Genomic DNA, 55,403 nt, shown 5'->3' with positions numbered 1-55,403 from the left:
TCAGTCGGAACTCGCTCATACGGCCATGGGCTGCCGCGGCGTGTCCCGGGCCGATTTTCGTTATGACGATGTTAACGACGTTCTCGTTCTTCTGGAGGTCAACACCCAGCCTGGCATGACGCCGACCTCGCTCAGTCCCGAGCAGGCGGCCTATGTCGGGATGGCGTATCGTGATCTGGTTCGGTGGATGGTGGAGGACGCCTCATGCCCGCGGTAGTGCGCGGCGGTCGGCGACAGGGTTCGACGAAGGGCAGGGGGCAGAGCTCCCGCAACGCTCCGCCCACGCCGGGCAAGGTCGCCGCCATCGGTCGGCTGGACCTCTCGCCGCGCGCCGTCCTGATCTCCATCGTGGCTGGCGTCGTCGTTCTGGGCGGGGTCCTGGCGACGGGCGCGCGCGCCGAGCGCATCTCCAACTCGGTCTCCAACCGCTTTGACAGCGTCACCTCGGGCATGGGTCTGAAGGTGAAAAATCTGCACGTCACCGGCGCCTCGCCCGAGGCCAGGGCGGCGATCCAGCAGGCCGTCGGCGTCAGCGCCGACCAGCCTATCGTCAGTCTGGATTTGAACGCCGTGCGCGACCGGGTGCAGGCCGTGGGCTGGGTCAAGGAGGCGCGCGTGGTGCGCCTGCTGCCCGACACCCTGATCGTCGACGTCAAGGAACATGACCGTCTGGCCGTCTGGCAGACCGGCGGCCACGCCTACGTCATCGACAGCCGGGGCCAGGTCATCCAGGGCGCCGACGCGGGCCGCTATCCCAAACTTCCGCTGGTCGTCGGCAAGGGCGCCGATCAGACCGCCGCCGAGATTCTGCCCCTTCTGGCCCAGCGCCCGCGCCTGATGGCGCGCGTTGAAGCCCTCGTCCGGGTGGACGAGCGCCGCTGGGACCTGCGCCTCAAGGACGGCGCCCTGATCCAACTGCCCGCCGTGGATCAGGACAGCGCGCTGATCCGCCTCGACGCGCTGGACCAGCGCGAACGCCTTCTCGATCTGGGCTTCGCCCGGGTCGATCTCCGCACGCCCGAGGAGGTCGCCGTCCGGCCCTCCGAAGGCGCCGTCTGAACAGAATACCCAGGACACGATCATCATGGCCGGACGCAGCCGAGACACGAACACGGATCAAGCCAAGGGCGCCCCGCGCGCTCCGGCCGTGGCCGCGCTCGACCTGGGCCAGTCCAAGGTCGCCTGCTTCATCATGAAGCCCGAGGGCGTACGCCACGCCGACCGCACCATCCGCGTGGCGGGCGCCAGCCACGTTCAGTCGCGGGGCGTGCGCGGCGGGGCCATCGTCAACATGGACGAAGCGGCCCAGGCCATCGGCCACGCCGTTGAGCGCGCCGAGCGCGCCGCCGGCTCGCCCGTCTCCGGCGTCATCGTCACCACGGCCATCGGCCAGATGGCCAGCCATCGGGTGCAGGCCCGCGTCTCGCTGGGCGCCCATCCGATCAGCGACGGCGATCTGGCCCGCGCCATCGGCATGGCCCTGGCCCAGATCCGCCTGCCCAACCGCCGCCCCATCCACGTCCTGCCCATCGCCTGGTCGGTGGACGGGGCGCGCGGCGTCCATGATCCGCGCTCGATGCGCGGCGGCTCGCTGGGGCTGGATCTGCTGGTCGTCTCCATGTCCGAAAGCTCCTTCGGCGCTCTCAGCCACTGCCTCGAACTGGCTCACCTTGACCTGCAAGGCGTGGCCGCCGCCCCGGTCGTCTCCTCGCTCGCCGCGCTGGAAGAGGACGAGATGGAACTGGGCAGCGTCTGCATCGACATGGGCGGCGGCTCGACCTCGGCGGCGGTCTGGGGCGGGCGCAGCCTGCTGCACATCGAATCGCTGAACGTCGGCGGCGATCACGTCACCGCCGACATCGCGCGCGGCCTGTCGACCTCCAAGGTCGGCGCCGAACGTCTCAAGACCCTGCACGGCTCGGCCATGGCCAGCGCCAACGAGGACCGCGAGATGCTGGAGGCCCCGCCGCGCGGCGAGGATCCGTCCGCCGGCCCCGTCATCGTGCCGCGCGCCATGCTGAAGACCGTCATCGCCCCCCGCGTCGAGGAAACGCTCGAACTGCTGCGCGACCGGCTCAAGCACGCCGGCGTCGGCATGGACCCGGGCGCGGGCATCGTCCTGACCGGCGGCGCCAGCCAGCTGAACGGCGTGCGTGAACTGGCGGTGCGCGTCTTCGACCGCCCCGTCCGCCTGGGCAAGCCGCAACGCGCGCCCCACCTGGCCGACGCCGCCTCCGGCCCGGCCTTCTGCTCGGCCTCGGGCGTCCTGCTGCGCGCCGCCTACGGCCCGCGCGAGGCCGTTTCGGCCCGCAAGCTCATGTCCCGTCAGATAACTGCCGCCGACGCCCCCAAGGTGCACCGCGGCGGCATGGTGGCCCGCGCCGCCGGCTGGCTGCGCGACAACCTGTAGGGCCTGAGTGGCTTGCAACGGCTCGGGGTTGCGGCTTTTCCGCGCAAATCGGCCGGTTGCAGCCCGCGTTGATCGCGTGAGCGACGATTAAATTGCGTCGCTCAAGGTGACTGGCGGCCAGAATCCGAAAAATTTTTCCACCTAGGGCGCGTTCATTGCAAATGTTCACGCTCATCGAACGTTTTTCGGCTGTCTGTGACCTTAGTGTGTTCTGATTGTAACAGTTCTGGCGCGCAATCGCCTGATTTGGGTCGCAATCATTGTTCGCCGGGCAATTTCGATTAAACGGAGCAGTTAGGCACGTGGTCGTTCGGCGACCGCGGTGTTGTGTCATTTTCCATTTGGGGGTCCCGACTAATGCATCTGAAGCGCAATTTCCTGTTTGGGACGACTGTCCTTGCGGGTCTGATGGCGGCGTCGGCTCCGGCGTTCGCTCAATCGGCCCAGCCGGCGCAGTCGGAACAGGCCACGACGGTTGAGGAAATCGTCGTCACCGGTTCGCGTATCCGTCGCGACCCGACGACCGCTCCGACCCCGCTGATCCAGGTCAGCCGCGAGACCCTGCTGACCACGGGTCAAAACACGGTCATCGACTATCTGGCTACCATTCCGGCCCTGATGAACTCGCAGGTTCCGTCCGACACCACGGCGGGCGTCCTGAACGCCGGCGGCCTGTCGCTGCCGAACCTTCGCTCGCTGGGCTCGGGCCGCACCTTGACCCTGGTTGACGGTCGTCGCCACGTGGGTTCGCCGCAGGGCACTCTGGCTGTCGACGTCGACACCATCCCGCGCCTGCTTATCGAAAGCGTGGAAATCGTCACGGGCGGCGCCTCGTCGGTTTACGGCGCCGACGCCGTTTCCGGCGTGCTGAACTTCAAGCTGCGCAAGGACTTTGAAGGTCTGGAACTCGACGCGCGTTGGGCTCAGCTCAACGACGGCGGTCAGGATTCGGAACGCGTTTCGGTTCTGGCGGGCAAGAATTTCTTTGATGATCGTCTGAATGTCTACGGCTTCGCCGAATATGAGCGCCTGGACGAAGTCCTGGCCTCGGACATTGATTGGCTGGGAGAAGCCTGGGGCCTGGTCACGCGCGACACCGACACGGCTGCGCAGCCCTATGACGGCATCATGGATACGCAACTGTATCGTGATCGTCGCAGCCTGCAGATCATGAAGTGGGGTCAGGTTACCCTGGCTAACAACTACCAGCCCAGCGCCCTGAACAACCCGAACGTCATTCCGACCGGTCAGTGCACCACCACCTCGATCACCTCTGCTTCGTGCTTTGGCGTTGCTCCGGGCAAGACCTACGTCTTCAACGGCACCAGCGCGCGCTTGGCCGACTTCGGTAACTGGGTTCAGGTGAACGGCGTCAACCGCGTGACGAATGTCGGCGGCGACGGCGAGAACCCCAACACGACCTTCAACGTCGATTCCACCCTGCCGCAATCCGAGAACGCTCGCTTCCAGGTCGGTGCGAACTTCAAGATCACGCCCAACATCAACCTGTATGCTGAGGCCAAGTACGTCGATGAAACGACGAACCTGGCCACGGGTAACTCGTTCGGCGACATCTATATTTCGGACACGCTGAACGCCAACAACTCGATGCAGATCCTCAGCACGTCGGCCTATACGACGCGCACGGACAACGCCTTCCTGCCGGCTGAACTGGCCGCCGCCATCCGCAACAACCGCGCGACCACCTACGGCGCCGCCAGCGCGACGGCTCCTGGTGCGGTCACCGGCGATACGGCTGCTCCGTTCGCTCGTTACTCCGCCTGGCTGCTGGACCGCCCGCAGACCAACGAGAAGCAACTGCAGCGCTACGTTCTGGGTCTGAACGGCAACGCCGGCGATGTCAGCTTCGTCAAGAACCTGGACTGGGACATCGGCTACACCTACGGCCGTATGGACAACCTGAACGTCGAGCGCGGTCTGGACATCGAGCGCTTCTCGTACGCCATGGACGCCGTGCGCGACACGGCGGGCGTGCTCGGCCAAGCCGGCGCCATCGTCTGCCGCGTGCAGCTGCTGACTGCAAACGGCGGCACTGTGACTAACCGCAACCCGAACGTCGGCGGCACGCTGAACGCCAACTCGGACGTGGTGAAGAACTGTAAGCCGCTGAACGTCTTCGGCGCCGGCAACCAGAGCGCTGAAGGCCTTAACTACGTCCGCGCTCAACTGCAGATCGAGCAGGTCAACGAGCAGCACGACGCCGTGGCTTCGGTCTCGGGTCAGCTGTGGGACTTCTGGGGCGCCGGCCGTATCGGCCTGGCCCTGGGCGCCGAGTACCGCAAGGAGTACACTGAAGGACTGGGCCGTAGCCGCTCGTTGGGTACCACCTACGCCCAGCTGAACGGCGGCGCCGACTTCATGCCGGCCGAGTATGAGACGAAGGAAGCCTTCGCGGAGCTCTCGATCCCGCTGATGCGCGACTCCTTCCTGGGCGACTATGCTGAACTGAGCGCCAGCTATCGCTACAGCGACTTCTCGACCTTCGGCGAAAGCGACGTCTATGGCGTGAACCTGGTCTATCGTCCGATCCCGGACATCGCTTTCAAGACCAGCTTCAACACCTCGGTTCGTGCGCCGACCCTGTCGGAGACGAACTCGCCGTTCACGCAGACCTTCCTGAACTTCAACGATCCCTGCGCCACCCTGGCTATCCAGAACATGGCGGACCGTGAGAAGGCGGCCAACCGCGTCGTCAACTGCGCGGCCCTGGCGCAGCAGTTCGGCCTGACGTTCAACTTCACGGACCCGACGGCGGCCAACGCCTATCGTCCGGACTATGGTTCGAGCGTCGCGGGCAAGAACGGCGGCAACCCGTTCCTGAAGCCGGAAGAGTCGGAATCCTTCACCTTCTCGACGGTTCTGAAGCCGCGCTTCATCCCGAACTTCTCGCTGGTGCTCGACTACTACGAGATCCAGATCGACAATGTGATCGCTGCTGTGACCGCCCAGGTCGCCGCCGAAAACTGCGTCAGCGGCCCCGGCCTGAACGCCAGCGCCTGCGCCACCCTGACCCGCACCGGCGTCAACGATCCGAACACGCCGCGCGACGACCGCTTCCTGCTGATCGACTTCATCCAGAGCTCGATCAACTACGCCAAGCGTAACGTTCGTGGTCTGGACTTCACGACGAACTACACGTTCGACACGGAAGAAATGATCGGTCGCAACTGGGGTCGTTTCACCCACAGCCTGAACGGTTCGTGGCTGATCGAGCAGAAGAACTTCAACAACATCGAGAACCCGTACGACTACACGGAACTCTCGAGCAACCTGTTCTATCCGCGCGTTCGCTTCTCCTCGACCCTGACCTGGCAGACGCCGATCGAGCCCCTGCGCATCAGCTGGGTGGCCGACTGGCAAACCGCCCAGGACATCGTGCGTGAACGTGACTTCGTGCAGAACGCCGACCAGCGTGAGACGAAGTACATGGACAGCGAGAACTTCCTGCGGAACGACTTCTCGGTCCGTTACCAACTGCGCGAAGACCTGACCGTGACGGGTACGGTCCAGAACGCCTTCGACGCCGAACAGGCGCGCTGGCTGGGCGCGACCCTGTACTCGAACTTCGACCCCTATGGTCGTCGCTACTCGATCAGCCTGAACTACCGTCCCTGGTAAGTTCGGTCTGAACTGAAACGGAAGGGCGGCTCGAAAGAGCCGCCCTTTTTGTTTGCGGGTTAAACGCCGTCGCTGAAAAATGAAGGAAATCTGCGGCCAAGCTGAGGATGCGGGCTTTCAAACCTTCCGACTCATATTACCGGAGTAACACTCCGTTAACTCAAAAGGGGTTTTCCTTAACACGCTCATAACCAATGCGATTCGGCGGGGATTTCGCGTTGGGGTTAACGGGCAGGGTCGGAAAGTCGGAACAAGAACATGTCTCTCTCGCTGGTGAAGCCGCAACACACGGAACTGAAGCCCCGGATCGTCGTCTTCGGCGTCGGCGGCGCGGGCGGAAACGCCGTGAACAACATGATCGACGCCGGCCTTGAAGGGGTCGAGTTCGTCGTCGCCAATACCGACGCCCAGCACCTCAGCTTCGCCAAGACCGACCGCCGCATTCAACTGGGCGAGACCATCACCCAGGGTCTCGGCGCCGGCGCCCACCCCGAAGTCGGCATGAACGCCGCCGAGGAGAGCGCGGACGAGATCCACGCGCACCTGGATGGCGCGCACATGGTCTTCATCACCTGCGGCATGGGCGGCGGCACCGGCACCGGCGCGGCCCCCGTCATCGCCAAGTGCGCCCGCGACCGCGGCATCCTGACCGTGGGCGTCGTCACCAAGCCCTTCACCTTCGAAGGCCGTCACCGCATGCGTCTGGCGGACTCGGGCGTCGCGGAGCTGCAACGCTACGTCGACACCCTGATCGTCATCCCGAACCAGAACCTGTTCCGCGTCGCCAACGAGCGCACGACCTTCGCCGACGCCTTCGGCATGGCCGACCAGGTCCTGCACTCGGGCGTCCGCTCGATCACCGACCTGATGATCCTGCCGGGCCTGATCAACCTCGACTTCGCCGACGTCCGCGCCGTCATGTCCGAAATGGGCAAGGCGATGATGGGCACGGGCGAGGCCACGGGCGACGACCGCGCCCTGCTGGCGGCCCAGAACGCCATCGCCAACCCGCTGCTGGACGAAACCAGCCTCAAGGGCGCCAAGGCCGTGCTGGTGAACATCACCGGCGGTCTGGACATGACCCTGCTGGAAGTGGACGAGGCCGCCAACGCCATCGCCGCCGAAGTGGACGGCGACGCCAACATCATCTTCGGCGCCGCCTTCGATCCGGCCCTGGACGGCAAGATCCGCGTCTCGGTCGTCGCCACCGGCATGGACGAGGCCGTCATCCAGAAGATCGAGCCCCAGGGTTCGGCCTTCTCGGACCGCCGTCCGACCGCGGCCGCGCCGCGTCAGCCGGAAGTCCGCATCGACCCGGTTCGCGAACCGGCCCGCGCGCCCGAGCCCGCTCCGGTCTATGAGGCCCCGGCCGCCCGCGCCGCGCCCGAGCCGCGCCCGGAACCCGTCATCCACGACGCGCCCCGCAATCTGGAGCCGATCGTCGATCCCTGGGTCGAAGAGTACGAATCCGGCGCCGTTCGCGCGGAACCCGCCGCCGCCTCGCAGGGCGATCTCTACTTCGACCGTGGTCAGCAACAGCAGCCGCAAGCCCGTCCGGCCCCGCGCCGCGAAGAGCCGGTCGCGGAAGAAGAATACTACGACGACCGTGATCACCGCCGCAGCGGCTGGAGCCTGTTCGGCAAGAAGCGCCAGCAGCCGCAACAGCAGCAGTCGCAGCCGTCCTATGCTCCGTCGCCGTCGTCCAATCGCACGACCCAGCAGCTGCGCCAGTCCCAGTCGGTCCAGCCGACCCTGGACTATCAGGCCGGCCAGGCTGAGGACGACGACCTGGAAATCCCGTCCTTCCTTCGCCGCCTCGCGAACTGATCGGACGAAGCCCTGATTGAAGCGCCCCGGAGCCTGGCTCTGGGGCGTTTTGCGTTGTCATGGGCTGTCGCGAGACCGAAACATTTCGAAACCCATCTTTCATTTCGCGCTTGAGCCGTCGTGGCTAAACGACAGGCGAGGCGAACTCCGCACGACTGCGCGGAGCCGCGCAACACAGAGAGTTTCAGCTTGTCGGTCCGTAACGACCATCACGAACAGACCATCGTCGCCCCGGCCATCACGGCCGGCGTGGGCGTCCATACCGGCCAGCGCGTCAAGCTGGTCGTGCGTCCGGCTGCGCCCGGCGCGGGCATCGTCTTCGTGCGCACCGACATCACGGATCGCGACAATCGTATCCCCGTTTCGGGCGAGGCCGTCGTCGATGCGCGCCTGAACACCATGATCGAGAACGCGGCGGGCGTGCGCCTGTCGACCATCGAGCACCTGATGGCCGCCCTGTGCGCGCTCGGCGTCTCCAACGCCGTGATCGAGGTCGACGGCCCCGAACTGCCGATCCTGGACGGCTCGGCCCTGCAGTTCGTGCAGTTGCTCGATCGCGCCGGTTTCCGCCGTCAGGAAGCCCCGATCCGCTACATCGAAATCCTTAAGCCGATCCGGGTGGAGGAGGGCGACAAGTCCGCCGTCCTTCTGCCCTGCGACCGCTACGAGATGCGCTTTGAGATCGACTTCCCCACGCCGGTCATCGGCAATCAGGTGGTGGATTTCGTCGTGGACGAGGCGACCTTCCGCTCGGACATCATGGCCGCCCGCACCTTCGGCTTCGCCCATGAGGTCGAGGCCCTGCGTCAGGCTGGTCTGGCGCGCGGCGGCAGCCTGGAAAACGCCGTGGTCATCGACGGCGACGAGATATTGAACCCTGGCGGTCTGCGCATGGAACGCGAGTTCGTGCGCCACAAGGCCTTGGACGCCATCGGCGACCTCTACGTCCTCGGCGCGCCCCTGCTGGGCCGCTACGAAGGCGTCAAGGCGGGCCACGCCCTGAACAACAAGCTGGTCCGCGCCCTGCTGGCCCAGCCCGACGCCTGGCGCGAAACCACCCGCGTCCCCGACATGGCGATGGCGGGCTAAGCACCCTTTTCCTCCCCATTGGGGAGGTGTCGCGGCGCGATAGCGACGTGACGGAGGGGGCAGCTCGACGTCAGCCTTCTGTGTCGCCCCTCCACCGCTGCGCGGTCCCCCTCCCCACAAGTGGGGAGGAGAGAATCAGATCAGCGTGATCGCGCTCACCAACCGCCCGAAATCCGGCTCTCCCGCCAAGAAGGCGCGACGGTTCGAGTAGAACCGCGCCGCATCCGCGCGGGTGTCGTTGCCGGTCCAGGCGGCGTCGCCGACGCCGGACTGCTCCAGCCGCCACAGGACGAAGCCGGGCAGGTCGAACAGGCGCTTGTCCTCCGCAGCGCCGGGGGCGAAGAAGCGTTCGCTGCCGGGATCATGGTGCGCGAAGCGCTCTTGATAGTCGGCGCCGACCTCATAGCTGGCCTGGGCGATGCAGGGGCCGACCACGGCGACCATGCGCTCGGGGCGAGCGCCAAGCGACTCCATCGCCGCGACGGTCGAGTGGATGATCCCGCCCAGGGCGCCCTTCCAGCCCGCATGGGCCGCGCCGACCACGCCGGTCTCGGCGTCGGCGAACAGGACAGGGGCGCAGTCGGCGGTCAGGACGGAGGCAATGGGCCCGCGCACGGCGCTGACCACGGCGTCGCCCTCCGGGCGTTCCCCGGCCCAGCCCGCCTCGGCCACGCGAGCCACGGCGGAGTGGATCTGATAGCAGCCGCACAGGTCATCCAGCTCGCCGCCCATCCATTCGGCGACGCGGCGACGGTTCTCGGCGACCGCCGCCGGATCGTCCTTGGACCCGACGCCCGTATTCAGCCCGGCGTAGATGCCCTCTGACGCGCCGCCCTGGCGGGTGAAGAAGCCGTGGCGCACCCCGGCCTTGTCGAGCAGGGGGTGGGTGATGGGGCTCAGGCTCATGCGGCCTCCAGCGAGTTACGGGCGGCGTTGACGGCGGCCTCGACGGCCTTGCGGGCCTGAGGGCTGTTCTTCCAGCAGGTCGAGCCCAGGCTGACGGCGGCCCCGGCGCAGACCACGGCGGGATCGGCCTGGGCCAAACGTTCAAAGGCGCCCAGACCCTGCTCCTCCAGCCGCTCGACGACCTTGGGGCCGACGCCCTTCACGGCCAGAAGCACGGCCCGTTCCTGGTCGGAAAAACCCATCGTCACACTCCCTGCGGAAACAGGCCGCAGTCCTCAGAAGCCCGGCAGGGCCAGCGCGCGGGGCGAGAAGATCGCCGCCGCCTTGAACAGTTCGCCCATCTGGTCCGGCGCGGTCAGGCGGTCCAGCTGGCGCTGGATGACCGGGGCGGCGTCGGGGCGGGCCTGCATCAACCTCTGGGCGCGGGCTTCGATCCCCAGAGCCTTGAGGAAGGCGCCCTGACTGACGCAGCCGGTGACATCCGCCCCCGTCCGCACGGCGGCCTCCAGCACCAGCGGATAGTCCGCCCACTGCGTTAGGTCGGCCTCGCCCGGCGTCGTCAGCGGATCGACCTTCTGATGCCGTCTCAGGCCCTGCAGGGTGTCGCCTGCGCCCGGTTGGCTGCGGCCATAGTCGATCAGCAGGGCCGCGCCCGAGGCGGCCTTGACCAGGGTGGCCAGATCGCGCGCGAAGGCCGCCTGCTGCTCCGAAATCTCGACCACCTGACCCGGCTCGACGTCATACTCGGGCCGGTCGAAGCCGCCGGAGATGGCGACCAGACCGAAGGTCAGCTCATTGTCGTCAGTGACGCCGACGCGGCGCTCGGCCCAGCCGCCCTCTGTCTTCATGAACTGGCGCGCGGGCATGCAGTCCAGCACCTCGTTGCCGATCAGGATGACCGGGGCGTCGGTCTCTATCTGGTGCAGGGCGCTGAGCCAGCGCGGGTGGACGTCGGCGTCGGCCAGCCGCCGCGCCTGCTCGGCCCGCAGTGGTGCGCTGGGCTCGATCAGGATCAGGTCCACGGCCTCGAGGAAGCCGGGGACCAGCCGCGCGGCCCGCAGGGCGTCGGACATCAGCGTCCCGTCGCCCGGCCCGATCTCGACCAGCCGCACCCGCTCGGGCGCGCCCAGACGGCTCCAGGTCTCGACGGCCCACAGGCCGATCAGTTCGCCGAACATCTGGCTGACCAGGGGGGCGGTGATGAAGTCGCCGCCTTCGCCCAGGGCCGGTCGGGTCGCGTAATAACCGCTCTTGGGGTCGTGCAGGCAACGCGTGACATAGTCCGCCACCGTCATCGGCCCGGTCAGTACGATCTCGCGGACCAGACGGTCCTTGAGGGTCTCGGTCATGACGCCTTACGCCTCCGTGACGGCCGGCTTCTTCAGCGCCCGCCAGATCAGCCAGGCGCCGACCAGCATCATCGGGATCGACAGGATCATGCCCATGGTCAGGCCCAGCGGCAGGTGCTCGAACCCGGCGTCCGGCTGGCGCACGTTCTCCAGCGTGGCGCGGCAGACGCCGTAGCCCAGCAGGAACAGGCCGGTGACGAAGCCCGGACGCTTCAGCATCCGCCATTTCCAGATGGCCAGGGACAGGATGGCGAACAGCAGCAGGCCTTCGAGGCCCGCTTCATACAGCTGGCTAGGGTGGCGCGGCTCGTTGCCGGCGGGGCAGAAGCCGTACATCTGTTCGATGCGGGCGTTGCAGAAGCGGATGGCCCAGGGAACCGTCGTCTCGCGGCCCCACAGCTCGCCGTTGATGAAGTTGGCGATGCGGCCGAAGAACAGGCCCAGCGGCGCGACCGGCGCGATCAGGTCGCCCAGGCTCAGCGGATTGATTTTCTGGCGGTTGGCGTAGATCGCAATGGCGATGACGACGCCCAGGAAGCCGCCGTGGAAGCTCATCCCGCCGGTCCAAAGTTGCAGCAACTCCAGCCGTTCGCCCCAGCTGTCGCCGGTGAACAACTGTGCGAACATGGCCGGCTTGTAGAAGAGGGCGTAACCGAACCGGCCGCCCAGGATGACGCCCAGGGTGATCCACAGCACCAGATCGTCCAGTTGCGGTCCCGTCACCGGCGGCTTGCCCGGCGCCCACAGGCGCTCCGTCTTGGCCAGACGCGAGGCGTACCACCAGCCCAACACGATCCCGGCGACATAGGCCAGGGCGTACCAGCGGATGGGCAGGGGGCCGAGATGGATCAGGACAGGGTCGAATTCGGGGAAGGGCACAGGGCCTCCGTCAGCGCCGTTTGGGACCCGAAATCATCTAGCAAGCGAGACCGCATTCGTCGCGCGCTTTTCCCGCGAAGCAGTTTATAGCCGGTTCGGACGGCAAGGTTTCGTTCACCCAATTTACGGCGCCATTAACCATATACTGGTGTGGCAAAGACGCGAGAGTTCATCATGCAGACGCGCAATCCGATCCTCGACGAGTTCGCCAAGCTGACGACGGGCGCCATGGGTCTGGCCCAGGCCGCGGGCGACGAGGCCAAGGCCGCCTGGCGCGCCCAGACCGATCGTTTCGTCGCCGAGATGGACCTGGTCCGTCGCGACGAGTTCGACGTGCTGAAGGACGAGATCGCCGCCCTGCGCGCCGAGATCGCCGAGCTTAAGGCTCAGAAATCGCCCGCGAAAAAGACGCCGAGCGGAACGTCCACAGCCGCGAAGCCTGACGCTGACGCCGCCGGTTGAGCCGAATCTGCGAACACGTTTACCGTTCGTTTGCAGGTCGTGAGTCGCGACCCTCGAGTTAAGATTGTGAACCCCTGATGGATGCAGCCCGACCCGAAGAGGTCGACGTTCCCTACGACCCCCTGGATGTCGTGGAGCACGTCCTCAACGCGGAGAACCTGCCGTTCGACCGCACGGACGACGGCGACCTCGCCTTCGCCCTGGCCGGCGACTGGAAGGACTATGAGCTGTGGTTCGCCTGGCGGCCCGAGGGCGACTGCCTTCAACTGTGCTGCGCCCTGGACCTGCGGGTGATGAAGACGCGCCGCGCCGCCGCCTATGAACTGGTGTCGATGATCAACCAGCGCACTTGGCTGGGGCATTTCGAGGTCTGGCCGGACGAGGGCGAGATCGTCTTCCGTCATTCGCTGGCCCTGCCGCACAGCGAGCGCCCGACCCTGGCCCAGGCCGCCTCCATGATCGACGCCGCCATCGAGGCCGCCGATCGCTACTACCCCGCCTTCGACTTCATGGTGCGCGGCTCCAAGAAGGCGCAGGAAGCTATCGACGCCTGCCTGTTCGAAACCGTGGGCACCGCCTAATGAGCCGCCCGGTCGTCCTGCAAGGCGTAGGGCGGCTGGGCTCGGCCATCCTCGAAGGCTGGCTGAAGACCGGCGCGGTCGATCCCGCCGACCTCATCATCCTGACCCCGTCCGAAAAGCCCGCCGCCGAGGCGGCCCGGGCCCTGGGCGCGCGGATCAATCCGCCGCTGGCAGCCTTGGCGGACGCCCGCGCCTTCGTCATCGGCGTGAAGCCCGCCAAATGGTTCGAGGCTTCGCGCCCGGTCCTGCCGCACCTTTCGCCCGACGCCGTCATCGTCTCGGTCATGGCCGGGGTGAGAGGCGAGACCATTTCCGAGGGCTTCGACGGTCGTGCCGTCGTCCGCATCATGCCGACCACCGGCGTGGCCCAGGCTCAGGGCGTGGCGACCATCTGGGCCGCTGACGCCGCCGCCCGCGCCGTGGGCGAGGCCCTGTTCGCTGCCATCGCCGAGACGGTTCATCTGGACGAGGAAGCCGCCATGCACGCCGCGACGGCTGTGTCCGGCTGCGGCCCGGCCTATTTCTTCGCCTTCACCCGCGCCCTGGCCCAGGCCGGGGTCGAGGAAGGTCTGACGCCCGAGGCCGCCGTGCGGCTGGCCCGCGCCACCCTGCGATCCGCCGCGGCGGGCGTGGAAGGAACCGAGGCGCTGGACGCCCTGATCGACCGCGTGGCCTCGCCCGGCGGCGTGACCCAGGCGGGCCTTGTGGCCCTGAATGCAAACGGCGCCCTCGACCGGGCGGTCGAGAGCGCCGTTCAGGCGGCTGTGGCCAAGTCGACTGAACTCAGCGGCTGACCGTCAACGTTTGACGTAACGGCCGTCGGCCAGGTTGCGGGCCAGACGGTCATAGGCGGTGCCGGCGTCCTGCCAGGTGCTGTAACCGAGCACATCCGCCAGACTGGTTGAATAATAGTCGTATTTCACCGGTTGTACGTCACCGTTGGCCATGGTCACCGTGCCTTCAATGGCGGCGCCGCCGATCGAGATGCTGCGGATGGGGTCCAGGCCCGGCTTGTCGCTGATCTGCTGCATCGTCGGCCGGTTGGGCTTCAGGTCGGTGATCGTCAGCTCAATCCGCGCGCCGTCCAGGGCATGGCGCTGCGTCAGGACGCGCGTGACCTTGGCCGTCAGGTCATCGACCTGTTGTTGAACATCGCGCTGTCCCAGTTCTTCAGCGGTCTTGGCGAAGTCGGGACTGACGGTGACGACCACGGCTGAAGGCTGGGCCGAGGCGGCGCCGGCCAGCGCCAGGGCGGCGGTCATTGGTGCAAGAAAGGCGAAGTTACGCATCATACGGACTCCTGATCCAGGCCCCCCTGGAACAGGTGCAAGATGGCGATGATTTTACAGCCACGCCAGAGGGAGGCGCGATTTATCCCGGCAGGCGGATCGAAGCCTTCAGTCCGCCCAGGTCGCTGCGGCTCAGGGTGATGTCGCCGCCATGGCCGCGCGCCACGTCGCGGGCGATGGCCAAGCCGAGACCGACGCCCTTGCTATTCTGATTGCGCGAGGCGTCCAGCCGGGAAAAGGGCCGGAAGGCCTCCTCGTGCATGTCTTCCGGGATGCCTGGACCGTCGTCCTCGACCGCGATCTCGATCCCCCCCGAGGGAAGGGGGCGGGCCGACAACCGCACGTGTTCGCCGTGAGAGGCGGCGTTGCCGGCCAGATTGTTCAGGGCGCGACGGAAGGCGAGGGGACGCAACTGCGCGTCCAGTTCGTCAGGAGTCTCAAGCGTGACCTCGGCGCCGGCGCGGCGGGCGTCATCGGCGGCGCGGCGCAGCATTTCGGGGATCGAGACCATTTGCATCGCTTCTCCGGCCTCGCCGCGGGCGAAGGCCAGGTACTCGTCGATCATGTGCTCCATCTCGTCCAGGTCGCCCTTCATCGCCTCGGCGCGCTTGAACGGCGGGGCCAGGGCCAGTTCCAGCCGCAGACGGGTCAGGGGCGTGCGCAGGTCGTGGCTGACCGAGGCCAGCAGGGCGGTGCGCTGGTCGATATGACGCTGGATGCGGGCGCGCATGTCGAGGAAGGCCGAGGCGGCTGCTCGAACCTCGCGCGCGCCGTGCGGCTTGAAGCGCGGCACGCTCTCGCCCCGGCCAAAGGCCTCGGCGGCGTCGGCCAGGCGCTCGATGGCGCGCACCTGGTTGCGGATGAACAGCACCGCCACGCCCAGCAACAGGATGGTGGCGATCATCAGCCATAGGACGAAGATGTGCGCCTGGGTCGCCACGGCCCGTTCGCGCGGGGCGATGACGCGCAGCACGCCGTCGGGCTCCTGCACGCGGATGTCGACATAGGCGGGGTAGCGGGTCGTATCGAACCAGAAGGGCTGGTCCAGGCGCGAGGCCAGGGCCTTTTCCATGGTGCGATCAACCACGCCGATGGCGCCGCGCCGCTGTTCCCGTGGCAGGCTGGCGCCTTCCTGGAAGGCGACCGACAGCTGCATGGAGCGCTCGGCCCGGTCGGCGATGACGGCCAGGTTCTGCGCGGTGGGCTCGTCGCGATAGCTCTCGGCGGCCCAGGCCACGTCTCCGGCCAAACCCTCGGACAGGCGCGCGGTCACGGCCTGCCAGTGGGCGTCGAAGAAGGCCCAGGTCACGGCCCCCTGCATGATCAGCACCGGCAGGACGATGATCAGCAGCGATCGGCCCCACAGCGAGGTCGGCAGGCGGCGCTTGATCACTCGCGCCCAGACGTTGAACGGCAGCAGCCGCATGACGCGATCAGTCCGGCGCCAGCATGTAGCCGACGCCGCGCACGGTCTGCAGATAGCGCGGGTTCTTGGGATCGGCTTCCAGCTTGCGGCGCAGGCGCGTCACCTGGACGTCGACGGCGCGGCCGGTGATGTCGGCGGTGTCGGGCGACAGGTTCATCCGCTCGACCGGCGAATGCGCGTGGATGGCCAGGGTCTTCAGCAGTTGCGCCTCGGCCTCGGTCAGGCGTTGCAGTTCGCCGTCGCGGGTCAGCTCCAGCCGCTCCATGTCGAAGACCGCCGGTCCCATGTGGATCTCGCGGGGGGTCATCGGCTTGCCGCCGGTGCGGCGCAGGATGGCCTCGACCCGCAGCGCCAGTTCGCGCGGATCAAAGGGCTTGGACATATAGTCGTCGGCCCCGCGCGACAGGCCCTCGATGCGGTCGTTGGGGTCGCCCTTGGCGGTCAGCAGCAGGACGGGGGTCTTGGACAGCGAGGCCTGGCTACGGATCCAGCTGGTCAGGTCAAAACCGCTTTCGCCCGGCATCATGACGTCCAGCACGATCAGGTCGAACTCGATCAGCTCGACCAGACGCCGCGCCGCGCCCGCGTGGGCGGCGCCCGTGACGCGATAGCCCTCGCGCGTCAGGAACTCTTTGAGCAGCTCGCGGATTCTGTCGTCGTCGTCGACGACCAGCAGATGGCGGCCGGCGCCGGGAGCAGCGATGGGGCCGGAGCGGCCGTTCGAGCGCGTATCAGTCATGTCTTAGGCGATCCTGCCGAACGCAAAGGCGTTGACGGCGGCGGGAGAGAAGAGTGTAACCGGACCACATCCCGAGGAGACGTTATTCAATGGCCTTCGTTCCTTTCGACGATCGTGACGGCTGGATCTGGTTTGACGGCGCGTTCGTGCCCTGGAGGGACGCGAAAACGCACGTTCTGACCCATGGCCTTCACTACGGCTCGTCGGTGTTCGAGGGTGAGCGTATGTATGGCGGCGAAATCTTCAAGCTGACGGCGCACAGCCAACGGCTGAAGCGCTCGGCCGAGCTGCTGGACTTCGACATTCCATACAGCGTGGCCGAGATCGACGCCGCCTGCAAGGAAACCTGTGAAAAGAACGGTCTGACCGACTGCTACATTCGTCCGGTGGCCTATCTGGGCGCCGAGCAGCTGAGCGTCTCCTCGCTGAACAGCAAGGTCCACCTGGCTATCGCGGCCTGGGAATGGCCCAGCTATTTCGACCCCGAGGTCAAGAAGAAGGGCATCCGTCTGGAGTGGGCCAAGTGGCGCCGCCCCGACCCGGCCACCGCCCCCTCGACGGCCAAGGCCGGCGGCCTCTACATGATCTGCACCATGTCCAAGACGGCGGCTGAGAAGCGCGGCTTCGCCGACGCCATGATGCTGGACTGGCGCGGCTATGTCGCCGAAGCCACCGGCGCCAACGTCTTCTTCGTCCAGAACGGCGCCCTGCACACCCCGCGCGTGGACCACATCCTGGACGGCATCACCCGCCAGACCGTGATCGAGATGGCCCAGGCCAAGGGCATCGAGGTGGTGATCCGCGACATCCTGCCGGAAGAGCTGTCGAGCTTCTCGGAATGCTTCCTCACCGGCTCGGCCGCCGAGGTCACCCCGGTCAGCGAAATCGGCGACTATCGCTTCACGCCGGGCGAACTGTCGCTGACCTTGATGGACGACTACGGCAAGCTGGTCCGCGGCCAGCTCTGATCGGAACAGGCGGAGGGCTCACCCTCCGCCTTTTTCTTGCACGCCTTCAGCGCGGGAGCCGAGGCCGGGCGCGGCAGGACGCCGCATGCGCTCTTGACCAGAGGGCGCGCGGTAGCGTTCAAGCAGATTTCAAGGGCGGCTGCTGGCCGTCGGCCGGTCGCGGAGCCGCCTTTTCCATGTTCAGCCTTCTGAACCTGCAGAGCCTGTTCGGCCTGATCGTCATCATCGCCGTCTGCTGGGCCCTGTCCGAGAACCGCAAGCTCTTCCCGTGGCGTCTGGCCATCGGGGCGGTGCTGGTGCAGGCGGCCCTGATCCTGGCGACCTTCGCCATTCCCGGCTCGCAGGTGGTGCTGGACGGCATCAACAACGCCGTGAAGGGACTGGAGCTGGCGACCGAGGAGGGGACCAAGTTCGTCTTCGGCTATCTGGCGGGCGGGGATCAGCCCTACGCCGTGGCCAATGAAGGCGCCCTGTTCACCTTCGCCTTCAAGGTTCTGCCGCTGATTCTGGTGATCTCGGCCCTGTCGGCCCTGCTGTGGCACTGGAAGATCCTGAAGTGGATCACCCTAGGCTTCGGCTTCCTGTTCCAGCGCACCATGGGTCTGGGCGGCGCCTCGGCCCTGGCGGTCGCGGCGAACGTCTTCCTCGGCATGATCGAGAGCCCCATCGTCATCCGCGCCTATCTGGACAAGCTGACCCGCTCGGAACTGTTCCTGATGATGGTGGTGGGTCTGGCCACCGTCGCCGGCTCGACCATGGTGGCCTACGCCACCATTCTGTCGCCGGTGCTGACCAATGCGGCGGGCCACGTCCTGGTCGCCTCCATAGTTTCGGCCCCGGCGGGCGTCCTTCTGGCCCGCGTCATGATCCCCGAGAAGCCGGGCGAGGGCGGGGCGGTCGCCGACTACAACTCGGCGCTGAAGTACGACAGCTCCATCGACGCCATCGTCAAGGGCACGTCGGACGGCCTGATGGTGGTGCTGAACATCTCGGCCGTGCTGATCGTTTTCGTGGCCCTGGTGGCCCTGGCCAACGTCATGCTGGGCGCCTTCTGGATCGGCGGGGAACCGTTGAGCGTCGAGCGCATCCTAGGCGTGGTCTTCGCCCCCGTCGCCTGGCTGACCGGGGTGGAATGGGCGGACGCCCACACCGCCGGCTGGCTGCTGGGCGTCAAGCTGACCCTGACCGAGTTCGTCGCCTTCATCAAACTGGGCGCGGTGCCCGACGGCGAGATGAGCGAGCGCACCCGGATGCTGATGACCTACGCCCTGTGCGGCTTCGCCAACATCGGTTCGGTGGGCATCACCGTCACCGGACTGTCGGTGCTGATGCCCGAGCGCCGCGAAGAAGTTCTGGGTCTGGTGTGGAAGGCCCTGCTGGCGGGCTTCCTGGCCACCCTGATGACCGCCTGCATCGTCGGGGCCTTGCCCGCCTCCGTCTTCGGACAGTAGCCTTTCTGACGATCACCCGAGGGGCGTTTCATGAAGCTTTACGAAAGCCGCCGTGCCCCCAATCCGCGCCGGGTCCGCTGGGTCATGGCGGAAAAGGGCGTATCCGACGTCGAAGGGGTCGAGATCGACCTGCTGGCGGGCGAGCACCGCACTGCTGCCTATCGCGCCAAGGTCGGCGTGCCGCATGTCCCGGCGCTGGAACTGGACGACGGGACCTGCATCTCTGAATCCATTGCCATCTGCCGCTATCTGGAGGCCCTTTATCCAGAGCCCAACCTGTTCGGGCGCGACCCCAGGGAACAGGCGATCATCGAGATGTGGACGCGCCGGTGCGAAATGTATCTGGCCAACCCCATGATGCTGAACGTGCGCTTCAGCCACCCGGCGCTCGCCGCGCTCGAAGCGCCCCAGCCCCAGGTGGCGGAATACAGTCGCCTCGGCGCCGAGAAGTTCATGCGTTTGCTGGATCGCCAACTGGCCGAGCACGAATTCATCGCCGCCGACCGTTTCACCATCGCCGACATCGTCGCCGCCGTGGGGCTGGATTTCGCCCGCCTGGTCAAATACCGCCCGCCCGAAGAGTTCACCCATCTGGCCCGCTGGCTGGAGGCTTGCCGCGCCCGCCCGGCGGCGAAAGCGGGCGTCTAAAGGCTTTTCGACCCCTGTTCGTCATGCCAAGCTGTGCGGCATGAACAGAGCAGTTACGATCGCCCTCGTCCTCGGTCTCGCCGTATCCGCCGCCGCCTGTACGGAAAGCCGACGCGCGCGCAATGATGCGACCTTCAGCGACCGCCCGGCGGACATCACCTGCTGGAGTTATGGCGTCGAAATCTTCAAGGGCCGTTCGACCGGCAAGGTCGAATACAGCGACGGGGGCCGCGTGGCTTTCGTGGACGCCGCGAACAGTCGTTACACCACGGTCGATGGCGATTGCCGCGTCGTTTACGCCGCTACCAGATAGGTCAGGCCCGAGGCGTGAACTTCCGGATCACGCCCGAGAAGGTCATCAGCAGCCGCTCGCCCGTATTGATCTGGCCGCGCACGAAGATCAGACTCTTGCCCGCCTTGGTGACCTGACCGGTCGCCTCGATCAGTTCGCCCACATAGGCGCCGTCGATGAAGGTGGAATCCAGTTGCACCGTCACGCCCGAGGCGCCTTCCATCTCCTGATAGGCGATCTGGAACATGGCGATGTCGGCGAAGGTCATCAGGCAGCCGCCGTGCATCCGGCCGCCGGCGTTCATGTGCTTCTGTTCGGCGCGGAAGGCGCAGCGCATATGACCGTCGGGGTCCAGCTTGCCGTAGAAGGGGCCGACCACCACGTCGAAAGTGTCGTGCAGGTCATAGGTCTGCCAGCCGGCGAACTCGCCTTCCGTGATGGTGATTTTCGCGACCATGCCGATTACGCCTTCTTTCCGATCTTGCGGTGCAGCATATAGACCCGATGAGCGATCCAATCGAAGCGGCCATTTTCGAAAAACTGGCCAAGGCCGACCCCAAGAACGTCGGCGGCAAGAGCATTGAACCCTCGGACGTGGCCAAGGAGCTGCAGCCCGAGCAGTGGCAGCGCATGCTGCCCAAGGTCCGCGCCACGGCCCTGGGCCTGATGCGTCAGGGCAAGCTGACCATCACCAAGAAGGGCAAGGCGGTCGATCCGAACGCCTTCAAGGGCGTGATCCGTCTGCGCCTGCCGACCGAGGCCGAGACGGCCGCTGCTCTGGCGGCCCTGCCGCCGGTCGAAGCCTCGGATGACGATTTCGACTGAACCGGAGACTGGCCTGGACGACGTCCTGGCCGAGATCCGCGCCTGCCGGGCGTGTCTGGGGCAGTTGCCTCACACGCCGCGCCCGGTGGTCATGGTCACGCCCGAAACGCGCCTGCTGATCTGCGGCCAGGCGCCGGGACGGCGGGTGCATGAGAGCGGTCTGCCCTTCACCGATCCGTCCGGCGTTCGTCTGCGCGACTGGCTGGGCGTGGACGAGGCGACCTTCTTCGGCGACCCGCGTCTGGGCGTGGCGGCCCAGGCCTTCTGTTTCCCCGGCACCGACCCGAAAGGCGGCGACTATCCCCCGCCGCGCCGCTGCGCCGAGTTGTGGCGGACCCGCCTGCTGGCCGAACTGCCGAAGGTCGAGCTGACCCTGCTGGTCGGCGGCTACGCCCAGACCTGGGCCTTGGACGACCGGGCCCGATCCAACATGACCGAAACCGTCCGCGCGTGGCGCGACTACGCCCCCGCCATCCTGCCCTTGCCGCACCCGTCGTGGCGCAATACGGCCTGGCTGCGGAAAAACCCTTGGTTCGAGGCCGAGGTTCTGCCCTACCTTCGCCAGAGGACAGCGGAGATTCTGGCGTGAGCATCGGACGAAGCGGACTGACTGGGGGCCTTTTCGCCCTTTCGCTCGTCCTGTCCGCCTGCGCCACGCCGCATCTGCAAGGCCCACAGACCCCGCCGCTTGGTTTCACTGGGCCGCGCATAGAGGCCGGTACGCTGGATCGCGGCGCCTTCGTCGTTCAGGACGGCGCGCGACTGCCTTATCTGCGCTGGAGCCCTGAGGGGCAGGAACCCTGGGCCGTCATCGTCGCCCTGCACGGCTTCAACGACCACTACGCCTCATTCCGGCTGGCCGGGCCGTGGTGGGCGACACGCGGCATCGAGACCTGGGCCTATGATCAGCGCGGCTTCGGCCTGTCGCCCCATCGCGGCGAGTTCGCACCCGAAAGCCTGACCAGCGCCGACCTGCGCACCATCGTGTCTCTGGTGCGCGCCGAACGGCCCAACGCCCTGATCGTGGTGGCGGGTGAGAGCATGGGCGGCTCCTCGACCATCGCCGCCTTCGGAGGCGAGGCCCCGCCCGATGCCGACCGGGTGATCCTGCTGGCCCCCGGGGTCTGGGGCTGGTCCAGCCAGAGTCCGTTCAACCGCGCGGGGCTCTGGGCCGCCGCCCGCCTGATGGGCGACAAGGCGGTCGAACCGCCGGCCTTCGCCGTTCGCAACATTCGCGCCTCCGACAATACCCTGGAACTGATCCGCAACGGCCGCGATCCGCAAAGCATCATCTCGACCCGCTTCGATTCCATGCATGGTCTGGTCGATTTGATGGAGGCGGCGTCGCTGCGCCTCGGCGCGGTCCAGAAGCCGACCCTGCTGCTCTACGGCGCCCACGACCAGATCGTGCGCAAGGGGCCGATGCGACTGGCGCTGGAACGGGCGGGCGACCGGCCCGATTTGCGTACGGCCTATTACCCGAACGGCTGGCACATCCTGAACCGCGACCTTCAGGGCGAGGTCGTCTATCGCGATGTCGAGGCTTGGTTGCGCGACGCCGCCGCCCCCTTGCCGTCCGGCGCCGGACCGGTGCTTCCGGCCCTGCGGGCTGACCCGAAAGCGCGCTGAACGCGCCTTTTCCTGACGCGAAACCGACACGCTTGCCCTGTAGGCGGGCGCGGCGTATCTCCACGCGCATAAAAAATACCCCAGGAAAGGCCTGTCATGGGCAAGACGCTGTTTGATTCCCCTTCTTTCGCGAACCATGAAGGCGTCCACGCCTTCCATGACGAGAAAACCGGCCTGAAGGCCATCGTCGCGGTTCACTCCACCGCCCGCGGTCCGGCCGTCGGCGGCACCCGCATGTGGAACTACGCCACCGCCGCCGAGGCGCTCGAGGACGTCCTGCGTCTGTCCAAGGGTATGAGCTACAAGAACGCCGTGGCCGATCTGGAAATGGGCGGCGGCAAGTCGGTCATCATCGGCGACAGCCGCACCCAGAAATCGCCGGAGCTGTTCCGCGCCTTCGGTCGCGCCCTGAACGGCCTGGGCGGCAACTACTACGCCGCCGAAGACGTCGGCACCTCGGTCGAGGACATCGCCGAAGCCCGCAAGGTCACCGAATATGTCCTGGGCCTGAAGGACGGCCCGGAAGCCTCGGGCGACCCCAGCCCCGTCACCGCCGAGGGCGTCTTCCGCTCGAACCTGGTCGTGGCTCGCCGCCTGTTCAAGCAGGACGACATGACCGGCCTGACCGTCGCCATCCAGGGCGTGGGCCACGTCGGCGCCTATCTGGCCGAGAAGCTGCACAAGGCCGGCGCCAAGCTGATCATCACCGACGTCAACCAGGCCAATCTGGAAGCCGTCGCCGCCGCGACCGGCGCTGAAATCGTCGCCCCGGACGCCATCTATGACGTCGCCGCCGACATCTATGCGCCCTGCGCCCTCGGCGCGACGCTGAACCTGCAGACCCTGGACCGCCTCAAGGTCAAGGCCGTCTGCGGCGCGGCCAACAACCAGTTGGCCACCGCCGACATCGGCGACGAACTGTTCCGTCGCGGCGTGCTGTATGCGCCGGACTACGTCGTCAACGGCGGCGGCATCATCAACGTCGCCTCGGAAATGAACGCTCGCCAGTCGGGCGGCGCCTATGACGCCTCGTGGGTCGAGGGCAAGCTGTCGCGCCTGATGGAGACCTTCGAGGAAATCCTCGAGCGTTCGGTCGTCGAGAACAAGCCGACCCACCTGATCGCTGACGCGATCGCCGAAGCCCGCATCCATGCGGCGGCGGATCAGAAGGCCGAGCTGCTGAAGGCGGCCTAAGCCTTCATCGGCTGAAACTCAGAGAAGGCGGCGCGTCGAAAGGCGCGCCGCCTTCTGCTTGTCCGGCGAGAGCCACTCGGATTCCCTCAATCTTTAACGCATCTTAACGCGGCGTTTACCATCCACGCGGCACTTTCTGCCTAGCGGGATCAGTTCATCCCGTCAGTGGATGGGCGGGGACGCGTGGGCGGCTTCACGGCGGCGTTGCAGAAGTTCGGTATCGGCCGTCTGGCCGCGGTGCTCGGCGTCGCCGCCGGCGTGGCCGCGGTGCTGGTCGCCGTCATGCTGCGTGTGGGCCAGGCGCCCGACGCTCTGCTCTATTCCAACCTTGACCTGCGCGAAGCCTCCGAGATCGGCGCCGCCCTGGATCAGGCGGGCATCAAGTACAGTTCCAAGGGCGACGGCTCGACCATCTTCGTCAGCCGTGACGAGGTCGGCACGGCGCGCCTGATGCTGGCGGGCAAGGGGCTCGTGACATCGGGCAGCGTCGGCTACGAGATCTTCGACAACCAGTCGGTTCTGGGTCAGACCGAGTTCCAGCAGAACCTGAACGAGCAGCGCGCCCTGCAAGGCGAGCTGTCGCGCACCATCATGTCGATGCGCGGCATCACCTCGGCCCGCGTCCACATCACCATGCCGCGCCGCGAGATGTTCCAGGCCGCCGCCACCGACCCCACCGCCGCCGTGGTCGTGGGCGTCGGCGGTCGCGACCTCAGCGCCGATCAGGTCCGCGCCATCCGCAACGTCGTCGCTTCCTCGGTGCCGAACCTGAAGCCGGACAAGGTCACGGTGACGGATCAGTCCAACCGCACCCTGGTCGCCGGCTCGGAAGACACCGGCTTCACCTCCGCTACCGCCGAGGCCGCCAAGGCCACGACCGAGTCCCAGCTCCAGACCCGCATCAAGGACATCGTCGAGGGCGTCGTCGGCGCCGGCGCGGCCCGCGTCCAGGTGACGGCCGACATCGACCACAGCCGCTCGACCACCCAGGAACAGAAGTTCGATCCCGACGGTCAGGTCGTCCGCTCGACCTCTACCAATGGCTCCCAGTCGCAGGACACGACGGGTCAGGCCGACGGCGGGGTCACCGCCACCAACAACATCCCGGGCGGTCAGGCCCCGAACACCACGCCGATCGGCTCGACCAACTCGGAAAACACCGAGACGACCAACTACGAGATCTCCAACACCACGACGACGACGGTGAAGGAGCCGGGCGAGGTCAAGAAGCTGTCGGTCTCGGTCGCCGTGGACGGCAAGTACACCCCCGCCGCCGACGGCAAGGGCGAGCCGACCTACGCCCCGCGCACCGCCGAGGAAGTTCAGCAGATCAAGACCCTGGTCGCCGCCGCCGTGGGCATCGATGAGACGCGGGGCGACAAGATCGAGGTGGTCAACGTCCGCTTCAACCGCGAACCCTCGGCGGCGCCGGGCGCGGACGAAGGCTCGTCGATGTTCAACTTCGACAAGAACGACATCATGCGCGGCGTCGAGCTGCTGGTCCTGCTGGTGACCGGGCTGCTGCTGATCTTCTTCGTCGTGCGTCCCCTGCTGAAGACGGCCACCGGCGGCGCCGGTGCGCCCGCCCTGGTCGGCGCCGACGGCGTTCCCGTGACCCCGCTGGACGCCCAGATCGTCGGCGGCGTCCTGCCGGGCCAGCCCCAGATGCTGGCGGGGCCGACCGACATGGAACAGCGGCTCGACATCGCCCGCATCGAGGGCCAGGTGAAGGCCTCCTCGATCAAGAAGGTCGCGGACTTCGTCGACTCCCACCCGGAGGAATCCACCGCCATCCTCCGCTCCTGGGTGCATGAAAGCTAATGACCCGTCTCGTGAGCAAAAAGGGTCCGATCGACGACATCCGCAAGCTGACGGGGCCTGAAAAGGCGGCCGTCGTCCTGCTGTCCCTGGGCGAAGAGCACACCATCCTCTGGCAGCAGCTGGACGAGGAGGAGATCAAGGAGGTCTCCCAGGCCATGGCCGGTCTCGGAACCGTGGCCGCTTCGGTGGTCGAGGAAGTCCTGGTCGAGTTCGTCTCGGGCATCGGCGGCGCCGGCGCCCTGATGGGCAGCTACGAGCAGACCCAGCGCCTGCTGGCCTCCTTCATGCCGGGCGACCGTGTGGACGCCCTGATGGAGGAAATCCGCGGCCCGGCCGGGCGGACCATGTGGGACAAGCTCGGCAATGTGAACGAGGCCGTCCTCGCCAACTATCTGAAGAACGAATACCCGCAGACGGTCGCCGTCATCCTGTCCAAGGTGAAGCCCGACCACGCCTCGCGTGTGCTGACGGCCCTGCCTGAAGATTTCGCCCTGGAATGCGTCCAGCGGATGCTGCGCATGGAGCCGGTGCAGCGCGACATCCTGGACAAGATCGAGCAGACCCTGCGCACCGAGTTCATGTCCAACCTGGCCCGCACCTCCAAGCGCGACAGCCACGAACTGATGGCCGACATCTTCAACAGCTTCGACCGCCAGACCGAGGCCCGCTTCATCGGCGCCCTGGAGGAACGCAGCCGCGACTCGGCCGAGCGCATCCGCTCGCTGATGTTCGTCTTCGAGGACCTGTCCAAGCTGGATCCCGGCGGCGTGCAGACCCTGCTGCGGGCGGTCGAGAAGGACCAACTGGGCCTGGCGCTGAAGGGCGCTTCGGATTCCCTGCGCGAAATGTTCTTCTCCAACATGTCCGAGCGCGCCTCGAAGATCATGCGGGAGGACATGGAGTCGATGGGCCCTGTGCGCCTCAAGGACGTCGACGCCGCCCAGATGACCATGGTCCAGGTGGCCAAGGATCTGGCCGCGCGCGGCGACATCATGCTGGCCGGCCAGGGCGCTGACGACGAGTTGATCTACTGACATGACCGGCATCCCCTCCACTGCACGCCCCTTCATCTTCGACACCGAGTTCGACGCCTCGGGCGACGTCGTGCGTCCCTCGGCCTGGCAGCCGGTCAAGCGATCCTTCGCTCCGGCCGAGGTCGACGCTCTGGTGGCGCAGGCCCGTCTGGAGGCCCGTCAGCAGGCTCTTGCCGAGGTCGAGGCCCTGCGCGCCGACGCCCTGTCGACCCTGGCCCAGCAGGCGGCTCATGCCGCCGGCGCCCTCAGCGCCATCGCCGAGGCCCATCGCCGTCAGTCGGCCGAGCTGGCGGTCGCCGCCGCCCGCGTCCTGGCCTCCGCCGCCTTTGACCGCTTCCCGCGCCGTCCGCTGGAAGCCGCCATCGAGCAGCTGGCTCAGGAAATCGACGCCTCGCCGCGCCTTCTGGTGCGGGCCGCCGGTCTGGACGAGACGAGCCGCGCCCACATCGAGGCCCTGTGCGCCGACGCCGGTTTCACCGGTCTGATCGCCTTCCGCGAGGATGTCGGCGCGCCCGCCGCCGCCTTCGCCCTGGAATGGGCCGACGGCCGCGCCGAGTTCGATCCCGAGGGCGTCGCCGCCCGCGTTTCCGCCGCGCTGGAGGCTGCGCTCGCGGCCGAGGCCGGCCATGCTGAATCCCTCGACAGGAGCGCCTTCTGATGGCCACCGACGATCTCTCGCTGGAAGAGTTCGGCGACTCCACCGCCCTGACCCTCGCCGACGAGGGGGGGGACAAGTCCGCCGCCGACCTGGCCACCGTCTTCGACGTGCCGGTCAACATCTCCGCCGTTCTGGGCAAGGCCCATATGTCGGTCGCCCAGCTGCTGAAGCTGAACCGCGGCAGCGTGCTGGAGCTGGACCGCAAGGTCGGCGAGGCCATCGACATCTTCGTCAACAACCGCCTGGTCGCCCGCGGGGAGGTCGTCGTCGTCGAGGACCGTCTGGGCGTGACCATGACGGAAATCATCAAGACCGAGGACTCGGGCGCCTGATTGGCCGCCCGGTTTTCGCAGTAGAGATCTAGAGGAGAAGACCCATGCGGCTTCTGGTGGTTGGCAGGCTCAGCGGACAGCTGGCGACGGCGGTGAAGATGGCCATGGCGCACGGCGCCAAGGTGCAGCACGTCGAGCGCGCCGATCAGGCGACCGAGCAACTGCGGCGCGGGCAGGGGGCCGACCTGATGATGGTCGACTACCGCATCGACATCGCCGCCCTGATCGCCGCCAACGACGCCGAGCGCATCCACGTCCCGGTCGTGGCCTGCGGGGTGGACGCCGACGCCCGTGAAGCCGCCGACGCCATCCGCGCCGGGGCCAAGGAGTTCATTCCCCTGCCGCCCGAGGCGGACCTGATCGCCGCCGTCCTGTCCGCCGTGGCCGACGACGAACGCCCGATGATCTCGGCCGATCCGGCCATGAAGGCCGTCATCGGCCTGGCCGACCAGGTGGCGCGCTCGGAAGCCTCCATCCTAATCACCGGTGAAAGCGGTGTCGGCAAGGAGGTGATGGCCCGTCATCTGCACACCGGGTCCAAGCGCGCCGACAAGCCCTTCATCAGCGTCAACTGCGCCGCCATCCCCGACAACCTGCTGGAATCCGAGCTGTTCGGCCACGAGAAGGGCGCCTTCACCGGCGCCGTGGCCCGCCGCATCGGCAAGTTCGAGGAGGCCGACGGCGGCACCCTGCTTCTGGACGAAATCAGCGAGATGGACGCCCGCCTGCAGGCCAAGCTGCTGCGCGCCATTCAGGAACGGGTCATCGACCGGGTCGGCGGCTCCAAGCCCGTGCCGGTCAACATCCGCATCATCGCCACCTCGAACCGCGATCTGGCCAAGGCCGTGGCCGACGGGACCTTCCGCGAAGACCTGCTGTACCGCCTGAACGTGGTGAACCTGCGCCTGCCGTCCTTGCGCGAGCGTCCGGGCGACATCGCCGTCCTGTGCGACCACTTCATCCGCAAGTACGCCGCCGCCAACGGCGTGCCGCCGCGCCCGATTTCGGTCGAGGCCCGCCGCGCTCTGGTCGGCCACCGCTGGCCCGGCAACGTGCGCGAGCTGGAAAACGCCATGCACCGCGCCGTCCTGCTGGCGACGGGGGCCGAGATCGACATTGACGCCATCCGCCTGCCGGACGGCCGTCCCCTGCTGGAAGGCGGCACGGCGGCTCCGTCGCCCATCGCCTCGACCTATGACGCCGGCGTCGCCGGTCATGCGGCCCAGATGGCCGACGCCATGACCCGCAGCTTCGTCGGTCAGACCGTGGCCGAGATGGAAAAGACCCTGATCCTCGACACCCTGAACCACTGCCTGGGCAACCGCACCCATGCGGCGACCATCCTGGGCATCTCGATCCGCACCCTGCGTAACAAGCTGAACGAATACGCGGATGAAGGCACGGCCATCCCGGCGCCCCAGTCGGGCGTCGCCGCCGCCTACGGCGCGGCGGGCTAGACCCATGCACGCCGACCGCCGGACGATTCTGCTGGGCACCGGGGCGCTTGGACTGACGGCCGGATGCGCCGCCGAGGTTCCGTCCAAGGTCGATCAGGCGCTGGATCTTTCAGGGCTGGAGGCCCGTCACGGCGGACGCCTCGGCTTCGTCCTGCAAGGGCCGCACGGCCGTTTGCTGTGGCGCGCTGACGAACGCTTCACCTATTGCTCGACCTTCAAGCTCTTCCTGGCGGCGGCCACCCTGCAACGCGTGGCGCGGGGCGAGGAGCGCCTGGATCGCGCCATCCCGATCACCGCCGCCGACATGATCAGCCACGCCCCGGTGACGGAACCGGCGGTCGGCTCAAGCCTGACCATTCAGAAGCTGTGCGAGGCGGCTGTGACGGTCAGCGACAATCCCGCCGCCAACATCCTGATCCGCGAGATGGGCGGTCTGGACGCCTGGCGGATGTGGTATCGCGCGATCGGCGATCAGGTCACGCGGGTCGATCGCTGGGAGCCCCATCTCAATATCGTCGGTGACGATATGGACACGACGACGCCGGCGCAGACGGCGCATAATCTGGCCTGGCTGCAGCCTGAAGTGTTCAAACCGGCGGCCTCCGCGCCGCACATGATCATGTGGGGTGGCTCACCTGCTGGAGCGGGACGAATCCGCGCTGCTCTTGATCCTCAGGACTGGGCTCTTCTGCACAAGACGGGGACAGGCGGTTCCGGGCCGACCAATGACATCGGCTATCTTGTCCCCAAATGGGATGGAAAGGCGGCTGCGTCCAGCGCCGTTCATACAGCCATGCCCATCGCCGTCTATTACGAGGCGACGTCGGAATCGACGCCGGAACAACGGGACGCCGTCATCGCCGACGCCACCCGTCTGGCGCTCAAGGCGCTGGGGCATGGCTGAGACCACGCGAATCCTGTCATCAGGCGGGATGACCTTCGTCCGCCGCCATGGCTGATGCGCCGATCCTGATGAAGGACGGCTATGCGCGCCCCACCGGGCGCGACGCGCTCGGCTGGCTGCTGCGCGGCGACGTGGGGCTGGCGGTCGGCGTGATCGCGGTCATCATGCTGCTGATCCTGCCGATCCCGAAGATGCTTCTGGATCTGCTGCTGGCCATCTCGCTGGTGTCCAGCGTGCTGATCCTGATGACGGCCGTGATGATGAAGCGGCCGCTGGACTTCGCCATCTTCCCCACGGTCCTGCTGGTCTCGACACTGTTCCGTCTGGGGCTCAACCTGGCCTCGACGCGCCTGATCCTGACACACGGCCAGGAAGGCCACGACAGCGCCGGTCAGGTCATCAACGCCTTCGGCGAACTGATGATGGGCGGCAACTTCATCATCGGGGTGATCATCTTCGCCATCATCCTGGTGGTGAACTTCGTCGTCATCACCAAGGGGTCGACCCGCATCGCCGAGGTCTCGGCCCGCTTCACCCTGGACTCCATGCCGGGCAAGCAGATGGCCATCGACGCCGACCTGTCGTCGGGCCTGATCACCGAGGACCAGGCCAAGCTGCGCCGCAAGGAGCTGGAGCAGGAATCCACCTTCTTCGGGGCCATGGACGGTGCGTCCAAATTCGTGCGGGGCGACGCCGTGGCCGGCCTGATCATCACCTTCATCAACGCCATCGGCGGGCTGCTGATCGGGGTGCTGCAACACGGCATGCCGGTGGGCGAGGCCGCCAACACCTATGTCCAGCTGACGGTCGGCGACGGTCTGGTGACCCAGATTCCGGCCATCATCGTCTCGGTCGCCGCCGGCTTCCTGGTGTCGAAGGCGGGCGTGGAGGGCTCGGCGGACAAGGCCCTGGTCAGCCAACTGGCCAGCAACCCGGTGTCGCTGGGCGTGGTGTCCGGCGCGGCGGGCCTGATCGGCCTGATCCCCGGCATGCCGCTGATCCCCTTCGCCGCCCTGGCCTTGGGCTCGGGCTTCATGGCGTGGAAGCTGGGTCGTGATCGGCTGAAGCCCGCCCCGGTCGAGGGGGCCGTGGACCTGGGCAAGCCCAAGGAGGACGTCGAGGAGCCGATCTCGACCGCCCTGACCATCGACGAGGTCAAGATCGAGCTGGGCTACGCCCTGCTGTCGCTGATCAACGACCTGGAAGGCCGCCGCCTGACCGATCAGATCCGCGCCCTGCGCCGCTCGCTGGCCCAGGAGTACGGCTTCGTCATGCCGAGCGTGCGCATCCTCGACAATATGCGCCTGCCCAATCAGGGCTACGCCATTCGCATCAAGGAGATGGAGGCCGGGGCCGGCGAGGTGCGTCTGTCCTCGCTGATGGCCATGGACCCGGCGGGCCGTCAGGTCGAGCTGCCGGGCGAGCATACGCGCGAACCCGCCTTTGGCCTGCCCGCCACCTGGATCGACGAGTCCTTGCGCGAGGAAGCCACCTTCCGTGGCTACACCCTGGTCGATCCTTCGACGGTGCTGACCACGCATCTGACCGAGATCCTCAAGGAGAACATGGCCGAGCTGCTGTCGTACGCCGAGGTGCAGAAGCTGCTCAACGAACTGAACGGCGAAGAAAAGAAGCTGGTCGAGGAGTTGATCCCAAGCGTGGTCACCGTCACCACCCTGCAGCGCGTGCTGCAGAGCCTGCTGCGCGAGAAGGTCTCCATCCGCGACCTGCCCGCCATCCTCGAAGGCCTGGCCGAAGCCGCGCCCCACACCACCAGCGTCACCACCCTGGTCGAGCACGTCCGCACCCGCCTGGCGCGCCAGCTGTGCTGGGCCAACCGCGGCGACGACGGCGCCCTGCCCATCGTCACCCTGTCGCCAGACTGGGAGCAGGCCTTCGCCGAGAGCCTGATCGGCCCCGGCGAGGACAAGCAGTTGGCCATGGCCCCCAGCCGCCTGCAGGACTTCATCCGCAACGTCCGCGACGTCTTCGAGCGCGCCGCCATGGCGGGCGAGAACCCGGTCCTGCTGACCGGCCCCCAGGTCCGCCCCTACGTCCGTTCGATCATCGAGCGCTTCCGCGGCCAGACGGTCGTGATGAGCCAGAACGAGGTCCACCCCAAGGCCCGTCTGCGGACCGTCGGCTCGGTCTGATCAGGATCGAGGTTAACGGCTGGACTCAAGGGGTTCGGGCGATAAGCTGGCCCTTATGAAACGCATCCGGCCGGCCCTTCGGACCTTTGGCGCCTTCCTGCGCACGCCGACCCTCAGTCGTTCGATCATCGCCCTGCTGGCCCTGGCCATCTTGCTGTTGCTGGCGGTGAACGCGGCCACCTTCGTGATGATCCGGCGGACGTCGGCCTATAATGACACGGTCGATCACAGCCAGCAGGTGCGGCTGGCGTCCAAGGACGTGCTCAGCCTTCTGGCCGACGCCGAGACGGGCCAGCGCGGCTTCATGCTGACGGCGCGGGCGGAGTATCTGGGGGTCCACAATCGCGCCGTGGCCGAGCTTCCCGGCGTGCTGGCGCGGCTGGATGCCCTCATTGGCGACGACGAGGAGCTGAAGCCCCGCATCGCGCGGGTCGAGACCCTCTATCACCAGCGCATGGCCCTGATGGACCATACCATCGCCCTGACCCGCACGGGCCGGATCGGCGAGGCGGTGTCCCAGATCCGCAGCGGTCAGGGCAAGGCCCTGATGGACGCCATGCGGGTCGAGCTGACCGCCATTGACGCGGTCGAGGCCCGGCGTCTGGTCGAACGCACCCGTCAGTCCGAGCGCGCCTCGGCGGTGACGGTGTCGGTCAACGCCCTGGCCGCCTTGCTGATCCTGATCCTGGCCGGGATCAGCGTCTGGCTGGTGCGGCGCTATGTCGAGGAGATCGAGAGCGCCCGCATGGAGCTGGATCGGCTCAACGCCGGGCTGGAGAATCAGGTCCGCGACCGCACCGCCGAACTGACCCGCGCCAACGAGGAAATCCAGCGCTTCGCCTATATCGTCAGTCACGACCTGCGCGCGCCCCTGGTCAACGTCATGGGCTACACCTCCGAGCTGGAGCAGGTCGGCAAGATCTTTGACCATCAGCTGACCACCCTGGCCCAGCGCCATCCCGAGGATATCGAGCCCGAGGCGATCCGCGCCGTGCGCGAGGATGTGCCCGAGGCAGTCGGCTTCATCCGCGCCTCGACCGCCAAGATGGACGGCCTGATCAACGCCATCCTGAAACTGTCGCGCGAAGGCCGCCGCGCCCTGGTCCCCGAAGTCCTGCCGATGACGGCCGTGGTCCAGTCCATCGCCGACAGCCTGCACCATCAGGTCGCGGAGAGCGGGGGCGAGATCATCGTGCGCGACCTGCCGCCGCTGGAGAGCGACCGTTTGTCGATCGAGCAGATATTCGGGAATCTGCTGGACAATGCCGTCAAGTATAAGCAGCCGGGTCGCCCCGTCCGCATCTTCGTGGAGGGCGAACTGACCGGCGACGGGCGTCTCCACTACCGCATCACCGACAACGGGCGCGGCGTCTCGGCCCGCGATCACGAACGGATCTTCGAACTGTTCCGTCGCGCCGGAAAGCAGGATCAGCCGGGCGAGGGCCTGGGCCTGGCCTTCGTGCGCAATAGCGTGCGCCGCCTGGGCGGGGTCATGGAGCTGGAGTCCGAGCCGGGACAAGGCTCGACATTCCATTTGAAATTCCCCACACGATTGATCGTGTCGGGGGACGCAGGAGACCGTCTATGAGCCACTCGGTGAAGATCGTCATGATCGAGGACGACCATGGCCACGCCAAGCTCATCGAAAAGAACATCCGCCGCGCCAACATCGCCAACGACATCGTTCACTTCGATCACGGCGACGCGGCGCTGGACTATCTGTTCAGCGATGAAGTGCGCGCTCACGGTCCACTTCTGATCCTGCTGGACCTCAATCTGCCGGACATGTCGGGCACCGACATTCTGGAGAAGGTGAAGTCGGACGAACGTCTGCGCCGCGCGCCCGTCGTCATCCTGACCACGACCGACGACAAGATCGAAATCCAGCGCTGCTACGACCTGGGCTGCAACGTCTACATCACCAAGCCGGTCGATTATGAAGCCTTCGCCGGAGCTATCCAGCAACTGGGCCTCTTCCTGTCCGTCATGCAGGCGCCCGAGATTTGAGCGTCCCGGCCGACATGGGGCGGGCGATCCGTCTGCTCTACATCGACGACGACCGCGGCCTGTCGCGGCTGGTGCAGAAGGAACTCGGCCGCCACGGCTATGAGGTGACCTGTGCGCCCGACGCCGACGCGGGCTATGAAGCCCTGCAGGGGGGGCAGTTCGACGTCTGCGCCCTGGACCACTACATGCCGGGCCGCGAGGGGCTGGACGTCCTGCCCGACATCCTGGCCCTGCCCAGCCCGCCGCCGGTGGTCTATGTCACGGGCGCCCAGGACGGGCGGATCGCCGTGGCCGCCCTGCGCGCCGGCGCCGCCGACTATGTCATCAAGGACGTTTCCGAGGACTTCACCGCCCTGCTGCGCTCGGCCGTCGAGGACGCCCTGCTGCGTCGCCGTCTGGAGCGCGAGAACGAAGCCGCCCAGGAAGAGGTCCGCCTGGCCCGCGACCGCGCCGAGGCCATGCTGCGCGAGGTCAATCACCGCGTCGGCAACTCCCTGCAACTGGTGTCCAGCTTCATCTCCCTGCAACTGCGCCAGCTGGCCGACGAGGGGGCCCGCTCGGCCCTGCGCGAGGCCCAGGTGCGGATCGAGGCCGTGGCCCACGTCCACCGCCGTCTCTACACCTCCTCGGACATGGCCACGGTGGCCATGGACGAATACCTGACCGGCCTGGTTGAGGAACTGGGCAAGTCGGTTGGCCCGAGCGAGACCTCGCCGCACCTGACCCTGCGCGCCGAGCCGATGCGGGTGACGACGGATCAGGCTGTGTCGCTGGGTGTCATCGTCACCGAACTGGTCACGAACGCCGTCAAATACGCCTATGCGCCTGGCGAGGGCGGCGAGATCCGAGTGGTGCTGGAAGCCGCCGCCGATGGGCGGGCCATCCTGACCGTTGAGGACGACGGCCCCGGCCTGGGCGATGGAACCCCCAAGGGGACGGGCCTGGGCGGCAAGATCGTCTCGGCCATGGCCGGCGGCCTGCGCTCGGCGGTTGAATTCGACGCCGATCACCCCGGTGTTCGGGCGAAGCTGGTCTTCGATCTTTAGGTCTATCGCTGGGACTTCGGCGCGCGTTAGTCTGCCTTGATGAAGCTTCAGTTTGGAACGGCCCGTCCCGGCCTCGACTACCTCCACCGCGCCGCGACCTTCGGTCTGGTCGAACGAGACGGCAAGCTGGCCTGCGTGCGTGTGGATCGCGGCGAGGGCAGCTATTTCGATCTGCCCGGCGGCGCCGTCGACGGCGAGGAAAGCGAACAGCAAGCCCTGGTGCGCGAGTTCGCCGAGGAGACCGGGCTGATCGTCGAACCCGAGGACCGCCTGACCGAGGCCGCCCAGTATTTCCGCAAGACGGACGGCTCGCCGGTCAACAACGCCGGCGGCTTCTGGACCGTGCGGATCACCGGCTTTGACGCCGCGACCCAGTGCGAGCCCGATCACGAACTGGTCTGGCTGGACCCGCTGGACGCCGTCTCCCGTCTGCGCCACGAAGCCCACGCCTGGGCCGTGGTGAAATGGCTGCGCTCGAAAATCTAAGGAACCTCCGTGCTGGCGAACGGTTGTTTCTGACGAAGCGTCGTCAGTCCGGCGGCGTCAGTTTCAGAGGGTTTCCATGCCTGATCATGACCGTATCGAAGGCGCCGCCAAAAACATCGGCGGCAAGATCAAGGAAGCCGCCGGCAAGGTGACCGGCGACGAAAAGCTCAAAGCCGAAGGCCGCGCCGATCAGGTGGCGGGCAAGGTTCAGAACGCCGTCGGCGGCGTCAAGGATACCTTGCGCGACACGCGCAACTAACCGCTCCCGCTTGCATCGATCAGGCCGCCGCTCCCGAGAACGAGCGGCGGCTTTTTCATACGCTCAGTCGCCGCCCAGCCGGATGCGCAGGCCTCTTCGTGCCAGCATCGGTCGCGGCCAAAAGCTGGAGGGCGCTTATTATTGCCAAGTTTACTGAACCCTCTAGGCTGACCGTCAGGTGAAGTGTCGGGAGAGGCTGCGCGATGGTGTCGCGTCGTACTGTGTTGCTGGCGGCCGCAGGTATGGGGCTCGCCTGGGGGGCGCCGGCGATCGCGCAGGAAGCCCTGTCGAATAGTGATCGCTTCTACTCCGAGGGGCGATACCTGCCGACCTATCTGGACCTGAAGGCCAAGTCGCAAGCGGGGGATGAGGCGGCGCGCCAGATGCTGAGTCAGTTCGCGTCTTTTTTGGGCGACGAAGCCACCGCGGTCGGGGTGGTGGAACGACCCCCGCATCCTTCGCTCGCTCGCCCCGATCTCGATGACGCCGCGGCGCGCGATGCGATTGAGGCCATTGTGGAGGCCGCGCGCGACACGCGCATCGTCATTCTCAACGAGGCGCACAATGTTTCGGGACACCGGGCCTTCGCCGCTCAGGTGATCCGGGCCCTGCGTCCGCTCGGCTATGATTGGTTCGCAGCCGAGACCTTCACCTCGCCGCAGCCCGAGCCCTATGTGCGGATCTCCAGCTACGCCGAGGGCGCGCCCTTCCTGGCGAGCTATGGCTACTACACCCACGATCCGGTCTTCGCTGAGACGGTGAGAGAGGCGGCGCGGCTCGGCTATCGTTTCGCGGACTATGAACAACGCTTCGATCAGAACGCGCCCGATGACGCTGACGGCGCATCGCGGATCGCCGCGCGGGAAGAGGCCCAGGCCGACAACCTGATCGCGAACATCCTGTCCAGCCACCCCGAGGCGCGCGTCTTTGTGTTTGTCGGCTACAGCCACGCCATGGAGAAGCCCGGCCGGGGCGGGACCTGGTTCGCCGCGCGTCTCAAGGCCAAGACCGGCATTGATCCGCTGACGATCGAGCAGTCGATGAATTGGCCGGCGATCGCCCCCGAAAATGATGCGCCGCATGTGGCGGCGGTTCTCGACCGGTTCGCGCCCGAGAAGCCCATCGTGGTGTCCAGGGGAGCCGAGAGCGTGGCTTCGCCCGCCTATGTCGGCAAGATGGACCTGTCGGTCTTCCATCCCCGCGTGGCGCCCGTCGCGGGGCGCCCGGGCTGGCTGGCGGCGGACCCCGAACGCCGCCGCGTCGAGATTTCGGTGCCCCCGCTGGACGAACTGGTGCTTGTCCAGGCTCTGTCGCTGTCCGAGGGGACGGCAGGGCCCCCGTCGGACCATTATCTGCTGCCGCCGGGCGCGACAGAGGCGACGTTCTTCCTCCGCCCCGGTCGCTACTTCTTCCGGCAGGAGACGGTAGGGGGCATCCGGCCAGCCTTCGGCGTTCTGAGCATCGACTAGCCGGCCGGCGACACGGTCCGCGAACCTTCAATCGCCGCCCAGGCGTATGCGCAGGCCGTCCTGTGCGCGTGCTTCGCCTGGTGCGGGGCGGCATTCGCTGTTGAAGGCTATGGCGCCGCTGGGCGTACGCTGGGGGCGGCTGTCGCAGACCTTTTCCTGAGGCGGCGGCGCGCCCAGGGCCGCGACCGGGCGCGGGCCGCACTGCATCGCATAGCCGTTCGCCGCCGTGCCGGGGGTGCAGCTCTCCATCGCCGCCGAGGGACGCAAGCCGTCAGGCAGGCGGTCGCCCATGACGGCGGCCAGCGTCACCCGCACCCTGGCCTGGCAATGCTCCAGCGGCTCGTCCTTGCGGATGAAGGGGCTGCACTGCGACCGCTCCCAGCCATAGGGATCGGCCAGGGCGTGGGCGGGCAGGACGGGAACGGGCGCGGCGACGACGACCTCTTCGACGGGGGCGGGCGGATCGTCCGACCAGACCACGCCGGGCGCGGCCTGTTGCAGAACCAGGGCGAAAAGCAGAGCCGTCGTCATCGCGTCCCTCCTTGGTCGGGGTCTCCCGGACCAGACCTCTACCGTGTCAGCGCGCGCATGGCCTTGTCCAGCCCGTCCAGCGTCAGGGGGAACATGCGCTGGTCCATGACTTCTCGGATCAGGCTGACCGACTGGGTGTAGCTCCAGTAGCGTTCGGTCACGGGGTTCAGCCAGACCGACTTGTCCCACTGCTGGCGGGCGCGTTTCAGCCAGACGGCGCCGGCCTCCTCGTTCCAGTGCTCGACCGAGCCGCCGGGCATGGTGATCTCATAGGGGGACATGGTGGCGTCGCCGACGAAGATGGCGCGCCAGTCGCCGGGGTATTTGTTCAGCACGTCCCAGGTCGGGATCTTCTCGTTGTGCCGCCGCCGGTTGTCCTTCCACACGCCTTCGTAGAGGCAGTTGTGGAAGTAGAAGAACTCCAGATTCTTGAACTCGGTCTTCGCCGCCGAGAACAGCTCCTCGCACAGCTTGATATGGCCATCCATCGACCCGCCGATGTCGAGGAACAGCAGGACCTTGATGGTGTTGCGGCGCTCGGGCCGCATCTGGATGTCCAGCCAGCCCTGACGCGCCGTGCCGTCGATGGTGCCGTCCAGATCCAGTTCCTCGGCCGCGCCTTCGCGCGCGAAGCGGCGCAGGCGGCGCAGGGCGACCTTGATGTTGCGGGTGCCCAGCTCGACCGTGTCGTCCAGGTTCCTGTACTCGCGCTTTTCCCAGACCTTGACCGCGCGGCCCTGTTTCCCGGGCCCGCCGATGCGGACGCCCTCGGGGTTATAGCCGCCGTGGCCGAAGGGGCTGGTGCCGCCGGTGCCGATCCAGCGGTTGCCGCCCTCATGCCGCCCCTTCTGCTCCTCCAGCCGCTGCTTCAGGGTCTCCATCAGCTTGTCGAAACCGCCGAGGGCCTCGATCTGGGCCTTTTCCTCGTCGCTCAGGAACTTCTCGGTCAGCAACCGCAGCCAGTCCTCGGGAATGTCGGTGGTCAGGTCCTCGCCCGCCCCGACCGTCTCCAGCCCCTTGAACACCTTGCCGAAGACCTGATCGAACCGGTCATAATGCTTCTCATCCTTGACCAGCACCGCCCGCGACAGGTGGTAGAAGGCCTCGACCTCGCGCCCGGCCACGTCCTTGTCCATGGCCTCCATCAGATGGAGCCATTCCTTCAGCGAAACCGGAACACGGGCTTCGCGCAGGGCGGTGAAGAAGGGCAGGAGCATGGGATCAGACTGGGCCGGGATCAGCCCCGCCGCAAGATGAACTCGTGGTCGTTCCAGGCACCCACCGGATAGTCGTATTCCCCGGCCTTCTCGAAGCCATAGGCGGCGTACAGCTTCTGGGCCTTTTCATTGCCGCTCCAGACGCCGACCCACAGGGGGCCGTCGGTGTTGGCCTCCATCCATTCCAGCGCCAGCGTCAGCATCCGGGTGCCCAGACCCAGGCCTTGCGCGTCGCGGCTGATGTAGAGGCGGCGCAGTTCCGCGTGACCGGGGCGGCCATCGGGGTGGGGCAGGGTGTTGGGCCCGGTGTTGGCGAAGCCCAGGATCTCGCCGTCGCGGTCGGCCACCCACCAGGCGGCGCCGGGTTCGGTCAGCTTGGTTTGGATGGTCTCGACGCTGAAGCTCTTGTCGAGGAAGGCGGCCAGGTCGGCGGCGGGGTAGGGGATGCCAAAACCCTCGACGAAGGTGTCCACGAAGGTCTGTCGGCCCAACGCGGCCAGGGCGGCGGCGTCGTCGGGTCGGGCGGGGCGGATCAGGGCTTCGGTCATGGTCTCGGCCATACCGCCGCGCGTCCCTGCGGTCGAGGCCGCACAGGCCGCTCGCGAGGCTGTCATCGCTTGGTGGTTGCAGGGGCGCGCGGCGAGAGCTACCACCATCTTCCAAGGGGCCGACGAAGCGCTGGCCCCGTCAACCGCAATCGGGGGGATTGAGGGACGCCAAAGCCTTGATTTCAAAGGCTGCTCCCCGTGCTATGACGTCTCCCGCACTCATGACTCACACCGAATCCGCCGCATCGACGCCCAGTGAGGCGCCTCGCGCCGTCCAGGCGGCGCCGGCCTTCGGCGCCATCATTCTGGCTCGCCACGGCGAGCCGGCCCTGTCGCGCAAATGTCTGATCACCTCGGACGAATATCGTGACTGGTGGGGCCGCTACGAGGTCGGCGGTCTGCGCGCCGGCCAGACTCCGCCGCAGACCCTTCTGAGCGCCGCCGAGGGTGCGGGGGCCATCTACGCCTCTTCGCGCCGTCGCGCCCAGGAAACGGCCCAGGCCGTGGCCCGCGACCGCGAGGTTCTGGTCGACGCCCTGTTCATCGAGGCGCCCCTGCCGCCGCCGCATTTCCCGGCGTGGATCAAGCTGTCGCCGCGCTATTGGGGCGTGATCTCGCGCTTCTGGTGGCACGTCTTCAACCACCACGAAGGCCAGGAAACCCGCGCCGAGGCCGAGGTCCGCGCCGACCAGGCGGCTCGCATCCTGATCGCCCGCGCCGGCGAGGGGCAGGACGTCCTGGTCCTGGCCCACGGCTACTTCAACCACATGGTCGGCCAGCGCCTGAAGGTCCACGGCTGGCGTCTGGCCCACAACCAGGGCTTCAAATACTGGTCGCAACGTCGCTACGAGAAGCGCTGACGCCTTTCGTCGTTGATGCGCCGCGCGGGCGTCTCTAGGTTGCCCGCATCATGACCGACGCCTCCGCTTTCCCCGCCGTTTCCGCCGATCTCAGCTTCGAGGACGCCCTGTCGCGTCTGGAGGGCATCGTCTCGCGACTGGAGTCGGGCCAGGCTCCGCTGGAGGAGTCCATCGCCCTGTACGAAGAAGGCGCGCGCCTGAAGGCTCACTGCGAGGCCCGGTTGAAAGCCGCCCAGCTGCGAGTCGAGAAGATCGTCGTCGGGGCCGACGGCCAGGCCAAGGGCGTCGAGCCCGCCGAGTTCGGCTGATGTCGGACGCTGACCTCGCGCCGTCCATCGGCTTTGATGACTTCCTGAAAGTCGATGTTCGCGTCGGCCAGATCGTCAAGGCCGAGCCCTTCCCGGAGGCGCGCAAGCCCGCGTACAAGCTGACCATCGACTTCGGCCCCGCCATCGGGATCAAGAAGTCCTCGGCTCAGATCACCCATCACTACACCCTGGACCAGTTGCAGGACCGCAAGGTCGCTGCGGTGGTCAACTTCCCGCCGCGCCAGATCGGGCCGATGAAGTCCGAGGTGCTGACCCTGGGCTTCCCCGATGCCGAGGGCGAAGTCGTTCTGGTCGGCGTTGATCGCGACCTGCCGCTGGGCGGGAGGCTGTTTTGACCATGCTCGCCGCCAATTCCCCGGAACAGGCCGTTATCGACCGGGTGGCCGAGATCGCCGATCTGGTCACCGTCGCCCTCGACGAACTGCTGCCCCGCGCCGACGGTCCCGAGGCGCGTCTGACCGAAGCCATGCGTTACGCCGCGCTGGGCCCCGGCAAGCGTCTGCGCCCCTTCTTCGCTATTGAGGCGGGACGGATGCTGGAGGTCGACGAGCAGGCCGTTCTGCGCGCCGCCTGCGCCCTGGAATGCGTCCACGCCTATTCCCTGGTGCATGACGACCTGCCGGCCATGGACGACGACGACGTGCGTCGCGGCCGTCCGACCCTGCACATCGCCTATGACGAGGCGACCGCCATCCTGGCCGGTGATGCGCTGCAGACCGCCGCCTTCGACATCATCCTGGACGAAGACACCCACGACGACGCTGGCGTGCGATGCGAGCTGGCGCGGCGCCTGTCCTTCGCCTCCGGCGCGCGCGGCATGGCCGGCGGTCAGATGATCGACCTGCTGGGTGTCCGCGACGATTTGGGCGGCGTCGCCCGGATGCAGCGTCTGAAGACCGGCGCCCTGTTCGCCTACGCCTTCGAGATCCCGCTGATCATCTCGCGCGGCGGCGAAGACGCCTGGCACGCCCTGACGAGCTTCGCCCACGACGTGGGTCTGGCCTATCAGATCATCGACGATGTTCTGGACGCGGAGGGTTCGGCCGAGGAGATGGGCAAGGCCGCCGGAGGCAAGGACGCCGCCCTTGGCAAGACCAATTTCGTCACCCTGCTGGGCGTCGAGGCGGCGCGACAGAGGGTCGCGCACCTGGCCGATCAGGCCCGCTCGCACCTTGACCTGTTCGGCCACGAGGCCGAAATCCTCAAGGCCAGCGTGGACTTTGTGCTCAAACGCCGGTCCTGATAGGAAACGCGCCCGCCTCCCGCGGGTTAGAATATGACGTCCTGCGTCAAAGGCCTCCGATACCCATGCCCCACACCCCGCTTCTCGACACCGTCAAGTTTCCCGCCGATACGCGGGGCTTGGACGTTCACCAGCTGAAGCAGCTGGCGGACGAGGTGCGGGCCGAGACCATCGACGCCGTCTCGGTCACCGGCGGCCACCTGGGCTCGGCGCTGGGCGTGGTCGAACTGACGGTCGCGCTGCACCATGTCTTCGAGACGCCCAAGGACATCCTGATCTGGGACGTCGGCCATCAGTGCTATCCGCACAAGATCCTGACCGGGCGGCGTGATCGCATTCGCACCCTGCGTCAGGGCGGCGGCCTGTCGGGCTTCACCAAGCGTTCGGAAAGCGAATACGATCCCTTCGGCGCGGCCCACGCCTCTACCTCGATTTCGGCGGCGCTCGGCTTCGCCGCCGCCCGCGACGCCAAGGGCGAGAAGAACCGCGTCGTGGCCGTCATCGGCGACGGCTCCATGTCAGCGGGCATGGCCTATGAGGCGATGAACAACGCCGCCGAGGCCACCCACGGCCAGCTGATGGTGGTGCTGAACGACAACGACATGTCGATCGCCCCGCCCGTCGGCGGTATGAGCGCCTATCTGGCCAAGCAGGTCTCGGGCGGCGCCTATCAGAACATCCGCAAGGTCGGGAAGAAATTCGTCGATCACATGCCGCGCCCCTTCCGCGACGCGGCGCGCAAGGCCGAGGAATACGCCCGCGGCATGATCGTCGGCGGCACCTTCTTCGAGGAACTGGGCTTCTACTACATCGGGCCGATCGACGGTCACGACATGGAAAATCTGGTCCCCATCCTGAAGAACGCGGCCGCCATCACCGACCGTCCGGTGCTGGTCCACGTCGTGACGCAAAAGGGCAAGGGCTACGCCCCGGCCGAGAACAGCGCCGACAAGTACCACGGCGTGGTCAAGTTCGACGTCGTCTCGGGCAAGCAGGCCAAGGCCGTCTCCAACGCCCCCAGCTACACCAAGGTTTTCGGCACAGAGCTGATCAAGCACGCCCGCAACGACCCCAGCATCGTGGCCATCACCGCCGCCATGCCGACGGGCACGGGTCTGGACCTGTTCGGTCAGGCCTTCCCTGACCGCACCTTTGATGTCGGCATCGCCGAGCAGCACGCCGTCACCTTCGCCGCCGGTCTGGCTGCGGACGGGATCAAGCCGGTCTGCGCCATCTATTCGACCTTCCTTCAGCGCGGCTACGACCAGGTCGTCCACGATGTGGCCATCCAGTCCCTGCCGGTGCGCTTCGCCATGGACCGCGCCGGTCTGGTCGGCGCCGACGGCGCGACCCACGCGGGCAGCTTCGACATCGGCTTCATGGGGGCACTGCCCGGCATGGTGCTGATGGCCGCCGCCGACGAGGCGGAACTGGCCGCCATGATCTCGACCTCCCTGGCCATCGACGACCGCCCCAGCGCCTTCCGCTATCCGCGCGGCGACGGCGTCGGCGTCGAGATTCCTGAACTGGCCGCCCCGCTGGAGATCGGCAAGGGCCGCATCGTCCGCGAAGGGACCTCGGTCGCCATTCTGTCGCTGGGCACCCGCCTGCAGGAATCGCTGAAGGCCGCCGACCTGCTGGCCGCGCGCGGCGTCTCGGCCACCGTCGCCGACGCCCGCTTCGCCAAGCCGCTGGACGCCGACATGATCCTGCGTCTGGCGCGCGAACATGAGTGCCTGATCACGGTGGAAGAGGGCGCCATGGGCGGCTTCGGCGCCTTCGTCCTGCAACTGCTGGCCGAGAAGGGCGCGCTGGACGGCGGTCTGAAGATCCGCACCCTGACCCTGCCCGACGTCTTCCAGGACCAGGACAAGCCCGAGATCATGTACGCCCAGGCCGGCCTCGACGCCGACCACATCGCGGCGACCGCCCTGACCGCCATCGGCGTCGACGCCAGCCGGGCGGTGCGGGCGTAATCCACCGTCGTCGCTCGGGAGGGCCGCGGCTGACGTCTAGGCTGCGGGCTCTTGCGAGGGCGCTGCGGCGCGACTCGTCGTCGCGCACGCAACTTTGACGGTTCCAAATCGGTTTCATCCCGGTAAAACTAGGGCGAAAGCCTTGCCGTGGCGGCCTCGCGCCCCCAGATTAAGGCTTCCAGCCCCAAGGAAACCCTTCACCGACGCAGGAGCGCCGATGCCGCATGCCGACAGCCTGATTATCACCCTGGTCGGAGGCTTCGTCCTCGCCTTCGTGTTCGGCATGTTGGCCAATCGGCTGAAGCTGTCGCCTTTGGTCGGTTATCTGGTGGCGGGGGTCGTGGTCGGCCCCTACACGGGCGGCTTCGTCGCCGACACCGAGCTGGCGCCCCAGTTGGCCGAGATCGGCGTCATCCTGCTGATGTTCGGGGTCGGGCTGCACTTTTCGCTGGCGGACCTGATGAAGGTGCGCAAGGTCGCCATTCCCGGCGCCCTGGTCCAGATCGCCGCCGCCACTGTCCTGGGCTGGGTCCTGGGCCGGTTCCTGCTGGGGCTCGGCGACGTCGAGGCCCTGTTGCTGGGGTTCTCTCTGTCGGTGGCCTCGACCGTGGTGCTGCTGCGGGCGCTGGAAGAGCGCAAGCAGCTCAAGACCGACGCCGGCCGCATCGCCATGGGCTGGCTGATCGTCGAGGATCTGGTGATTGTCATCGCCCTGGTCATGCTGCCGTTGCTGATCATCGCGCCGGGTGAAACGCTGAGCGGCGCCGAACTGGCCAAGTCCATCGGCTGGACCCTGGTCAAGGTCGCCGGTTTCGTTAGCGTCATGCTGGTCGTCGGCGCCAAGGTCCTCCCCTGGGTTCTGGTGCGGATCGCCCACACCAAGTCGCGTGAACTCTTCACGCTTGGCGTTCTGGCCATCGCACTGGGCATCGCCTGGGTCGCCTATTACCTGTTCCATTCCTTCGCCCTGGGCGCCTTCCTGGCAGGTCTGGTGCTGAACAGCTCGCCGCTGGGCCACAATGCCGCCGAGCGCTCGCTTCCGCTGCGCGACGCCTTCGCCGTGCTCTTCTTCGTCTCGGTCGGCATGCTGTTCGATCCGATGATCCTGGTGCGCGAGCCTCTCGCCGTTTTGGGCGTCCTGGGCATCGTCATCATCGGCAAGTCCCTGGCGGCCCTGGCCATCACCACGGCCTTCAAGCTGGACCGACCGACCAGCCTGACCGTCGCCGCCGCCCTGGCTCAGATCGGCGAGTTCTCCTTCATCCTGGCCGCCATCTCGGTGTCCCTGGGCGCCATGAGCCGCGAAACCCACGACCTGATCCTGGCCGCAGCCCTGCTGTCGATCTCGCTCAATCCCTTCGTCTTCGCCCTGATCGACCGGATGGGCGGGCGGATCGTGACGCCGCCCAAGAAGGAAGAACCCAAGGCCGCCCTGGCCGACGTCATGTAATGAAAAGAGGCCCGGAGATCGCTCTCCGGGCCTCTTCGCATCCGCGTCCTGGCAGGGGGGCTAAAGGACGCCGATCATGCTCGCGACCAGGGGGTGGCGCACGATGTCGCGTTCGGCCAGGCGGACCACGGCGATCTCCGGCACGGCCTCCAGCCGCTCGGCGATGTCCGACAGGCCCGACACGCCGGGCAGCAGGTCCGACTGTTGCGGGTCGCCCGTAACCACCATGGTCGAGTGCCAGCCCAGCCGGGTCAGCAGCATCTTGAGCTGGACGTAGGTGCAGTTCTGGGCCTCATCCACCACGATGAAGGCGTTGTTCAGCGTGCGGCCGCGCATGTATCCGATGGGGGCGATCTCGATCAGGCCCTCGGCCATCAGGGCCTTGACCCGTTTCATGCTGAGCCGATCCGACAGGGCGTCGTAGAGGGGGCGCAGATAGGGAGCCAGCTTGTCCTCCATGTCGCCGGGCAGGAAGCCGATGGACTCCCCGGCCTCGACCGCCGGGCGCGACAGGACGATGCGGCCGACCTTGCCGGCCTCCAGCGCCTCGACCGCCTTGGCCACGGCCAGATAGGTCTTGCCGGTGCCGGCCGGGCCCAGGGCGAGGACCAGATTGGCGTGGTCGATGGCGGCCATCAGTTCGGCCTGACCGTCCGACTTGGGCTTCAGCGTCTTGAGGTAGCCCTGGTCGCGTTCGTCGTTGGAGGGATAGGGCGACCAGCCGTTGCGGGGCGGCAGTCGCCGCACCTTGGCGTCCTGCAGGAACTCCCGCGAGTCCAGCACGCCTTCGCGGACCTGATGCTTGATGGCCGAACGCTTCGTCATGAACGCCTCCAGGGCATGAAAAAAGGCGCGCCCGGCAGGGACACGCCTTGGTCGTCGGTGGGGGAGGAGGGGACCGGAGCCACGCAGCAGCCGCCCGGATCAGCCGCAGGATCGTCGCCGCAGCAGAGGCGTCGTCCTGGAACCGGTCGCGAACACGCCACGCGCATTCTCCAGTATCTGACCGGACCGGGCTTGATCCGGCTTCGGATCCGGGGCCGAAATGGCGACCTCGAATCGCATCAACAGAATGATGCTAACGTAGTTTATGAGGGCTTAAAGCCATCATTTTCTGAAACATAAGGCGTGTTCGGATGAGTGTTTACAGTCTTGGCGACAGCAAGCCGCAGCTTCCGCCGGAGGGCGAATACTGGATCGCGCCGAATGCAACGGTTCTAGGGAATGTGATTCTGCATCCCGGCGCCAGCATCTGGTTCAACACGGTTTTGCGAGGCGACAATGATCCCATCGTGGTCGGTCGCGACAGCAATATTCAGGACGGCAGCATCCTGCACACGGATGTCGGCTCGCCCCTGTCGATCGGCGCGGGGGTGACCGTGGGCCACAAGGCCATGCTGCACGGCTGCACCATTGGCGACAACAGCCTGGTCGGCATCGGGGCGGTGATCCTGAACGGCGCGCGCATCGGTAAGAACTGCCTGATCGGCGCCAACGCCCTGATCACGGAGGGCAAGGTCATTCCGGACAACAGCCTGGTCATGGGGCAGCCCGGAAAGGTGGTGCGAGAACTGGACGAGGGGCAGATCGAGGCCCTGCGCATATCCGCGCAGCACTATGTTCAGAACTGGAAACGCTATGTGCGGGATTTGCAGCCTTTGACCTAGCTTCGAGCCTGACGCGTCAGGATGGCACAGCTTGTCGGTCGTCGGCGCGTAATCGGGCAACGGAAACGCAAGGCTTTTGCGCTTTCATGCAGCATTGAACCGGCCCGCGACTTGCAAGGCGCGGGGCAAGAACAATGCAGGAGCCCAGCCGATGCGGGTGCGGATCAAGACTTTGCTGGCGGCCGCCGGTGCCCTTATCGGCGCCATGGCGATCGCTGACGCGGCGGCGGCGCAATGCGGAGGCAACACCTGCCAGCCGCCTCCGCCGCCCCCTCCGCCGCCGATCCCCGGCGGGCCTTGCGGCGGCGGCGGATGCCAGCCGCCCTCGCCGCCGCCGACCTATCCAGGCTGTGGTCCGCGCGGCTGCCAGCCGCCGGTTGCACCGCCGTGCTGCGGCTCGGGCGGCAATGTGAACGTGAACGTCAATGTGAACGCCAATGCTTCGGCCACGGCGCGCGCCTTCGCCGGCTCACGCAGCGGCGCGACGGTGATCGTCGGCGGGGGCGGCGGCGCCTACTTCAACGTTGACCAGCCCTATCCGACGACGATCCAGGGCCTGACGGTCGAGGGCAAGACGATGGATATGATCCGCGTTCCCTATACGGCCTCGCGCCGGATGGAGAAGCGGGTGGTCATCCAGGCCGTCTGCATCGACGACCGCGCCGTGCCGCATCCGGCCTCGCAGGTTCGTCCTGGCCGCGACGTGGCCATGGACTATGAGGGCGAGCTGTACCGCTGCATCGCCGGAACCAAGCTGCAATGGACCATCGCTGATGAAGCCGGCGGCCCGGGCGAAACCATCAACTGCAACAAGCGTGACGCTCTGTGGTACGGCCGCGGCGGCCAGCTGGAGTGCCGTCCGGAGAAGCAGGAGCGCGACTGCAACGAGCGTTCGCTTCTGCGCCGCTATGGCGCGGGCGTGAAGGTGCTGACCATGATCCGCGAAGAGACCTACACCGAATACCGCGAGGAGATGGTCGAGAGCGCCGGGGCCGTGGCTTCGGGCGCGGTGATCATGCTGGACGGCGGCGTCGGCGGCCGCGTCTTCTGAACAGGCCGTTCAGCCTGGCGTCAGCCGAGTTGAGCTAGAGTTGGACCATCGACTCTCCGTCGATTAGGCCAAAAGACTTGGGGCCCCGATCCGCTGGATCGGGGCCCCTTTTTCGTCGACGTCAACCCAGCCTTACTGGGTCGCAGCCTTGTCCGACACGACCTCGGCCTTCCATGCCGTGTCCGCCTTCAGGTACTGCCGTGCGGCGGCCTGAATATCGGCGGCGGTGAAGGATTCCAGATCGCTGATGTGCGTCTGGATCTGCTCCAGTGAGGCCGGTTTGGCGGCCAGGTCTTCGAGTTGGCCGAGCCAGTACTCGTTGCCGGCCTGGCTGCGACGCAGGGACTCGATGACCGGCAGGCGGGCGCGGTTCAGTTCGTCCTCCGTCACAGGGGCGTCGCGCAGGGAGGCGGTGATCGCGTCCACGGCAGCGTAGAAGGCCGGGATCTTGTCCGCCGCCGTCTCCGCCATGACGAAGATGGAGCCGTAGCCCTTGAACACGTCCGAGGACGAGGAGGCGACGCGCGGAGAATAGGCCAGGGCCTGCTTCTCGCGGATTTCCTCAAGCACGCGCAACTTGAAGACCTCGGCCAGGATGTTGACCTTGCGGGCCTCGGTGCGGTCATCGACGGAGTCCGTCGTCGGCCAGGCGATGTAGCCCAGGGCCTGCTCGGCCGGACCCGAGTGGGTCAGGCGCACCGGCTGGGCGGTCGGCGCCGGGAAGCGACGCTGGTCCGAACCAGGCAGGGGCTGGGCGGCCGGGGCGCGGGCGGGCAGGGCGGCGAAGGTCGAAGCCACGGCCTTGATCGCATCATCGACCGTGACGTCGCCGACCATGACGATGTCGATCGGGCCCGACGCCATGCCCTGGATGACGCCTTGCTTCAGCTCGTCCAGGGTGAAGGCGGCGATGTCCGAAGCAGCCGGCACCGTCTCGCGCTTGTCGCCGCTGGCCAGAAGGCCGGCGGCCTGGATGCCGAAGGCGCCGCCGGGCGTCGCGCGCTGCTGGGTCAGGATCTGCGGGAAGAAGGCCTTGATCTGCTCGAACGGCGCCGGGCGCAGGCCCGGATCGGTCAGATAGGCGGCCAGCACCTGCATCTGCAGCTGCAGATCAGCGGGGCGGGTTGCGCCCGACAGCTGATAGGCGTCGCCGTCGATCGAGAAGCCGGCGCTGTAGATCTTGCCCGTCAGGACGCGGCTCAGTTCATCCGCCGTCAGCTTGCCGAGGCCGCCCTGGGTGAAGACCATCGGAGCCAGCATCTGGGAGGTGAAGCGGTCGGTCGGCAGGCCTTCTTCGCCGATGCCGGTGCGAACCGTCATCAGGATCTGCTCGTCCTTGAAGTCGGTCGGCTTGACCGTCAGGCGCACGCCGTTGGGGAAGGTCACGACCGTGGCGCCGACAGCGGCGACCTCGGTGCGGCTGCTGGGAACTGCAGCGGCGCCGAAATCGGCATAGGGCCATTCCAGTTGAGCCTGTTCGGCGCGGGCGGTGACGGCGACGGTGCGGCTGGCTTCCAGGGCGGCGGTGACGCCCGCTTCGCCGCCTTCGATTGCTTCAGGCGTGATGACCAGAGCCAGAGGACCGTAGCCTTCGAACACGGCCTTGACCGCCGTGCTGACCTGCTCGGCCTTCAGATCCTTCACGCTGGCCTCGAACCGGGCGAGGTTGTCAGCGGGGGAGGAGAAGACCTTGTCGTCATTGGCCGAGCCCAGCAGGGCGTTGGCCAGGGCCGGGGTGCTGCGCGTTGCGGCGGCCTGAACGGCGTTCTCCAACGCGGTGCGGGTGTTGGCGATCTCGCGGTCGAGTTCGGTCTGGGTCACGCCGAACTGCACCAGGCGGCGCTGCTCCTGCTCGATGGTTTCCAGCGCGCGCTTCAGGCCGCCGGGGTTGAAGCTGGCCGAAACGCTGCCGAGGTCGACGGTGTCGAACAGGCTGCCCTTGCTGGCGCTGGCGCCGATAAAGGGCGGATTGTCGGCGCGAGCGATCTCGCCCAGACGACGGTTCAGAACCGCGAGGCCCAGGTTCTGCACCAGGGCTTCGCGACGTTCGGCGACGGTGTCGGGGTCCAGGTCAGGGTTGCGGATCCAGTTCAGCTGGATCGAGGACTGGATGCCCGGCTCGACCAGGATGCGGGTTTCGGCCGAACGTGGCGCGACGGTTCCCAGATCGGGATTCGGGCCATCAGCGGCCTTGGGCGTCCAGTCGCCGAAGGTCGCCTTGATCTTGGCTTCCATCTGATCGACGTCGAAGTCGCCGACCGCGATTATGGTGGCGCGTTCGGGGCGGTAATAGGCGTTGTAGAACTCGACGAAGCGTTCGCGCGGAGCCGAGCGAATAATGCTGAGGTCGCCGATCGGCAGGCGGTTGGCCAGGCGCTGACCGGGCGCCAGCAGGGCGATCTGGGCCTTGAGCGAGCGCAGGCCGGGGGTGTTGCGCAGGCGCTCTTCGCCCTCGATGACGCCGCGCTCTTCGTCGATCGCCTCAGCCTTCATCAGGGCTTCAGAGACCTGTTCGCGCATGATGCGCAGCGAGGTGTCGACGGTCTCGTCATTGGTGCGCGGCAGCTCCAGGGTATAGGCGGTCTGGTCGAAGCTGGTGAAGGCGTTGGTATCGGCGCCGAAGGCCAGGCCGAGACGTTCCAGGATTCGCAACAGGTCGTTCTCGGGCACATTGGTCGTGCCGTTGAAGGCCATGTGCTCCATGAAGTGGGCCAGACCCAACTGGTCGTCATTCTCCATCAGCGAACCGGCCGCGATCCGCAGGCGCAGCGAGGCCTGCCCCGGGGGCGTGGCGTTCTTCATGATGGCGTAGCGCATGCCGTTCGGCAGGGTGCCGAAGCGGACGGCGGGATCGGCCGGGATGTCGCTGGCGGCCTGGGCCCAGGCGCTGGAGGGCTGGGCGTTCTGCGCGACCGCGGCGGGCGCCGTCGAGCTGACGGGCATGGCGACGGCGGGCAGGGCGGCCGCGCCAAGAAGGGCGAGGCTTGAGGCGGCAAGCAGCAGATGGCGAGCGGATCGCATTCAGTAGTCTCCGGACCGTGCGATCAGGCTGCCCCCGGGACTGACTGCGGCCCTGCACGTTGGTCGCGTGCAATGACCTATGCACGTTCGCTCAAAGTGACAAACGTGCTTGACTGCCTCAAGTTACCGAAAGTTAATTTCCTCCGGTCCGCGTGACGTAGAAGGTCGCGGAATTGCCGACCGCGTTGGCGCCGGCGATGACGTTGCGGCCATTGCCGTTGATGGTGGAGTTGACGATCGCGCTGACGTTGCCGCTGTTGCTCTGAACATTGCGAACCTGGAGGTCGCCGCCGCACTCGGCGCAGGCGTAGCCGGTGACCGAGTTGCCCGCGGCGTTGGCGCCGACGTAGGCGTCGTATCCTTTCTGGCCGACAAAGGAGGCAGTGGCTTCGACCCCGCCCGAGTTCATCTGCGTATTGTCGATGTCGACATAGATGTCGTTGTTGCCGATCGTGACCTCGTTGGCGACGGCGCTGGCGGCTGCCGTCCCCTTGCCGAAGTCGTAGGAGTTCAACTGAACCGCGCCGCGAATCTGGGCGGTGTTCTCCTGATCCGTGGTGGGGACCAGGGATCCGCCCTGGTTGTAGAAGGTGGCCTGGTTGCCGCCGGCGTGGGCGCGCGCGGCCAGGTTCCAGCCGTTACCGGCCCATACACCCGTGCCAGCCTCGACCATGGCGCCGGACGAGCGTTGCCGCACCTCCAGTTCCTGGTTGGCCGAAGGACCCGACGTCGCCTGAACAGTGTTGGCCACGGCCTGGCTGGAGAACTCGGCCGGGTCGCGCACAAAGCGAGGGGAAGCCTGATTGGTGGCGCGGACGTCGCCGGTCACTGTCTGATTGATCGAGCCGACCAGGGATGCACGGTCGCCGCCGGATCCGCTTCCGGCCAGTGCGACCGTATTGCCCATAGCGGCGGCGGCGATGGTCCCACCGCCGATCAGCCGCGCGTCCTGTCCGGTGATGACGGTTGTCGCCGTGACGTCGCCGCTGACCGTCTGGGTCGCGTCGATCGCCATCTGCGCACTCGCCGCCGTGCCAGCCAGATAGTTGCCGCTCGCCTGGGTGACGCTGGTCACAAGGCCGTTGGTGTCGCCATCTAGGGTGAGCGTGGTCGAAGCCGAAGTCTCGCCGCGCATGTCCTGGGACGAGCGGACGTCGAGGTCCTGGCCATCTGCGCCGCCGGTCAGGCTATTGCCCTGGGCGGCGTTGGACACAGTGACCTGATCGCTGACGTCGATGACGTTCAGCGTCTGGCCCGCGACGACGTCGCCCAGCTGAAGCTGTTCGTTCAGGACCAGACCGCGGTCCTGGGCGACGACCTCAGTAGCGGCCGCGGCGCACATCGCCGTCGCGGCGATCGTGCCAGCGAGACGGATCCGCGCGAGTCTGACCATTGTTCGTGTCCGTGTTTGCATAGGCGGGGTAGTAGCCGCCGGTCGGGCCGACGGGAGAGTCGCCCAGAGGATCATTGGCGGGGTTGAGGCAGACCTCGGGTCCCGGGGCGCCGTAGAGATTGGCCATGAACTCGACCGTGGCGCGTTCCACCAGGGCGCGGACGGCCAGTTGCACGGGCTCAAGGCCGCTGGTCCCGGCCGAAATGTCGAAGACGTTGCCGTTCAGGAAGTCGAAGACGCCCGCCGAAACCTCGCGGCCGACGATCTGCTTCTGATAGGAGACGACATCGACGACCTCGAGCGTGGTGGTTTGAACCAGACGCAGGTCGATGGCCACGTTCATGACGAAGACCTTGCCGGTCAGCATGCCCGAGCCGCCGTTGTCTTGAACCTCGCCGCCGGCGATGTCGAACCCGCCCGAGCGGATGTTATAGTTCACCTCGGTGATGCCGCCGACGACATAGAAGTCGGATCCGGGCACCTGACCGGCGAGAATGCGACGGTAGGCGGCGTCCTGCGGCCCGCCGTTCGGCTGGTCGTCGCTGATCAGCTTGTTGTTGGCGTAGCGCAGTTCAAGCTCGGACACCGAGGTGTCGTAGCGTTCAACGATGCGCGCGCCGGCCTTGGCCAGGGCGGTATTCGCCATCAGGGACGCCCCCTGGGTGATCTGGCGCCCGCCGTCCGAGGAGATCGAACCCGTGTAGTCGCTGATCCGGCCCACCGCCATGCGCGGCGACGGCAGGTTGTAGCGGCGGGCGTAGTCGGCCAGGCAGTAGAGAGCGGTCGAATAGGGTGTCGGGTTGGACGTCACCGGGGCATTACCGATCGGCGCGGCGTACTGGCCCGACGGTCCGGCGCTGGTGCTGACGCAGCCGGCCAGAACGCTGGAGACGGCGGCCACGACGGCGGCGGCCCGCAGCGGGCGATTGAAGCGTTGTGCGGTCATCAGAAGTTCAAGGTCCCGTTCAGGGCGGTTCCGGCGGTGATATTGCCGGTATTGGTCTGCTTGGAGTTGACGATCACCGTGTTCCGGTTGCCCTGAACCACGACGTTGAGGCTGTTGCCGATCGCGGTCGCGCCGCCGATGGCCGTGCCGTTGCCGGAGGAGCCGGCGCCGACGTGGCCGCTCGACACGCCTGCGGTTGAACTGGAATAGCTGCTGGCGCCGGACTGGATGATGCCGTTGACGATCAGGCGATTGCCGTTGGCGTCGCGGGTCGAGCCGCTCGAGGGCTGGGCGGTGGTGTAGCGCGAGGCGCCGTAGCCCGCCTGGAACTGGGCGGCGCCGGCCGAACCGGTCGACTGTGCGGCCGCTGCGCCGGCCGCCGTGAGGGGCAGGGCCAGGACCGCGACGGTCAGGATCAGTTTTTGAAACGGCATGAAGCACTCCGCAGGTCGATGCGGGTCGCCAAGCAACCCGCGTGCCAGTCTGGAACGCGGGTCTTAAGATCGGCTTGAGATTGCGCCGGTCTTTGTCCATCAAGGGCTTATGCAGACTTCCACCGACGGCCCGAGCGATCCCCAGCGTGAGCGGATATTCAACGCGCCTTTTCTGCCGATATTGATCGCCGCCTCGATGCCCGTCCTCTTCTGGTTTCAAGAACGGTTGCCCGATCAGGGCATGTCCATGGCTTTTCGGGCTGTGGATCTGTGGCAGGGACGATGGAGCGGACTGTTCACCTCCATGCTGCTGCACGGCGGATGGACCCATGTCGCCATGAACGCGGTCGGGGCCCTGGCCTTCGGCACGCCGGTGGCCCGATTGCTCTCGCGGGGGCTGGGCCCTCTGATCTTTGTCGCCCTTTATATCGTGAGCGGAGCCGTGGCGGCGCTGGGTTATGGACTGTGCCATCCGGGGAGCGAGAGCCATCTGGTCGGAGCTTCCGGCGCGGTGTTCGGCCTGATTGGCGCATCGACCCGTCTCATGGGGGGACACGGTCGGGTGATGCCCTTGTTCCATTCAGCTGTTTTGAAGCAGGCCGGCGCCTGGATGGCGGCTAATCTGCTCGTCGGTCTGATCGGTCTGGCTCCGGGCGCGGGCGGCGCCAGCATCGCCTGGGAAGCCCATGCTTTCGGCTTCCTGGTCGGCATCGTCCTGATCGGCCCGCTGGGTCGGTGGTTCGGACCGGGATCGGATTTGCGTCATGCCCGCGTCTGAGCGATCCTGCCGTTAGTAGCGGCCGGTCCGCGGTCGCCTCTCTGTCGGACGAGAAGGAGCCGCCATGCTGGTCGCCGAAATTCTGAAGGGGAAGGGGCAGGCGGTCTTCACCCTGTCGCCGGATACGCCTCTGATCGAGGCCTGCGCCGAGTTGGATCGCAAACGGGTCGGCGCTCTGATTGTCTGTCAGGGAGACGATGTCGTCGGCGTTCTCTCGGAACGGGACATCGTTCGGGCGATATCGCAGGACGGCGCAGCGGCGCTGTCGCAACCTGCGTCCCGCTATATGACCGCGGACGTGATCTTCGCGGAGCCGACCGAAACCGTGGCGATCCTGATGGGAAGGATGACGGATCGGCGCGTGCGCCATCTGCCCGTCCTTAGAGGGCGCGAACTGGCCGGCGTCATCTCGATCGGCGATGTCGTCAAATGCCAGATCGCCGAAGCCACACAGGAGGCTGAGAGTCTGAGGACCTATATCGCGGCGGGCTGATCGACGTTGAGAGCGATGAAAGACTCTCGTTCGTTGAGATAGTTCGTGAAACTGTCATTCAGGGCTTGTGGACTCGGGGTGGTGTCCGTATATCCGCCGCTCGCTCGGAGACGGGCGGCGGCGTTGGGTTCTGAGACGGGCCTGGCGAAGTGGATTTGGAAGCTTCGGTTTCCGGGTTTGCGAAAAGGCTGAAAAGCCTGGTTGACATGGAGATAGGCTTTCCTTAGAAGGCCGCCT

The 55,403-nt window shown here is 67.0% G+C and carries 56 protein-coding genes and 1 pseudogene (1 of these 57 running past the window's edge); 40 read left to right on the top strand and 17 right to left on the bottom strand.

The genetic code is table 11. The annotated features are described in order from the left end of the window. The 6 genes from B3K53_RS09195 to lpxC all read left to right on the top strand — a co-directional run. Positions 1-217, top strand: partial view of a D-alanine--D-alanine ligase gene (locus B3K53_RS09195; RefSeq protein WP_292083925.1) — the final stretch only. It extends 719 nt beyond the left edge of the window; only the last 217 of its 936 coding nucleotides appear in the window; its start codon lies beyond the left edge, outside the window; it ends in the stop codon at positions 215-217. Continuing rightward, the gene (locus tag B3K53_RS09190; RefSeq protein WP_292083924.1) at positions 205-1,059 is read left to right on the top strand and encodes a cell division protein FtsQ/DivIB; all 855 of its coding nucleotides are present in this window, start codon (positions 205-207) and stop codon (positions 1,057-1,059) included. Before B3K53_RS09195 ends, B3K53_RS09190 begins: the two co-directional genes overlap by 13 nt. A gap of 25 nt (positions 1,060-1,084) precedes the next feature. Continuing rightward, the gene (gene ftsA / locus B3K53_RS09185) at positions 1,085-2,410 is read left to right on the top strand and encodes a cell division protein FtsA (RefSeq protein WP_292083923.1); all 1,326 of its coding nucleotides are present in this window, start codon (positions 1,085-1,087) and stop codon (positions 2,408-2,410) included. Positions 2,411-2,818: 408 nt separating this feature from the next. Then, positions 2,819-6,049, top strand: coding sequence for a TonB-dependent receptor domain-containing protein (locus tag B3K53_RS09180; protein WP_292083922.1), 3,231 nt, complete (start codon positions 2,819-2,821; stop codon positions 6,047-6,049). 258 nt (positions 6,050-6,307) lie between these two features. After that, a complete protein-coding gene (gene ftsZ / locus B3K53_RS09175) occupies positions 6,308-7,876 on the top strand; it encodes a cell division protein FtsZ (protein ID WP_292083921.1) in 1,569 nt (522 codons plus the stop codon). Between the two features lie 189 nt (positions 7,877-8,065). Beyond that, positions 8,066-8,965: a UDP-3-O-acyl-N-acetylglucosamine deacetylase gene (gene lpxC, locus B3K53_RS09170; protein ID WP_292083919.1), complete on the top strand. Its 900-nt coding sequence runs from the start codon at positions 8,066-8,068 to the stop codon at positions 8,963-8,965. A 135-nt stretch (positions 8,966-9,100) separates the two neighbouring features. Here the strand turns inward: lpxC and pgeF are convergent, their stop codons facing one another. Genes pgeF through lgt form a run of 4 tightly spaced genes read right to left on the bottom strand, consistent with a single transcriptional unit; the run spans position 9,101 to position 12,099 of the window. Beyond that, positions 9,101-9,871 (bottom strand): peptidoglycan editing factor PgeF, encoded by a 771-nt coding sequence (gene pgeF, locus B3K53_RS09165; protein WP_292083918.1) that lies wholly within the window; start codon positions 9,869-9,871, stop codon positions 9,101-9,103. Further along, positions 9,868-10,113 carry a helix-hairpin-helix domain-containing protein gene (locus B3K53_RS09160; protein WP_292083917.1) on the bottom strand — a complete coding sequence of 82 codons (246 nt, stop codon included), beginning with the start codon at positions 10,111-10,113 and terminating at the stop codon, positions 9,868-9,870. Before B3K53_RS09160 ends, pgeF begins: the two co-directional genes overlap by 4 nt. A 33-nt stretch (positions 10,114-10,146) precedes the next feature. Beyond that, positions 10,147-11,220 carry a class I SAM-dependent methyltransferase gene (locus B3K53_RS09155; protein ID WP_292083916.1) on the bottom strand — a complete coding sequence of 358 codons (1,074 nt, stop codon included), beginning with the start codon at positions 11,218-11,220 and terminating at the stop codon, positions 10,147-10,149. 6 nt (positions 11,221-11,226) lie between these two features. Further along, a complete protein-coding gene (lgt, locus tag B3K53_RS09150) occupies positions 11,227-12,099 on the bottom strand; it encodes a prolipoprotein diacylglyceryl transferase (protein ID WP_292083915.1) in 873 nt (290 codons plus the stop codon). 174 nt (positions 12,100-12,273) lie between these two features. Here lgt and B3K53_RS09145 point away from each other — a divergent pair, with 174 nt between their 5' ends. The 3 genes from B3K53_RS09145 (at position 12,274) to B3K53_RS09135 (ending at position 13,936) form a co-directional block, all read left to right on the top strand. Further along, positions 12,274-12,561, top strand: a complete 288-nt coding sequence (locus tag B3K53_RS09145) for an accessory factor UbiK family protein (protein WP_292083914.1) — start codon at positions 12,274-12,276, stop codon at positions 12,559-12,561. Between the two features lie 77 nt (positions 12,562-12,638). Beyond that, positions 12,639-13,142, top strand: a complete 504-nt coding sequence (locus tag B3K53_RS09140) for a YbjN domain-containing protein (protein WP_292032930.1) — start codon at positions 12,639-12,641, stop codon at positions 13,140-13,142. Continuing rightward, positions 13,142-13,936, top strand: a complete 795-nt coding sequence (locus B3K53_RS09135; RefSeq protein ID WP_292083913.1) for a pyrroline-5-carboxylate reductase family protein — start codon at positions 13,142-13,144, stop codon at positions 13,934-13,936. The genes B3K53_RS09140 and B3K53_RS09135 overlap by 1 nt, the downstream gene beginning before the upstream one ends. Positions 13,937-13,939: 3 nt before the next feature. Here B3K53_RS09135 and B3K53_RS09130 read toward each other — a convergent pair whose 3' ends face one another. The 3 genes from B3K53_RS09130 to B3K53_RS09120 form a co-directional block, all read right to left on the bottom strand. Further along, the gene (locus B3K53_RS09130; protein ID WP_292083912.1) at positions 13,940-14,434 is read right to left on the bottom strand and encodes a hypothetical protein; all 495 of its coding nucleotides are present in this window, start codon (positions 14,432-14,434) and stop codon (positions 13,940-13,942) included. A 79-nt stretch (positions 14,435-14,513) separates the two neighbouring features. Further along, a complete protein-coding gene (locus tag B3K53_RS09125) occupies positions 14,514-15,857 on the bottom strand; it encodes an ATP-binding protein (protein ID WP_292083911.1) in 1,344 nt (447 codons plus the stop codon). A gap of 7 nt (positions 15,858-15,864) precedes the next feature. Further along, positions 15,865-16,596, bottom strand: coding sequence for a response regulator (locus B3K53_RS09120; protein WP_292083910.1), 732 nt, complete (start codon positions 16,594-16,596; stop codon positions 15,865-15,867). Positions 16,597-16,685: 89 nt separating this feature from the next. Between B3K53_RS09120 and B3K53_RS09115 the strand changes: the two genes are divergently transcribed. The 4 genes from B3K53_RS09115 to B3K53_RS09100 all read left to right on the top strand — a co-directional run bounded on the left by B3K53_RS09115 (position 16,686) and on the right by B3K53_RS09100 (position 19,976). Further along, positions 16,686-17,564: a branched-chain amino acid aminotransferase gene (locus B3K53_RS09115; RefSeq protein WP_292083909.1), complete on the top strand. Its 879-nt coding sequence runs from the start codon at positions 16,686-16,688 to the stop codon at positions 17,562-17,564. Positions 17,565-17,740: 176 nt separating this feature from the next. Then, the gene (locus tag B3K53_RS09110; protein WP_292083908.1) at positions 17,741-19,015 is read left to right on the top strand and encodes a NupC/NupG family nucleoside CNT transporter; all 1,275 of its coding nucleotides are present in this window, start codon (positions 17,741-17,743) and stop codon (positions 19,013-19,015) included. A 30-nt stretch (positions 19,016-19,045) separates the two neighbouring features. Beyond that, on the top strand, positions 19,046-19,663 hold the full coding sequence (locus B3K53_RS09105) for a glutathione S-transferase family protein (protein WP_292083907.1): 618 nt from the start codon (positions 19,046-19,048) through the stop codon (positions 19,661-19,663). A gap of 40 nt (positions 19,664-19,703) precedes the next feature. After that, positions 19,704-19,976 carry a hypothetical protein gene (locus tag B3K53_RS09100; RefSeq protein WP_292083906.1) on the top strand — a complete coding sequence of 91 codons (273 nt, stop codon included), beginning with the start codon at positions 19,704-19,706 and terminating at the stop codon, positions 19,974-19,976. A 1-nt stretch (position 19,977) separates the two neighbouring features. Here B3K53_RS09100 and B3K53_RS09095 read toward each other — a convergent pair whose 3' ends face one another. After that, positions 19,978-20,412 carry a PaaI family thioesterase gene (locus tag B3K53_RS09095; RefSeq protein ID WP_292083904.1) on the bottom strand — a complete coding sequence of 145 codons (435 nt, stop codon included), beginning with the start codon at positions 20,410-20,412 and terminating at the stop codon, positions 19,978-19,980. Positions 20,413-20,459: 47 nt separating this feature from the next. Between B3K53_RS09095 and B3K53_RS09090 the strand changes: the two genes are divergently transcribed. The 17 genes from B3K53_RS09090 (at position 20,460) to B3K53_RS09010 (ending at position 37,229) form a co-directional block, all read left to right on the top strand. Next, the gene (locus B3K53_RS09090) at positions 20,460-20,780 is read left to right on the top strand and encodes a DUF3253 domain-containing protein (protein WP_292083903.1); all 321 of its coding nucleotides are present in this window, start codon (positions 20,460-20,462) and stop codon (positions 20,778-20,780) included. Then, complete coding sequence (locus B3K53_RS09085) at positions 20,764-21,369, top strand: uracil-DNA glycosylase family protein (protein WP_292083902.1); 606 nt, start codon at positions 20,764-20,766, stop codon at positions 21,367-21,369. Before B3K53_RS09090 ends, B3K53_RS09085 begins: the two co-directional genes overlap by 17 nt. Beyond that, on the top strand, positions 21,366-22,409 hold the full coding sequence (locus B3K53_RS09080) for an alpha/beta fold hydrolase (RefSeq protein WP_292083900.1): 1,044 nt from the start codon (positions 21,366-21,368) through the stop codon (positions 22,407-22,409). Before B3K53_RS09085 ends, B3K53_RS09080 begins: the two co-directional genes overlap by 4 nt. A gap of 96 nt (positions 22,410-22,505) precedes the next feature. Beyond that, entirely contained in the window at positions 22,506-23,603 is a 1,098-nt protein-coding gene (locus tag B3K53_RS09075) for a Glu/Leu/Phe/Val family dehydrogenase (RefSeq protein WP_292083899.1), read from the top strand. A 183-nt stretch (positions 23,604-23,786) separates the two neighbouring features. Then, the gene (fliF, locus tag B3K53_RS09070; protein WP_292083898.1) at positions 23,787-25,424 is read left to right on the top strand and encodes a flagellar basal-body MS-ring/collar protein FliF; all 1,638 of its coding nucleotides are present in this window, start codon (positions 23,787-23,789) and stop codon (positions 25,422-25,424) included. After that, positions 25,424-26,458 carry a flagellar motor switch protein FliG gene (fliG, locus tag B3K53_RS09065; protein WP_390182848.1) on the top strand — a complete coding sequence of 345 codons (1,035 nt, stop codon included), beginning with the start codon at positions 25,424-25,426 and terminating at the stop codon, positions 26,456-26,458. The genes fliF and fliG overlap by 1 nt, the downstream gene beginning before the upstream one ends. A 1-nt stretch (position 26,459) precedes the next feature. Then, positions 26,460-27,116 carry a flagellar assembly protein FlbE gene (locus tag B3K53_RS09060; RefSeq protein ID WP_292083896.1) on the top strand — a complete coding sequence of 219 codons (657 nt, stop codon included), beginning with the start codon at positions 26,460-26,462 and terminating at the stop codon, positions 27,114-27,116. Continuing rightward, positions 27,116-27,448 (top strand): flagellar motor switch protein FliN, encoded by a 333-nt coding sequence (fliN, locus tag B3K53_RS09055; RefSeq protein WP_292083895.1) that lies wholly within the window; start codon positions 27,116-27,118, stop codon positions 27,446-27,448. The genes B3K53_RS09060 and fliN overlap by 1 nt, the downstream gene beginning before the upstream one ends. A 44-nt stretch (positions 27,449-27,492) precedes the next feature. Next, positions 27,493-28,905 carry a sigma-54 interaction domain-containing protein gene (locus B3K53_RS09050; RefSeq protein ID WP_292083894.1) on the top strand — a complete coding sequence of 471 codons (1,413 nt, stop codon included), beginning with the start codon at positions 27,493-27,495 and terminating at the stop codon, positions 28,903-28,905. A 4-nt stretch (positions 28,906-28,909) separates the two neighbouring features. Then, the gene (bla, locus tag B3K53_RS09045) at positions 28,910-29,809 is read left to right on the top strand and encodes a class A beta-lactamase (protein WP_292083893.1); all 900 of its coding nucleotides are present in this window, start codon (positions 28,910-28,912) and stop codon (positions 29,807-29,809) included. Positions 29,810-29,856: 47 nt separating this feature from the next. Next, positions 29,857-31,962 carry a flagellar biosynthesis protein FlhA gene (flhA, locus tag B3K53_RS09040; protein WP_292083892.1) on the top strand — a complete coding sequence of 702 codons (2,106 nt, stop codon included), beginning with the start codon at positions 29,857-29,859 and terminating at the stop codon, positions 31,960-31,962. Positions 31,963-32,017: 55 nt separating this feature from the next. Beyond that, entirely contained in the window at positions 32,018-33,550 is a 1,533-nt protein-coding gene (locus tag B3K53_RS09035; protein ID WP_292083891.1) for a sensor histidine kinase, read from the top strand. Beyond that, complete coding sequence (locus B3K53_RS09030) at positions 33,547-33,969, top strand: response regulator (RefSeq protein WP_292083890.1); 423 nt, start codon at positions 33,547-33,549, stop codon at positions 33,967-33,969. The genes B3K53_RS09035 and B3K53_RS09030 overlap by 4 nt, the downstream gene beginning before the upstream one ends. Then, positions 33,966-35,015: a sensor histidine kinase gene (locus tag B3K53_RS09025; protein ID WP_292083888.1), complete on the top strand. Its 1,050-nt coding sequence runs from the start codon at positions 33,966-33,968 to the stop codon at positions 35,013-35,015. The genes B3K53_RS09030 and B3K53_RS09025 overlap by 4 nt, the downstream gene beginning before the upstream one ends. 39 nt (positions 35,016-35,054) lie before the next feature. Continuing rightward, positions 35,055-35,501 carry an NUDIX domain-containing protein gene (locus B3K53_RS09020; protein ID WP_292083887.1) on the top strand — a complete coding sequence of 149 codons (447 nt, stop codon included), beginning with the start codon at positions 35,055-35,057 and terminating at the stop codon, positions 35,499-35,501. Between the two features lie 76 nt (positions 35,502-35,577). Beyond that, positions 35,578-35,760 carry a CsbD family protein gene (locus B3K53_RS09015; RefSeq protein ID WP_292083886.1) on the top strand — a complete coding sequence of 61 codons (183 nt, stop codon included), beginning with the start codon at positions 35,578-35,580 and terminating at the stop codon, positions 35,758-35,760. Positions 35,761-35,963: 203 nt separating this feature from the next. Next, positions 35,964-37,229 (top strand): hypothetical protein, encoded by a 1,266-nt coding sequence (locus tag B3K53_RS09010; RefSeq protein WP_292083885.1) that lies wholly within the window; start codon positions 35,964-35,966, stop codon positions 37,227-37,229. A 27-nt stretch (positions 37,230-37,256) separates the two neighbouring features. Here B3K53_RS09010 and B3K53_RS09005 read toward each other — a convergent pair whose 3' ends face one another. From B3K53_RS09005 to B3K53_RS08995, 3 genes are read right to left on the bottom strand one after another with little or no spacing between them, the layout of a single operon-like run. Further along, a complete protein-coding gene (locus tag B3K53_RS09005; RefSeq protein WP_292083884.1) occupies positions 37,257-37,760 on the bottom strand; it encodes a hypothetical protein in 504 nt (167 codons plus the stop codon). 38 nt (positions 37,761-37,798) lie between these two features. After that, complete coding sequence (locus B3K53_RS09000; RefSeq protein WP_292083883.1) at positions 37,799-38,977, bottom strand: vWA domain-containing protein; 1,179 nt, start codon at positions 38,975-38,977, stop codon at positions 37,799-37,801. A gap of 20 nt (positions 38,978-38,997) precedes the next feature. Then, positions 38,998-39,537, bottom strand: a complete 540-nt coding sequence (locus B3K53_RS08995) for a GNAT family N-acetyltransferase (RefSeq protein WP_292083881.1) — start codon at positions 39,535-39,537, stop codon at positions 38,998-39,000. A gap of 209 nt (positions 39,538-39,746) precedes the next feature. On the opposite strand from B3K53_RS08995, the gene B3K53_RS08990 reads away from it, so the two are divergent. The 6 genes from B3K53_RS08990 to B3K53_RS08965 all read left to right on the top strand — a co-directional run bounded on the left by B3K53_RS08990 (position 39,747) and on the right by B3K53_RS08965 (position 45,383). Continuing rightward, positions 39,747-40,385, top strand: a complete 639-nt coding sequence (locus tag B3K53_RS08990; protein WP_292083879.1) for a histidine phosphatase family protein — start codon at positions 39,747-39,749, stop codon at positions 40,383-40,385. Between the two features lie 50 nt (positions 40,386-40,435). Next, on the top strand, positions 40,436-40,693 hold the full coding sequence (locus B3K53_RS08985) for an exodeoxyribonuclease VII small subunit (protein ID WP_292083878.1): 258 nt from the start codon (positions 40,436-40,438) through the stop codon (positions 40,691-40,693). Beyond that, positions 40,693-41,049, top strand: a complete 357-nt coding sequence (locus B3K53_RS08980; protein WP_292083877.1) for a tRNA-binding protein — start codon at positions 40,693-40,695, stop codon at positions 41,047-41,049. The genes B3K53_RS08985 and B3K53_RS08980 overlap by 1 nt, the downstream gene beginning before the upstream one ends. Before the next feature lie 2 nt (positions 41,050-41,051). Continuing rightward, positions 41,052-41,957: a polyprenyl synthetase family protein gene (locus B3K53_RS08975; RefSeq protein WP_292083876.1), complete on the top strand. Its 906-nt coding sequence runs from the start codon at positions 41,052-41,054 to the stop codon at positions 41,955-41,957. Between the two features lie 65 nt (positions 41,958-42,022). Then, positions 42,023-43,933, top strand: coding sequence for a 1-deoxy-D-xylulose-5-phosphate synthase (dxs, locus tag B3K53_RS08970; protein ID WP_292083875.1), 1,911 nt, complete (start codon positions 42,023-42,025; stop codon positions 43,931-43,933). 217 nt (positions 43,934-44,150) lie between these two features. Beyond that, on the top strand, positions 44,151-45,383 hold the full coding sequence (locus B3K53_RS08965) for a cation:proton antiporter (RefSeq protein ID WP_292083873.1): 1,233 nt from the start codon (positions 44,151-44,153) through the stop codon (positions 45,381-45,383). A gap of 60 nt (positions 45,384-45,443) precedes the next feature. Here the strand turns inward: B3K53_RS08965 and B3K53_RS08960 are convergent, their stop codons facing one another. Next, positions 45,444-46,220, bottom strand: a complete 777-nt coding sequence (locus tag B3K53_RS08960) for a PhoH family protein (protein ID WP_292084259.1) — start codon at positions 46,218-46,220, stop codon at positions 45,444-45,446. 299 nt (positions 46,221-46,519) lie between these two features. Here B3K53_RS08960 and B3K53_RS08955 point away from each other — a divergent pair. Continuing rightward, positions 46,520-46,915 (top strand): annotated as a pseudogene (locus B3K53_RS08955) (gamma carbonic anhydrase family protein); the annotation flags it as partial. Between the two features lie 286 nt (positions 46,916-47,201). Continuing rightward, on the top strand, positions 47,202-48,101 hold the full coding sequence (locus B3K53_RS08950; RefSeq protein WP_292083870.1) for a hypothetical protein: 900 nt from the start codon (positions 47,202-47,204) through the stop codon (positions 48,099-48,101). Between the two features lie 132 nt (positions 48,102-48,233). Here the strand turns inward: B3K53_RS08950 and B3K53_RS08945 are convergent, their stop codons facing one another. From B3K53_RS08945 to hfaA, 4 genes are all read right to left on the bottom strand, one after another. Beyond that, positions 48,234-51,122, bottom strand: a complete 2,889-nt coding sequence (locus tag B3K53_RS08945) for a M16 family metallopeptidase (protein WP_292083869.1) — start codon at positions 51,120-51,122, stop codon at positions 48,234-48,236. 133 nt (positions 51,123-51,255) lie between these two features. Next, entirely contained in the window at positions 51,256-52,515 is a 1,260-nt protein-coding gene (gene hfaD / locus B3K53_RS08940; protein WP_292083868.1) for a holdfast anchor protein HfaD, read from the bottom strand. Further along, a complete protein-coding gene (gene hfaB, locus B3K53_RS08935; protein WP_292083867.1) occupies positions 52,442-53,461 on the bottom strand; it encodes a holdfast anchoring protein HfaB in 1,020 nt (339 codons plus the stop codon). Before hfaB ends, hfaD begins: the two co-directional genes overlap by 74 nt. After that, positions 53,461-53,895, bottom strand: a complete 435-nt coding sequence (gene hfaA / locus B3K53_RS08930; protein WP_292083865.1) for a holdfast anchoring protein HfaA — start codon at positions 53,893-53,895, stop codon at positions 53,461-53,463. The genes hfaB and hfaA overlap by 1 nt, the downstream gene beginning before the upstream one ends. Before the next feature lie 247 nt (positions 53,896-54,142). On the opposite strand from hfaA, the gene B3K53_RS08925 reads away from it, so the two are divergent. Both B3K53_RS08925 and B3K53_RS08920 read left to right on the top strand, forming a co-directional pair. Next, positions 54,143-54,673, top strand: coding sequence for a rhomboid family intramembrane serine protease (locus B3K53_RS08925; RefSeq protein WP_292083864.1), 531 nt, complete (start codon positions 54,143-54,145; stop codon positions 54,671-54,673). A 64-nt stretch (positions 54,674-54,737) separates the two neighbouring features. After that, positions 54,738-55,166 (top strand): CBS domain-containing protein, encoded by a 429-nt coding sequence (locus tag B3K53_RS08920; RefSeq protein ID WP_292083863.1) that lies wholly within the window; start codon positions 54,738-54,740, stop codon positions 55,164-55,166. Here B3K53_RS08920 and B3K53_RS08915 read toward each other — a convergent pair. Further along, on the bottom strand, positions 55,148-55,403 hold a 256-nt coding region (locus B3K53_RS08915; RefSeq protein ID WP_292083862.1), incomplete at its 5' end, for a hypothetical protein. The genes B3K53_RS08920 and B3K53_RS08915 overlap by 19 nt on opposite strands.

Origin of the sequence: Brevundimonas sp. UBA7506 (genome assembly GCF_002479495.1) — a bacterium.
Taxonomy (GTDB): Bacteria; Pseudomonadota; Alphaproteobacteria; order Caulobacterales; family Caulobacteraceae; genus Brevundimonas.
Note: the sequence above shows the minus strand (reverse complement) of the source record. Positions and strands in the feature narration are given on the sequence as shown.

Excerpts from the sequence above, each read along its gene's own strand:
- B3K53_RS09190 (WP_292083924.1), top strand. The coding sequence starts at position 205 with ATGCCCGCGGTAGTGCGCGGCGGTCGGCGACAGGGTTCGACGAAGGGC.
- ftsA (WP_292083923.1), top strand. The coding sequence starts at position 1,085 with ATGGCCGGACGCAGCCGAGACACGAACACGGATCAAGCCAAGGGCGCC.
- B3K53_RS09180 (WP_292083922.1), top strand. The coding sequence starts at position 2,819 with ATGGCGGCGTCGGCTCCGGCGTTCGCTCAATCGGCCCAGCCGGCGCAG.
- ftsZ (WP_292083921.1), top strand. The coding sequence starts at position 6,308 with ATGTCTCTCTCGCTGGTGAAGCCGCAACACACGGAACTGAAGCCCCGG.
- pgeF (WP_292083918.1), bottom strand. The coding sequence starts at position 9,871 with ATGAGCCTGAGCCCCATCACCCACCCCCTGCTCGACAAGGCCGGGGTG.
- B3K53_RS09160 (WP_292083917.1), bottom strand. The coding sequence starts at position 10,113 with ATGGGTTTTTCCGACCAGGAACGGGCCGTGCTTCTGGCCGTGAAGGGC.
- B3K53_RS09155 (WP_292083916.1), bottom strand. The coding sequence starts at position 11,220 with ATGACCGAGACCCTCAAGGACCGTCTGGTCCGCGAGATCGTACTGACC.
- B3K53_RS09145 (WP_292083914.1), top strand. The coding sequence starts at position 12,274 with ATGCAGACGCGCAATCCGATCCTCGACGAGTTCGCCAAGCTGACGACG.
- B3K53_RS09140 (WP_292032930.1), top strand. The coding sequence starts at position 12,639 with ATGGATGCAGCCCGACCCGAAGAGGTCGACGTTCCCTACGACCCCCTG.
- B3K53_RS09135 (WP_292083913.1), top strand. The coding sequence starts at position 13,142 with ATGAGCCGCCCGGTCGTCCTGCAAGGCGTAGGGCGGCTGGGCTCGGCC.
- B3K53_RS09130 (WP_292083912.1), bottom strand. The coding sequence starts at position 14,434 with ATGATGCGTAACTTCGCCTTTCTTGCACCAATGACCGCCGCCCTGGCG.
- B3K53_RS09125 (WP_292083911.1), bottom strand. The coding sequence starts at position 15,857 with ATGCGGCTGCTGCCGTTCAACGTCTGGGCGCGAGTGATCAAGCGCCGC.
- B3K53_RS09120 (WP_292083910.1), bottom strand. The coding sequence starts at position 16,596 with ATGACTGATACGCGCTCGAACGGCCGCTCCGGCCCCATCGCTGCTCCC.
- B3K53_RS09115 (WP_292083909.1), top strand. The coding sequence starts at position 16,686 with ATGGCCTTCGTTCCTTTCGACGATCGTGACGGCTGGATCTGGTTTGAC.
- B3K53_RS09110 (WP_292083908.1), top strand. The coding sequence starts at position 17,741 with ATGTTCAGCCTTCTGAACCTGCAGAGCCTGTTCGGCCTGATCGTCATC.
- B3K53_RS09105 (WP_292083907.1), top strand. The coding sequence starts at position 19,046 with ATGAAGCTTTACGAAAGCCGCCGTGCCCCCAATCCGCGCCGGGTCCGC.
- B3K53_RS09100 (WP_292083906.1), top strand. The coding sequence starts at position 19,704 with ATGAACAGAGCAGTTACGATCGCCCTCGTCCTCGGTCTCGCCGTATCC.
- B3K53_RS09095 (WP_292083904.1), bottom strand. The coding sequence starts at position 20,412 with ATGGTCGCGAAAATCACCATCACGGAAGGCGAGTTCGCCGGCTGGCAG.
- B3K53_RS09090 (WP_292083903.1), top strand. The coding sequence starts at position 20,460 with ATGAGCGATCCAATCGAAGCGGCCATTTTCGAAAAACTGGCCAAGGCC.
- B3K53_RS09085 (WP_292083902.1), top strand. The coding sequence starts at position 20,764 with ATGACGATTTCGACTGAACCGGAGACTGGCCTGGACGACGTCCTGGCC.
- B3K53_RS09075 (WP_292083899.1), top strand. The coding sequence starts at position 22,506 with ATGGGCAAGACGCTGTTTGATTCCCCTTCTTTCGCGAACCATGAAGGC.
- fliG (WP_390182848.1), top strand. The coding sequence starts at position 25,424 with ATGACCCGTCTCGTGAGCAAAAAGGGTCCGATCGACGACATCCGCAAG.
- B3K53_RS09060 (WP_292083896.1), top strand. The coding sequence starts at position 26,460 with ATGACCGGCATCCCCTCCACTGCACGCCCCTTCATCTTCGACACCGAG.
- fliN (WP_292083895.1), top strand. The coding sequence starts at position 27,116 with ATGGCCACCGACGATCTCTCGCTGGAAGAGTTCGGCGACTCCACCGCC.
- B3K53_RS09050 (WP_292083894.1), top strand. The coding sequence starts at position 27,493 with ATGCGGCTTCTGGTGGTTGGCAGGCTCAGCGGACAGCTGGCGACGGCG.
- bla (WP_292083893.1), top strand. The coding sequence starts at position 28,910 with ATGCACGCCGACCGCCGGACGATTCTGCTGGGCACCGGGGCGCTTGGA.
- flhA (WP_292083892.1), top strand. The coding sequence starts at position 29,857 with ATGGCTGATGCGCCGATCCTGATGAAGGACGGCTATGCGCGCCCCACC.
- B3K53_RS09035 (WP_292083891.1), top strand. The coding sequence starts at position 32,018 with ATGAAACGCATCCGGCCGGCCCTTCGGACCTTTGGCGCCTTCCTGCGC.
- B3K53_RS09030 (WP_292083890.1), top strand. The coding sequence starts at position 33,547 with ATGAGCCACTCGGTGAAGATCGTCATGATCGAGGACGACCATGGCCAC.
- B3K53_RS09020 (WP_292083887.1), top strand. The coding sequence starts at position 35,055 with ATGAAGCTTCAGTTTGGAACGGCCCGTCCCGGCCTCGACTACCTCCAC.
- B3K53_RS09015 (WP_292083886.1), top strand. The coding sequence starts at position 35,578 with ATGCCTGATCATGACCGTATCGAAGGCGCCGCCAAAAACATCGGCGGC.
- B3K53_RS09010 (WP_292083885.1), top strand. The coding sequence starts at position 35,964 with ATGGTGTCGCGTCGTACTGTGTTGCTGGCGGCCGCAGGTATGGGGCTC.
- B3K53_RS09005 (WP_292083884.1), bottom strand. The coding sequence starts at position 37,760 with ATGACGACGGCTCTGCTTTTCGCCCTGGTTCTGCAACAGGCCGCGCCC.
- B3K53_RS09000 (WP_292083883.1), bottom strand. The coding sequence starts at position 38,977 with ATGCTCCTGCCCTTCTTCACCGCCCTGCGCGAAGCCCGTGTTCCGGTT.
- B3K53_RS08995 (WP_292083881.1), bottom strand. The coding sequence starts at position 39,537 with ATGGCCGAGACCATGACCGAAGCCCTGATCCGCCCCGCCCGACCCGAC.
- B3K53_RS08990 (WP_292083879.1), top strand. The coding sequence starts at position 39,747 with ATGACTCACACCGAATCCGCCGCATCGACGCCCAGTGAGGCGCCTCGC.
- B3K53_RS08985 (WP_292083878.1), top strand. The coding sequence starts at position 40,436 with ATGACCGACGCCTCCGCTTTCCCCGCCGTTTCCGCCGATCTCAGCTTC.
- B3K53_RS08980 (WP_292083877.1), top strand. The coding sequence starts at position 40,693 with ATGTCGGACGCTGACCTCGCGCCGTCCATCGGCTTTGATGACTTCCTG.
- B3K53_RS08975 (WP_292083876.1), top strand. The coding sequence starts at position 41,052 with ATGCTCGCCGCCAATTCCCCGGAACAGGCCGTTATCGACCGGGTGGCC.
- dxs (WP_292083875.1), top strand. The coding sequence starts at position 42,023 with ATGCCCCACACCCCGCTTCTCGACACCGTCAAGTTTCCCGCCGATACG.
- B3K53_RS08965 (WP_292083873.1), top strand. The coding sequence starts at position 44,151 with ATGCCGCATGCCGACAGCCTGATTATCACCCTGGTCGGAGGCTTCGTC.
- B3K53_RS08950 (WP_292083870.1), top strand. The coding sequence starts at position 47,202 with ATGCGGGTGCGGATCAAGACTTTGCTGGCGGCCGCCGGTGCCCTTATC.
- B3K53_RS08945 (WP_292083869.1), bottom strand. The coding sequence starts at position 51,122 with ATGCGATCCGCTCGCCATCTGCTGCTTGCCGCCTCAAGCCTCGCCCTT.
- hfaD (WP_292083868.1), bottom strand. The coding sequence starts at position 52,515 with ATGGTCAGACTCGCGCGGATCCGTCTCGCTGGCACGATCGCCGCGACG.
- hfaB (WP_292083867.1), bottom strand. The coding sequence starts at position 53,461 with ATGACCGCACAACGCTTCAATCGCCCGCTGCGGGCCGCCGCCGTCGTG.
- hfaA (WP_292083865.1), bottom strand. The coding sequence starts at position 53,895 with ATGCCGTTTCAAAAACTGATCCTGACCGTCGCGGTCCTGGCCCTGCCC.
- B3K53_RS08925 (WP_292083864.1), top strand. The coding sequence starts at position 54,143 with ATGGCTTTTCGGGCTGTGGATCTGTGGCAGGGACGATGGAGCGGACTG.
- B3K53_RS08920 (WP_292083863.1), top strand. The coding sequence starts at position 54,738 with ATGCTGGTCGCCGAAATTCTGAAGGGGAAGGGGCAGGCGGTCTTCACC.